This window comes from Caballeronia sp. SL1002, from assembly GCF_057814995.1.
The window spans coordinates 1,324,447-1,382,117 of the sequence record NZ_JBYMUW010000002.1 but is presented as its reverse complement, the minus strand read 5'-3'; the positions used below and the strand labels follow the sequence as shown (position 1 = coordinate 1,382,117).

Annotated in this window: 48 protein-coding genes and 1 tRNA gene (2 of these 49 only partly in view); 23 read left to right on the top strand and 26 right to left on the bottom strand. The window is 62.7% G+C overall.

The window, feature by feature from the left end; translation table 11 throughout:
• The 4 genes from rplI to AC3D25_RS08975 all read left to right on the top strand — a co-directional run.
• Nucleotides 1-167, top strand: the 3' portion of a protein-coding gene (rplI, locus tag AC3D25_RS08990; protein WP_488888067.1) for a 50S ribosomal protein L9. Its footprint begins 289 nt before the window's first position; the window shows 167 of its 456 coding nt (coding positions 290-456); the start codon falls outside the window, past its left edge; it ends in the stop codon at nucleotides 165-167.
• A gap of 145 nt (nucleotides 168-312) precedes the next feature.
• On the top strand, nucleotides 313-1,701 hold the full coding sequence (locus tag AC3D25_RS08985) for a replicative DNA helicase (RefSeq protein WP_488888066.1): 1,389 nt from the start codon (nucleotides 313-315) through the stop codon (nucleotides 1,699-1,701).
• A gap of 150 nt (nucleotides 1,702-1,851) precedes the next feature.
• A complete protein-coding gene (locus AC3D25_RS08980) occupies nucleotides 1,852-2,478 on the top strand; it encodes a DUF47 domain-containing protein (protein ID WP_488888065.1) in 627 nt (208 codons plus the stop codon).
• A 148-nt stretch (nucleotides 2,479-2,626) separates the two neighbouring features.
• Complete coding sequence (locus AC3D25_RS08975; RefSeq protein WP_488888064.1) at nucleotides 2,627-3,637, top strand: inorganic phosphate transporter; 1,011 nt, start codon at nucleotides 2,627-2,629, stop codon at nucleotides 3,635-3,637.
• 24 nt (nucleotides 3,638-3,661) lie between these two features.
• Here AC3D25_RS08975 and AC3D25_RS08970 read toward each other — a convergent pair whose 3' ends face one another.
• From AC3D25_RS08970 to AC3D25_RS08915, 12 genes are all read right to left on the bottom strand, one after another.
• Nucleotides 3,662-4,468: an SDR family oxidoreductase gene (locus AC3D25_RS08970; protein ID WP_488888063.1), complete on the bottom strand. Its 807-nt coding sequence runs from the start codon at nucleotides 4,466-4,468 to the stop codon at nucleotides 3,662-3,664.
• Between the two features lie 72 nt (nucleotides 4,469-4,540).
• Nucleotides 4,541-5,518 carry a C40 family peptidase gene (locus AC3D25_RS08965; protein ID WP_488888062.1) on the bottom strand — a complete coding sequence of 326 codons (978 nt, stop codon included), beginning with the start codon at nucleotides 5,516-5,518 and terminating at the stop codon, nucleotides 4,541-4,543.
• Between the two features lie 198 nt (nucleotides 5,519-5,716).
• A complete protein-coding gene (locus AC3D25_RS08960) occupies nucleotides 5,717-7,603 on the bottom strand; it encodes a PhoH family protein (RefSeq protein WP_488888061.1) in 1,887 nt (628 codons plus the stop codon).
• Nucleotides 7,604-7,985: 382 nt separating this feature from the next.
• On the bottom strand, nucleotides 7,986-8,447 hold the full coding sequence (locus AC3D25_RS08955; RefSeq protein WP_488888060.1) for a peroxiredoxin: 462 nt from the start codon (nucleotides 8,445-8,447) through the stop codon (nucleotides 7,986-7,988).
• A gap of 96 nt (nucleotides 8,448-8,543) precedes the next feature.
• The gene (locus AC3D25_RS08950; protein ID WP_488888059.1) at nucleotides 8,544-9,440 is read right to left on the bottom strand and encodes a polysaccharide deacetylase family protein; all 897 of its coding nucleotides are present in this window, start codon (nucleotides 9,438-9,440) and stop codon (nucleotides 8,544-8,546) included.
• Nucleotides 9,441-9,449: 9 nt separating this feature from the next.
• Nucleotides 9,450-10,499 (bottom strand): bifunctional UDP-4-keto-pentose/UDP-xylose synthase, encoded by a 1,050-nt coding sequence (locus AC3D25_RS08945; RefSeq protein WP_488888058.1) that lies wholly within the window; start codon nucleotides 10,497-10,499, stop codon nucleotides 9,450-9,452.
• The gene (locus tag AC3D25_RS08940; protein WP_488888057.1) at nucleotides 10,496-11,497 is read right to left on the bottom strand and encodes a formyltransferase; all 1,002 of its coding nucleotides are present in this window, start codon (nucleotides 11,495-11,497) and stop codon (nucleotides 10,496-10,498) included. The genes AC3D25_RS08945 and AC3D25_RS08940 overlap by 4 nt, the downstream gene beginning before the upstream one ends.
• Complete coding sequence (locus tag AC3D25_RS08935; protein WP_488888056.1) at nucleotides 11,494-12,537, bottom strand: glycosyltransferase; 1,044 nt, start codon at nucleotides 12,535-12,537, stop codon at nucleotides 11,494-11,496. Before AC3D25_RS08935 ends, AC3D25_RS08940 begins: the two co-directional genes overlap by 4 nt.
• Nucleotides 12,538-12,574: 37 nt before the next feature.
• Nucleotides 12,575-13,726, bottom strand: a complete 1,152-nt coding sequence (locus AC3D25_RS08930; RefSeq protein WP_488888055.1) for a DegT/DnrJ/EryC1/StrS family aminotransferase — start codon at nucleotides 13,724-13,726, stop codon at nucleotides 12,575-12,577.
• A 35-nt stretch (nucleotides 13,727-13,761) separates the two neighbouring features.
• Nucleotides 13,762-14,133: an SMR family transporter gene (locus AC3D25_RS08925; protein ID WP_488888054.1), complete on the bottom strand. Its 372-nt coding sequence runs from the start codon at nucleotides 14,131-14,133 to the stop codon at nucleotides 13,762-13,764.
• A 61-nt stretch (nucleotides 14,134-14,194) separates the two neighbouring features.
• Nucleotides 14,195-15,862, bottom strand: a complete 1,668-nt coding sequence (locus AC3D25_RS08920; protein WP_488888053.1) for a glycosyltransferase family 39 protein — start codon at nucleotides 15,860-15,862, stop codon at nucleotides 14,195-14,197.
• 308 nt (nucleotides 15,863-16,170) lie between these two features.
• Nucleotides 16,171-16,545 carry an Mth938-like domain-containing protein gene (locus AC3D25_RS08915; RefSeq protein WP_488888052.1) on the bottom strand — a complete coding sequence of 125 codons (375 nt, stop codon included), beginning with the start codon at nucleotides 16,543-16,545 and terminating at the stop codon, nucleotides 16,171-16,173.
• Nucleotides 16,546-17,051: 506 nt separating this feature from the next.
• On the opposite strand from AC3D25_RS08915, the gene AC3D25_RS08910 reads away from it, so the two are divergent.
• The 5 genes from AC3D25_RS08910 to AC3D25_RS08890 all read left to right on the top strand — a co-directional run bounded on the left by AC3D25_RS08910 (nucleotide 17,052) and on the right by AC3D25_RS08890 (nucleotide 24,237).
• On the top strand, nucleotides 17,052-18,290 hold the full coding sequence (locus AC3D25_RS08910; protein WP_488888051.1) for a pyridoxal phosphate-dependent aminotransferase: 1,239 nt from the start codon (nucleotides 17,052-17,054) through the stop codon (nucleotides 18,288-18,290).
• Between the two features lie 25 nt (nucleotides 18,291-18,315).
• Entirely contained in the window at nucleotides 18,316-19,638 is a 1,323-nt protein-coding gene (locus AC3D25_RS08905) for a homoserine dehydrogenase (protein WP_488888050.1), read from the top strand.
• Nucleotides 19,639-19,662: 24 nt separating this feature from the next.
• Nucleotides 19,663-21,108 (top strand): threonine synthase, encoded by a 1,446-nt coding sequence (gene thrC, locus AC3D25_RS08900; protein ID WP_488888049.1) that lies wholly within the window; start codon nucleotides 19,663-19,665, stop codon nucleotides 21,106-21,108.
• A 181-nt stretch (nucleotides 21,109-21,289) separates the two neighbouring features.
• Nucleotides 21,290-22,882 (top strand): ABC-F family ATPase, encoded by a 1,593-nt coding sequence (locus tag AC3D25_RS08895; RefSeq protein WP_488888048.1) that lies wholly within the window; start codon nucleotides 21,290-21,292, stop codon nucleotides 22,880-22,882.
• Between the two features lie 203 nt (nucleotides 22,883-23,085).
• Nucleotides 23,086-24,237, top strand: coding sequence for an NAD(P)H-dependent flavin oxidoreductase (locus tag AC3D25_RS08890; RefSeq protein ID WP_488888047.1), 1,152 nt, complete (start codon nucleotides 23,086-23,088; stop codon nucleotides 24,235-24,237).
• Between the two features lie 4 nt (nucleotides 24,238-24,241).
• Here AC3D25_RS08890 and AC3D25_RS08885 read toward each other — a convergent pair whose 3' ends face one another.
• From AC3D25_RS08885 to AC3D25_RS08875, 3 genes are all read right to left on the bottom strand, one after another.
• The gene (locus tag AC3D25_RS08885) at nucleotides 24,242-24,445 is read right to left on the bottom strand and encodes a DUF1289 domain-containing protein (RefSeq protein WP_488888046.1); all 204 of its coding nucleotides are present in this window, start codon (nucleotides 24,443-24,445) and stop codon (nucleotides 24,242-24,244) included.
• A gap of 93 nt (nucleotides 24,446-24,538) precedes the next feature.
• Nucleotides 24,539-25,825: a phospholipase A gene (locus tag AC3D25_RS08880; protein ID WP_488888045.1), complete on the bottom strand. Its 1,287-nt coding sequence runs from the start codon at nucleotides 25,823-25,825 to the stop codon at nucleotides 24,539-24,541.
• Nucleotides 25,826-26,144: 319 nt separating this feature from the next.
• Nucleotides 26,145-27,485 carry an Nramp family divalent metal transporter gene (locus AC3D25_RS08875; protein WP_488888044.1) on the bottom strand — a complete coding sequence of 447 codons (1,341 nt, stop codon included), beginning with the start codon at nucleotides 27,483-27,485 and terminating at the stop codon, nucleotides 26,145-26,147.
• An 834-nt stretch (nucleotides 27,486-28,319) separates the two neighbouring features.
• Here AC3D25_RS08875 and AC3D25_RS08870 point away from each other — a divergent pair.
• The 4 genes from AC3D25_RS08870 (at nucleotide 28,320) to AC3D25_RS08855 (ending at nucleotide 32,512) form a co-directional block, all read left to right on the top strand.
• Nucleotides 28,320-29,432, top strand: a complete 1,113-nt coding sequence (locus AC3D25_RS08870) for a polyamine ABC transporter substrate-binding protein (protein ID WP_488888043.1) — start codon at nucleotides 28,320-28,322, stop codon at nucleotides 29,430-29,432.
• A gap of 172 nt (nucleotides 29,433-29,604) precedes the next feature.
• Nucleotides 29,605-30,777 carry an ABC transporter ATP-binding protein gene (locus tag AC3D25_RS08865; RefSeq protein ID WP_488888042.1) on the top strand — a complete coding sequence of 391 codons (1,173 nt, stop codon included), beginning with the start codon at nucleotides 29,605-29,607 and terminating at the stop codon, nucleotides 30,775-30,777.
• On the top strand, nucleotides 30,774-31,694 hold the full coding sequence (locus AC3D25_RS08860; protein WP_488888041.1) for an ABC transporter permease subunit: 921 nt from the start codon (nucleotides 30,774-30,776) through the stop codon (nucleotides 31,692-31,694). The genes AC3D25_RS08865 and AC3D25_RS08860 overlap by 4 nt, the downstream gene beginning before the upstream one ends.
• Complete coding sequence (locus tag AC3D25_RS08855) at nucleotides 31,694-32,512, top strand: ABC transporter permease subunit (protein ID WP_488889646.1); 819 nt, start codon at nucleotides 31,694-31,696, stop codon at nucleotides 32,510-32,512. The genes AC3D25_RS08860 and AC3D25_RS08855 overlap by 1 nt, the downstream gene beginning before the upstream one ends.
• Nucleotides 32,513-32,542: 30 nt before the next feature.
• Here AC3D25_RS08855 and AC3D25_RS08850 read toward each other — a convergent pair whose 3' ends face one another.
• Genes AC3D25_RS08850 through mfd form a run of 3 tightly spaced genes read right to left on the bottom strand, consistent with a single transcriptional unit; the run spans nucleotide 32,543 to nucleotide 38,300 of the window.
• Nucleotides 32,543-33,547, bottom strand: a complete 1,005-nt coding sequence (locus tag AC3D25_RS08850) for a threonine/serine dehydratase family protein (RefSeq protein ID WP_488888040.1) — start codon at nucleotides 33,545-33,547, stop codon at nucleotides 32,543-32,545.
• Nucleotides 33,548-33,565: 18 nt separating this feature from the next.
• Nucleotides 33,566-34,780: an acetylornithine deacetylase gene (argE, locus tag AC3D25_RS08845; RefSeq protein WP_488888039.1), complete on the bottom strand. Its 1,215-nt coding sequence runs from the start codon at nucleotides 34,778-34,780 to the stop codon at nucleotides 33,566-33,568.
• A 37-nt stretch (nucleotides 34,781-34,817) separates the two neighbouring features.
• Complete coding sequence (mfd, locus tag AC3D25_RS08840) at nucleotides 34,818-38,300, bottom strand: transcription-repair coupling factor (RefSeq protein WP_488888038.1); 3,483 nt, start codon at nucleotides 38,298-38,300, stop codon at nucleotides 34,818-34,820.
• A 111-nt stretch (nucleotides 38,301-38,411) separates the two neighbouring features.
• Here mfd and ispD point away from each other — a divergent pair, with 111 nt between their 5' ends.
• Nucleotides 38,412-39,128: a 2-C-methyl-D-erythritol 4-phosphate cytidylyltransferase gene (gene ispD, locus AC3D25_RS08835; RefSeq protein ID WP_488888037.1), complete on the top strand. Its 717-nt coding sequence runs from the start codon at nucleotides 38,412-38,414 to the stop codon at nucleotides 39,126-39,128.
• 753 nt (nucleotides 39,129-39,881) lie between these two features.
• Here ispD and AC3D25_RS08830 read toward each other — a convergent pair.
• Nucleotides 39,882-41,021: an IS481 family transposase gene (locus tag AC3D25_RS08830; protein ID WP_488888036.1), complete on the bottom strand. Its 1,140-nt coding sequence runs from the start codon at nucleotides 41,019-41,021 to the stop codon at nucleotides 39,882-39,884.
• Nucleotides 41,022-41,307: 286 nt separating this feature from the next.
• Between AC3D25_RS08830 and ispF the strand changes: the two genes are divergently transcribed.
• Complete coding sequence (gene ispF, locus AC3D25_RS08825) at nucleotides 41,308-41,799, top strand: 2-C-methyl-D-erythritol 2,4-cyclodiphosphate synthase (protein WP_488888035.1); 492 nt, start codon at nucleotides 41,308-41,310, stop codon at nucleotides 41,797-41,799.
• A 17-nt stretch (nucleotides 41,800-41,816) separates the two neighbouring features.
• Here ispF and AC3D25_RS08820 read toward each other — a convergent pair whose 3' ends face one another.
• From AC3D25_RS08820 to ompR, 4 genes are all read right to left on the bottom strand, one after another.
• On the bottom strand, nucleotides 41,817-42,341 hold the full coding sequence (locus AC3D25_RS08820) for a carboxymuconolactone decarboxylase family protein (protein WP_488888034.1): 525 nt from the start codon (nucleotides 42,339-42,341) through the stop codon (nucleotides 41,817-41,819).
• An 84-nt stretch (nucleotides 42,342-42,425) separates the two neighbouring features.
• Nucleotides 42,426-42,974 (bottom strand): peroxiredoxin, encoded by a 549-nt coding sequence (locus AC3D25_RS08815; RefSeq protein WP_488888033.1) that lies wholly within the window; start codon nucleotides 42,972-42,974, stop codon nucleotides 42,426-42,428.
• A gap of 214 nt (nucleotides 42,975-43,188) precedes the next feature.
• The gene (locus AC3D25_RS08810; protein WP_488888032.1) at nucleotides 43,189-44,559 is read right to left on the bottom strand and encodes an ATP-binding protein; all 1,371 of its coding nucleotides are present in this window, start codon (nucleotides 44,557-44,559) and stop codon (nucleotides 43,189-43,191) included.
• 52 nt (nucleotides 44,560-44,611) lie between these two features.
• Entirely contained in the window at nucleotides 44,612-45,337 is a 726-nt protein-coding gene (gene ompR, locus AC3D25_RS08805) for an osmolarity response regulator transcription factor OmpR (RefSeq protein WP_488888031.1), read from the bottom strand.
• Nucleotides 45,338-45,586: 249 nt separating this feature from the next.
• On the opposite strand from ompR, the gene AC3D25_RS08800 reads away from it, so the two are divergent.
• Nucleotides 45,587-45,988 (top strand): hypothetical protein, encoded by a 402-nt coding sequence (locus AC3D25_RS08800; protein ID WP_488888030.1) that lies wholly within the window; start codon nucleotides 45,587-45,589, stop codon nucleotides 45,986-45,988.
• 90 nt (nucleotides 45,989-46,078) lie between these two features.
• Complete coding sequence (locus AC3D25_RS08795; protein ID WP_488888029.1) at nucleotides 46,079-47,104, top strand: DUF1501 domain-containing protein; 1,026 nt, start codon at nucleotides 46,079-46,081, stop codon at nucleotides 47,102-47,104.
• A 15-nt stretch (nucleotides 47,105-47,119) separates the two neighbouring features.
• Here the strand turns inward: AC3D25_RS08795 and AC3D25_RS08790 are convergent, their stop codons facing one another.
• Entirely contained in the window at nucleotides 47,120-47,953 is an 834-nt protein-coding gene (locus tag AC3D25_RS08790; RefSeq protein WP_488888028.1) for a squalene/phytoene synthase family protein, read from the bottom strand.
• Between the two features lie 108 nt (nucleotides 47,954-48,061).
• Nucleotides 48,062-48,148 (bottom strand) — tRNA-Leu (locus AC3D25_RS08785).
• Between the two features lie 366 nt (nucleotides 48,149-48,514).
• Here AC3D25_RS08785 and AC3D25_RS08780 point away from each other — a divergent pair.
• The 3 genes from AC3D25_RS08780 to AC3D25_RS08770 all read left to right on the top strand — a co-directional run bounded on the left by AC3D25_RS08780 (nucleotide 48,515) and on the right by AC3D25_RS08770 (nucleotide 52,913).
• Nucleotides 48,515-48,931 (top strand): DUF2946 domain-containing protein, encoded by a 417-nt coding sequence (locus AC3D25_RS08780; protein WP_488888027.1) that lies wholly within the window; start codon nucleotides 48,515-48,517, stop codon nucleotides 48,929-48,931.
• Between the two features lie 79 nt (nucleotides 48,932-49,010).
• Nucleotides 49,011-51,389 (top strand): TonB-dependent receptor, encoded by a 2,379-nt coding sequence (locus tag AC3D25_RS08775; RefSeq protein ID WP_488888026.1) that lies wholly within the window; start codon nucleotides 49,011-49,013, stop codon nucleotides 51,387-51,389.
• A gap of 54 nt (nucleotides 51,390-51,443) precedes the next feature.
• The gene (locus AC3D25_RS08770; RefSeq protein WP_488888025.1) at nucleotides 51,444-52,913 is read left to right on the top strand and encodes a PepSY-associated TM helix domain-containing protein; all 1,470 of its coding nucleotides are present in this window, start codon (nucleotides 51,444-51,446) and stop codon (nucleotides 52,911-52,913) included.
• Between the two features lie 98 nt (nucleotides 52,914-53,011).
• Here the strand turns inward: AC3D25_RS08770 and AC3D25_RS08765 are convergent, their stop codons facing one another.
• Nucleotides 53,012-54,151, bottom strand: coding sequence for a glycerate kinase (locus tag AC3D25_RS08765; protein WP_488888024.1), 1,140 nt, complete (start codon nucleotides 54,149-54,151; stop codon nucleotides 53,012-53,014).
• A 525-nt stretch (nucleotides 54,152-54,676) separates the two neighbouring features.
• On the opposite strand from AC3D25_RS08765, the gene tig reads away from it, so the two are divergent.
• The 3 genes from tig to clpX form a co-directional block, all read left to right on the top strand.
• Nucleotides 54,677-56,026 (top strand): trigger factor, encoded by a 1,350-nt coding sequence (tig, locus tag AC3D25_RS08760; RefSeq protein ID WP_488888023.1) that lies wholly within the window; start codon nucleotides 54,677-54,679, stop codon nucleotides 56,024-56,026.
• 132 nt (nucleotides 56,027-56,158) lie between these two features.
• Entirely contained in the window at nucleotides 56,159-56,812 is a 654-nt protein-coding gene (gene clpP / locus AC3D25_RS08755; RefSeq protein ID WP_488888022.1) for an ATP-dependent Clp endopeptidase proteolytic subunit ClpP, read from the top strand.
• A gap of 155 nt (nucleotides 56,813-56,967) precedes the next feature.
• Nucleotides 56,968-57,671, top strand: the 5' portion of a protein-coding gene (gene clpX / locus AC3D25_RS08750; protein WP_488888021.1) for an ATP-dependent Clp protease ATP-binding subunit ClpX. The gene runs 568 nt beyond the window's last position; 704 of the gene's 1,272 nt are visible here — the first part of the coding sequence; it begins with the start codon at nucleotides 56,968-56,970; the stop codon falls past the right edge of the window.

Sequence of the window (57,671 nt, the reverse complement as noted above, 5' to 3'; positions counted from 1 at the left end):
ACATCGCCGACGCGCTGAAGAAGCAAGGTCTGGCCGAAGTCGAGAAGGCGCAAGTGCGTCTGCCGGAAGGCCCGTTGAAGCTGGTCGGCGATCACGCTGTCCAGATCGCGCTGCACACCGACGTGGTTGTCGACGTGACAGTGTCGGTGCTCGGCGAACACGCTTAAGCGTCTAGCTGGCCTGGCGCTCAACGCGCAAGCCGTATAAGAGGGCAGGAACCGCAAGCGGTTCCTGCCTTTTTTCTTGGGTCCAGTAATTTGCCCAATTTTACCAATTGGCCGCGCTCCCTCATTTCGTCGATAATTCCACACCATGAACGCACCGTCGAAAGATCCGCAACTGGATGCGCTGAAAGTCCCGCCGCATTCCATCGAAGCCGAGCAGTCCGTCATCGGCGGCCTGCTGCTGGATAATGCCGCGTGGGACCGCATCGCCGATGTGATGTCGATCCGCGATTTCTACCGCTACGACCATCGCATCATTTACGAGCATATCGGCAAGCTGATTGCGGCGACGCGTCCGGCCGACGTGATCACCGTCTACGAGTCGATGACGACGGCGGGCAAGGCGGACGAAGTCGGCGGGCTCGCGTATCTGAACGCGCTCGCGCAGAACACGCCGAGCGCGGCGAATATCCGGCGTTACGCGGAGATCGTGCGCGATCGTGCCGTTTTGCGTCGGTTGGTGTCTGTTGCTGACGAAATTTCCGCCGATGCGTTTAATCCGCAAGGTAAGGAAGTGCGCCAGTTGCTCGACGAGGCCGAGGCGAAAGTGTTCTCGATTGCCGAGGATGGCGCGCGCGGTACGCAGGGTTTTCTTGAGATCGGGCCGCTGTTGACGCAGGTCGTCGAGCGGATCGACACGCTGTATCACACCGCGAATCCGAGCGACGTGACGGGAACGCCGACCGGTTTTGTCGACCTCGACCGCATGACGTCGGGCATGCACGGCGGCGAATTGATCATCGTGGCCGGGCGGCCGTCGATGGGTAAAACCGCGTTTTCGATGAATATCGGCGAGTACGTGGCCGTCGAATATGGGCTGCCGGTTGCCGTGTTCTCGATGGAAATGCCGGGCACGCAGTTGACGATGCGGATGATCGGTTCGGTCGGCCGGCTCGACCAGCATCGTATGCGGACCGGGCGTCTCACCGACGAAGACTGGCCGAAGCTCACGCACGCGGTGCAAAAAATGAGCGAGGCGCAGATTTTTATCGACGAAACCGGCGGCCTGAATCCGATGGAACTGCGCTCGCGCTCGCGCCGTCTCGCGCGGCAGTGCGGCAAGCTCGGGTTGATCATCGTCGATTACCTGCAGCTGATGTCCGGTTCCGGCAGCGCCGGCGAGAACCGCGCGACCGAAATCTCGGAAATTTCGCGCTCGCTCAAGAGCCTGGCGAAGGAACTGGACGTGCCGGTGATCGCACTTTCGCAGTTGAATCGCGGCCTCGAACAGCGCCCGAACAAGCGGCCGATCATGTCGGATTTGCGCGAATCCGGCGCTATCGAACAGGACGCGGACGTGATCCTGTTCATTTATCGCGATGAAGTCTACAACCCGGATAGTCCCGACAAGGGCACGGCCGAGATCATCATCGGCAAGCAGCGTAATGGTCCGATCGGTCCGGTGCGGCTGACTTTCCACGGTCAGTTCACTAAATTCGATAACTTCGCGGGCGCGCAGAACTTCTACGGCGAGTAAATTTGCCGCGGGAGTCGTCGGTCATTTTTGCGCTATCTTGCGGTTATCTTGCAACATCGCAGCGGCGGCGGTTCCGCTATCGCCGTCTCGCAAAGGTACAATGTGGCAGTTTGATGTCAGCCCCATATTGACCCATTTTCCGGGAATTTCATGTTCGGTCGATTCATGCCCACTGAGGGCAAATTCTTCGAAATCTTCAACGCGCACGCGAAATGCATTGTCGAGGCGAGCCGCGAACTCGAGCTGCTGATCGACAATCTGGAAGACGCCGAGATTCATAAGCAGAACGTCCAGACCAACGAAAAGCGCGCGGACAAGCTCACGCACGAAACCATCGACCTGTTGCACAAGACGTTCATCACGCCGCTCGATCGCGACGAAATCCACAAGCTCATCACGACGATGGACGACATCCTCGACCTGATGGAAGACGTTGCCACGGCCATTTCGCTCTACGACGTGCGTCATGTGACCTCGGAAGCCAGCCAGCTCGCGCACATCTGCACGGCGACGTCCGAGCGCGTGCAGCAAGCGGTCGCGCTGCTCGCCGACATGAAGCGCGCGAGCGAAATCCTGAAGATCTGCGAGGAGATCGATCGTCTGGAATCGGACGCCGACCGTGTTTTGCGCTCGGCCATGTCGAAACTTTTCCGCGAAGAAGACGACGTCAAGACGCTGATCAAACTCAAAGCGATCTACGAATTGCTCGAAACGATCACGGACAAGTGCGAAGACGTGGCGAACATCATCGAAGGCATCGTGCTGGAAAACGCCTGAGAAGGCCTGTCGCTGTCGCTGCGTGACTCTTTCGGCTGAAGCGCTGGCCGTCTCTCGGGCCCGTTTTTCGGCCCATCGTTGGGTCGAATGTCCGGCTCACATATCTGACCCATATCCGGCTCAATTTCTGGTTCGATACTAATAACCGATGCATTCGATTCAACTCGCTCTTTGGGCGGTCGTCACGCTCGTTCTGGTCGCACTCGTGTTCGACTTCATGAACGGCTTTCACGACGCCGCCAATTCGATCGCAACCGTCGTCTCGACCGGCGTGCTGAAGCCGCAGCAAGCCGTCGCCTTCGCGGCCGCCTTCAACGTGATCGCGTATTTCATCTTCCACCTGAAAGTCGCCGCGATGGTCGGCAAGGGCACGATCGACCCGAATATCGTCGATCACTACGTCATTTTCGGCGCGCTCGTCGGTGCAATCGGCTGGAATATCGTGACGTGGCACTACGGCATTCCGTCGAGTTCGTCGCACGCGCTGATCGGCGGGCTGATGGGCGCAGCGCTCGCCAAGTCGGGCTGGGGCGCGCTCAACGCCGACGGCCTGCTGAAAACCGTCGCGTTCATTTTCATCTCGCCGGTGCTCGGGTTCGTGCTCGGCTCGTTCTTCATGCTGCTGGTGTCGTGGATGTATTTCCGCACGCCGCCGTCGAAAGTGGACCGGCGTTTCAGGCGTCTGCAATTGGTATCGGCCGGGCTTTATAGCCTGGGACACGGCGGTAACGACGCGCAAAAAACCATCGGCATTATCTGGATGCTGCTGATCGCGACCGGCTACGCGTCGGCCGCCGCCGATGCACCGCCGGTCTGGGTGATCGGTGGCTGTTATCTGTCGATGGGTCTCGGCACGCTGTTCGGCGGCTGGCGCATCGTGCGTACGATGGGCCAGAAAATCACGAAGCTGAAGCCGGTCGGCGGTTTTTGCGCTGAAACGGGCGGGGCGATCACGCTCTTTATCGCGTCGTTTCTGGGTATCCCGGTTTCCACGACGCACACGATCACCGGCGCGATCGTCGGTGTCGGCGCGACTCAGAAATTCAGCGCGGTGCGCTGGGGCGTGGCCGGCAATATCGTGTGGGCGTGGATTTTCACCATTCCCGCGTCGGCGGCCCTGTCCGCCGCCGGCTGGTGGTTCGGCCACAAATTCCTGTAGTGAACGCCGGACGCCGAGCGTCGTTCAGATGACCGGCGCCGAGACGCCGTCCATCGGGATGATTGCGCCCGACACGTAACTTGCCCGCCGGCTCGCCAGAAACAGCGCGACGTCGGCGATCTCCTCCGGTTTTGCATAGCGTCCGAGCGGCACTTTCGATTGCCCGCCCGCGAGCGCTTCGTCGCGCGTCACGCCTTGTTGCTTCGCCTCCAGCGTGAGCGCTTCCTCGACGCGCTCGGTCAGCGTCGCGCCCGGATTGATGGCGTTGATGCGGATGCCGAGCTTCGCGTAGTGATGCGCGAGGCCGACCGTCGCGAGCATCAGCGCCGCGTTCGCCGCGCCGCCCGCGATATGAATATCGCTCGCAATCTTCCCGCCCATCCCGATGATATTCACGACCGTGCCCGGCGCCGCCGCCGGATCGGATTTGCGGCGCGCCGCCATTTGCTTGAGTACGGCTTGCTGCGGGTAGACGTACGGAAAATATTTGGCATCCATCGCGGCGCGGAACGCGGCGGCATCGAGCGAATCCGGGTCGTAGCGTTTCGCCGCGCCAGCGCTATTCACAAGAATGTCGATCGGACCGAGCGCGCCTGTCGCTTCTTCCACGACGTCGTCGGCGCTGTGTGCTTCGTGCAGGTCGGCGCGCGCCAGATGGACGTGGAAGCCGAGCGCCGCGAGTTGTTCGCGGGCGCGCGCCAGATTCGCGGGATCGCGCGAGACGATCGCGACTTTCGCGCCTTCGGCGGCGAACGCCCGGGCGCACGCGAAGCCGATGCCTTTGCTGCCGCCCGTGATCAGCACGACTTTGCCGGCGAGTTCGAGATCCATGAGATTCGCTCCTTTCTGGCCGAGATATCGAGACACGATAGCAGACGTTGCGCGTGCCGTGCGACTCGACGATCAGTAACTTCCGGTAGCGAATTTGGCGATGGCGTCGTCGGTTTCGGCGGGGCGTGGCGCGGCGAGCGAGCCGGTGGAGGCGCGCATGACGTGCGCGGGCGGTTGAGATTGCGCGGGTTGCGTGGACTGCAGCGCACGCGCCTGCTGGGCCGCGAGCCGCGCGGTCGGCGGCGGCGGTTCGAACGCATCGGCGGCGGCGTCGATAGCGTCGGGCGGCGTGGTTTGCGCGACTGGAGCAACCGGCGCGACTGCGCCCGCTGCCTGCGCCTGACGTTGCGCGGCGGATATCGCCGGCGGCGGCGGTTCGAATTGATCGGCTGCTGTCGCTGTCGCTGTCGCGCCCGCAGTTTCGACCGGACGCGGCGCCGCGACCGGTTCCCGGCCGCCTTCGGGCGCGGGCGATGCGAGATACGTCGGTGCATCGAATGGTGCCGGCGCGGATTTCGGCGGCGCGACGCGGCGGATGCCGTCGAAACGCTTGGCCCAATAGGGGTTCGTCAGATAGTCGAGCCGTACCGTGCCGCCCGTGGAAGGCGCGTTCACGAAGCGCAGTTTCCCGACATAAATGCCGACGTGCGAATGCGCGCGGCCGGTCGTGTTGAAGAAGATCAGGTCGCCGGGCGCGACACCGTCCGGCTCGATCGCCTCGCCGCGCGAGCTCATGTCGGCGGTCGTGCGCGGCAGATTCACGGACGCCGCACGATCCACGACGTAGCGGACAAGCCCGCTGCAATCGAAACCGGCCTCGGGCGTGTTCCCGCCCCATCGATACGGCACGCCGACGAGCGACATCGCCTGGATGGAGATTTCCTCGCGGCCGACGCTGTGATCGACGAAGTTGGGGAATCCGGCGGGTTTTTCAAACGTGCGAGTCGATCCGCTCGACGCCGTGGCCGACGCACGCGACAGCTTCTGCGGCGCGCTCGAACACGCGGCGAGCAGAAGAGTAACGAGGAGCAGGGACCAGATTCGGCGCATGGACGACGGGCGCGCGACGAGACGCCCAAGCGGGGATGATTTCGCGATACTAGCCCGCGCGACAGGCCTGCGGCAAGCGATCTTGATAACTTACTTGAAGAAACGCGCGTAAGTGTGGCCTGTCCGAAACGGCCACAAATGAAAAAAGCCTCGCGGACCACGTCCGCGAGGCTTTCAAACAGCCGGTTAAAGTGCGGCCTAGAGAATATCCGATGCGTAATCGGCAAGACGCGAACGTTCGCCGCGCGCGAGCGTGACGTGTCCGCTGTGCGTCCAGCCCTTGAAGCGGTCCACCACGTACGTGAGGCCGGAACTGCCTTCGGTCAGATACGGCGTGTCGATCTGCGCGATATTGCCGAGGCAGATGATCTTCGTGCCCGGACCGGCGCGCGTGACGAGCGTTTTCATTTGCTTTGGCGTCAGATTCTGCGCTTCGTCGATGATCACGTATTTGTCCACGAACGTCCGGCCGCGCATGAAGTTCATGCTTTTCACCTTGAGACGCGAGCGGATCAGTTCCTGCGTCGCCGCGCGGCCCCATTCGCCGGCGGCGTCGTCGGTTTTCTGGAGGACTTCGAGGTTGTCGTCGAATGCACCCATCCACGGCTGCATTTTCTCTTCCTCGGTGCCCGGCAGGAAACCGATGTCCTCGCCGACCGGAACCGTCGCGCGCGTCACGATGATTTCGTTGTAGCGCTTGTCGTCCAGCACTTGCGCGAGGCCGGCGGCGAGCGCCATCAGCGTTTTGCCGGTGCCGGCCTGACCGAGCAGCGTGACGAAATCGACGTCCGGGTTCATCAGCAGGTTCAACGCGAAATTCTGCTCGCGATTGCGCGACGTGATGCCCCACACATTGTTCTTGTGGTGGCTGTAGTCGCGCAGCGTCTGCAGCAGCGCCGTCTTGCCGTTCAGTTCGCGGACGATCGCGTAGAACGACGGCTCGCCGTTCTGCGGCTCGAAATAGACGAACTCGTTGACCAGCATCGACGCGCACTGCGGACCCGTCACGCGGTAATACGTCGTGCCGGTCTTGGTGTCCTGCCAGCTCTCCATGCCTTTCGCATGCTTCGTCCAGAAGTCCGCGGGCAGGGCGCGCACGCCGGAATAGAGCAGATCCTTGTCTTCGAGAACCTGATCGTTGAAATAATCCTCGGCCGGCAGATTGAGCGCATGCGCCTTGATGCGCATGTTGATGTCCTTCGACACCAGCACGACCTGGCGGTCCGTGCGCTCTTTCTGCAACGCGCGCACGACGCCGAGAATCTGGTTGTCCGCCTTACCGACGGGCAGCCCTTCGACCGGCTCGATATCGGTGAGCGTGGTCTGGAAATAAAGACGGCCGGTGGCATCGCGGTTGCCGAGCGCCGACAGCGGCAGGCCCGCCGACATTTCGCCGACGTGCGCGACCAGCGCGTCGAGCGTGCGGCTCACCTGACGCGCATTGCGCGCCACTTCCGACATGCCCTTCTTGTGATTGTCGAGTTCTTCGAGCGTCATCATCGGCAGATAGACGTCGTGTTCCTCGAAACGGAACAGCGAACTCGGATCGTGCATCAGCACGTTGGTATCGAGCACGAACAGCTTGCCGATCTCCGCTTCCGGCTGGCCGCCCTTGCGGCGTTTCGGCTGCTGACGGGTTTGCTGCGCGACGGCGGGCGCGGCGGGCGCGGCCGGCGCTTCGCTCTTCGGGGCGCGCGTTTCGCGGGCGACGGCGGGCGGCGCGCTCACGGCGTCTTCCAGATCGGCGCGCGCGGGCGCGGCGGGCTGCAACAACGCGGCGGTTTGTTTCGACCGGCGGTTGCGCGCGGCGGGCGCGGCCGATTCTGCTTCGCTCGCGGCATTCTGCGCGGCATGCGCGATGGTTTCGCTCGCGATCGCGCGCAGCGTGTGCGCGGTATTAGCCGCGGCGGGACGCGCCTGGCCGACGGTGTCGTCGGTAGCGGATGCAGCGCCGAAATCGGCGGTGTCGAGCGGATCGCTCTCGCTCGGCTGCTTTTTCGACGATTTCGCAGGCCGGGCTTTGGCTTTGTATTCTTCAGACGGCAGGAGGTTGCCGAGCTTGGCGGGTGCGGTAGGCAAAGGCATGGTTTCCCTCGAAAGGAACGGTGCGTCATATCGTGCGCCGCCTGTCGCATCCTGCTTGTCACATGCAGTTTGCGCCCGGCGACGCGCTTCGGTTTCGAAAACGCCGGTTCGCCTAAGTTTCGATCGGCTCCTTGGAAGTTGCGTCCTGCGGATATGTCGCGAAGTGTGCGCCCGTTGCGTGGCGGGCGCGCGACACAAGTGAAAAAGCCGCTGTTCCGGAGTGCGGAACCAGCGGCTCGACATCGATTCTCAAACGCGCGGCTTGGGCCGTTTCTGCGTAGCTTGAATCCCCGCCGACCGCGCGGAAAGCCGCGTGGTGATTGGCGCTACGGAAAGAAGAGTGGGGTAGGCAGGCGCTCATTGCAAACCAATATAGCGTGCCTCAAAGCGCTTGTACAGCCTCCACAATTGCTTCTACATGACCCGGTACCTTGATCCCGCGAAACTCGCGCCGGAGTACGCCGTCGGCGTCGAGAAGGAAGGTGGAACGTTCGATTCCGCGTACTTCTTTACCGTACATTTTCTTCATTTTGATGACGCCGAAGAGCGAGCAGATGGCTTCGTCGGCGTCGGACACGAGCGTGTACGGCAATTCGAGTTTCGCCTTGAAGTTGTCGTGCGATTTCACGCTGTCGCGCGAAATGCCGACGACTTCCGCGCCTGCCGCCTGAAACTGCGGATACAGGTCGCGAAACTGCAGGCTTTCCGTCGTGCAGCCGGGCGTGTTGTCCTTCGGATAGAAAAAGAGCACGACCTTCTTGCCGCGCAGGCTGGCGAGCGAGAACTCGCCGCCGGTTGCGGGCGCGGTGAAGTCGGGGACGCTCTGGTCGACGGCGATCGGCACGAAGTTTTCTCCTGGTGTTCCTGGGGATGCTGCGGGGACGGCGAGCGAAGTGCGCTCGCCTGAGGTGTTCGAATGGCCTGTTGAGCGGGAAACTCGTCAGCCAGGCTGGACGATCAGTTCGCCCGCCCGGCCGGGGATTTCGCCCCACGTCACAGGGTACGTGGGCAGCGTCGAGCGGTCCAGCGCCGCATGATAGTCGCCCATCGTGGCGAACGTGTGGCCCTGCGCGCGCCAGCCGTCCAGCAGTTGCTCGAATACCGGCGCGAGCTTCTGGCCTTCCAGTTCGGCGTGCAGCGTGAACACCTGATCGTGCGGATTGTTTTCGGTGTGACGCAGCATGTGCGCCGCCACGTTGCTCACATCGACGCCATCGACACCCAGCACTTCGTCGAGCGTCGGCAGCGTGGTGGGCATCTGGACGTGGTTGAGCGTGCGGCCGTCGAGCACCGGAATGTAGGGCGCGTGGCCGCGTCCGTCGGATGCGTAGCGCATGCCCCACGCGTCGATCTGCTCGAACGCGAAGCCGTTCATCTGCCAGCCGGCTGCGCCGTGCGTGACCGGCGGCGCGCCGAAAATTTCGATAAACCGCGCATGGCTCCGTTCCATCTGACTCGCGGTCCACGCGCGGTCGCGTGCGCGCACGTTGTCCTGCCAATACACGTGATCCCACGTATGGATGCCGCATTCGAAGCCGCTCTCGTGGATCGCGCGCATCTCGGCCATTGCGTTGCGTCCGATATCCGGACCGGGCAGCAGCACGCCGTACATCAGCGTCTTCACGCCGTAATGTTCGACGACCGACGTGCGCGACACTTTCTTCAGAAAGCCGGGCCGGAACACGCGGCGCAGCGCCCAGCCGGTGTGATCCGGCCCGAGGCTGAACAAAAACGTGGCGCGCGCGCCGAATTTGTCGAGCAGGCGCGCCAGGTTCGGCACGCCTTCACGCGTGCCGCGCAGCGTATCGACGTCGATTTTCAGGACAATGCGAGCCACGCTGGGTCCTTAGCTCGGCTGATCGACGAGCTTGCGGGCAGTCGCGACATCGCCGCGATACGCCTCGAAGATCTTCCTGAGCGCGTCGTCCATCGTGGCGAGCGGCTTCCAGTCGAGTTCCTGCATCGTGTTGTCGATCTTCGGGACGCGGTTCTGCACGTCCTGATAACCCGCGCCGTAATACGCGCCCGACGACGTTTCGACCAGTTGCACGGCTTGCGCGCTTTGCGTGTACTCGGGAATTTCGTTCGCGAGCTTGAGCATCATGTTCGCGAGTTCGCGCACCGAGAAGTTGTTGCTCGGATTGCCGATGTTGTAGATCTTGCCCGTCGCCACGCCGTCCTTGTTCTCGATGATCTTCATCAGCGCGCCGATGCCGTCGTCGATGTCGGTGAACGCGCGTTTTTGCGCGCCGCCGTCGACCAGGCTGATGTTCTCGCCGCGCACGATGTGGCCGAGGAACTGCGTGACCACGCGCGAGCTGCCTTCCTTCGGCGTGTAGATCGAGTCGAGGCCCGGGCCGATCCAGTTGAACGGACGGAACAGCGTGAAGTTGAGGCCCTCCATGCCGTAGCCCCAGATCACGCGGTCCATCAGCTGCTTCGAGCACGCGTAGATCCAGCGCGGCTTGTTGATCGGGCCGTAGGACAACTGCGACTCTTCCGGGTCGAATTGTTCGTCGGTACACATGCCATAGACTTCCGACGTCGACGGAAACACCAGATGCTTGCCGTACTTCACGGCCGACCGCACGATCGGCAGGTTCGCTTCGAAGTCCAGTTCGAACACACGCAGCGGCTGCTTCACGTAAGTCGCGGGCGTCGCGATCGCGACCAGCGGCAGGATCACGTCGCACTTCTTGACGTGATACTCGACCCATTCCTTGTTGATCGTGATATCGCCTTCGAAGAAGTGCATGCGCTCGTGGTTCGCGAGATCGCCCAGGCGGTCGGTTTGCATGTCCATGCCGAAAACTTCCCAGTCGGTCGTTTCGAGGATGCGCTTGGACAGGTGATGGCCGATGAAGCCGTTGACACCCAGAATCAGGACTTTTTTCATGAATGAGGAATGGATTGAGTGATTCGGCCGAACTCGGCGGGGCTGATGACGTGCTCCGCGCCGGTTTTCAGGTCCCGGTGCCGCAATTCACGGATGGCGATGACACGGCGATCGCCGCAAGCGCGGGTGCCGCAAGCGCGGGTGCCGCATACGCCGAACAGCGCATTATCTCTCACGTGCAAGCCCGCGGGCAAATCCGAGAGATGCTGTAAGCGCTCGGCGGGCAGGGCGGCCGGGCCGGTTTCCGGCACGAGCCGCGCGGCCGCGACGATAAACCGCTCGCCGTTGACGTCGGTGAAGGCGCCCGGATACGGCGGCGCGACCGCGCGCATGAGGTTGTAGACGCGCTCGGCCGGAAGCGTCCAGTCGATCCGGCCATCCTCCGGCTTGCGACCGCCGAAGTAGCTGCCCGCCGCGAGATCGTTCGGCAGATGCGGCGCCTCGCCCGCGAGCAGCGCGGGCAGCACGCGCCAGAGCGTCTGCTCGGCGGCGACCGTGGTTTTGTCGAAGACTTGGGCCGCGGTGTCGTCGGGGAGAATCGGCACGGGCGTTTGCGCGAGAATCGCGCCCGCGTCGGGCTTCGCGGCCATTTCGTGCAGCGTCGCGCCGGTTTCCGTCTCGCCGTTGAGCACTGCCCAGTTGGTCGGCACGCGGCCGCGATACTTCGGCAGCAACGAGCCGTGCATGTTGTACGCGCCGCGTTTCGCGAGCGCGAGCAGATCGACGGGCAGCATGTGCCGGTAGTAGAACGAGAAGATGTAATCCGGCGCCGCGCGGCTGACCGCTTCGAAGAGTTCGGGCGATTTCGGATCGGCGGGCGTCGTCACGTCGATACCATGCTCGGCCGCGACCGACGCCACGCTGCCGAACCAGATGTTCTCGGTCGGACTGTCCTCGTGCGTCACGACGAGCGTCACGTCCACGCCGCGCGCGAGCAGCGTTTGCAGGCAGCGCACGCCCACGTTGTGGTACGCGAAGACTACGGCGCGCGGCTTCATTGCGGCTCGTCCTCGCGCGTCACCGCGATAGTTTGCACGGCCTGCACCGCTTCCTGAACCGGCTGCGTGCGCGCCGGCAAGCCGTCGCGCTGTTCGAGAATGGTCTGCACGAGATAACGCGGCCGCGCGCGCACCTGCTGATAAATCCGCCCGATGTACTCGCCGAGCAGCCCGAGCGCGAAGATGATCACGCCGAGCATGAAGAACGTAATGGCGAACAGCGTGAACACACCTTCGACTTCCGCGCCGAACAGGAAGCGCCGGGCGAGCAGCAGGACGAACAGCCCAGCGGACCCGACCGAAAGAATCACGCCGATAAACGACAGCCATTGCAGCGGCACGACCGAAAAGCCGGTCACGAGGTCGAAATTCAGGCGAATCAGGCTGTAGAGCGAATACTTCGATTCACCCGCGAAACGCTCCTCGTGCGCGACATCCACTTCGATCGGATTCTGCGCGAACGTGTAGGCGAGCGCCGGAATGAACGTGTTGATTTCGCCGCAGCGGTTGATGGTGTCGACGATATGCCGGCTGTACGCGCGCAGCATGCAGCCCTGGTCGGTCATCTTGATATGCGTGATGCGCTCGCGCAGGCGGTTCATCAGCCGCGACGCCTTCTTGCGCCACAGGCTGTCCTGGCGCTGCTGGCGGATCGTGCCGACGTAGTCGTAGCCTTCGCGCATTTTCAGCACGAGCTTGCTGATTTCTTCGGGCGGATTTTGCAGATCGGCGTCGAGCGTCACGATGATCTCGCCGCGCGATTGCTCGAAGCCCGCAAGGATCGCCATGTGCTGGCCGTAGTTGCCGTTCAGCAGAATGACGCGCGTCGTGTCGGGGCGCACGTGGAATTGCTGCGCTAGCAGCGCCGCCGATTTATCGCGGCTGCCGTCGTTGATGAGGATCACCTCATAGGACGTGCCGAGCGCGTCGAGCGCCGGATACAGGCGCTCGAAAAGCGCGGCAAGGCCCGCTTCCTCGTTGTAGACCGGCACGACGACCGACAATTCGGGGTTCGTCGGGAGAAAATCGGTATGACTCATAGAGCGCTGGGTCCGCCAAGGTTTTAGGCTGTTGAGTTTAAACGCCGTATTGTTCGCAAATTTCATCGACGGCGCGGATCACGCGCGCGACGTCGTCCTGATTCATCAGCGTGAAAAGCGGCAGCGTCACGGTCGACGCGCCGTACTTTTCCGCGTGCGGGAACATGCCTTCGTGAAAGCCGCGCCCGCGATACAGCGTGAACAGATGCAGCGCCGGATAATGCACGCCCGTGCCGATCCCGCGTTCCTTCATCTGCGCCATGAACTCGGCGCGCGACAATTTCAGCCGGTCGAGCGGCAGCGCGATCTGGAACATGTGCCAGTTGCTGTCGGTGAAATTCGGCACTGGCATGCCGATGCCAAGATTCACCGCTGCGCCGTTCGCAAAACCCTCGAAATAAGCGCGGGCAAGCGCGCGGCGCTTTTCCGTAAAGCGTTCGACGTGTTTAAGCTGGCCCAGTCCGACGCGCGCGGCGACATCGGTCAAATTGTACTTTCCGCCGAGCAAATCGCAGTCCATGCCGTCGAAACCCGTGCGCGTGATGCCTTGCAGCCGGTATTTCTGCGCGAGGACCGCTTCCTCCTCGTTGTTCAGCACGAGCGCGCCGCCTTCGATCGACGTCACGTTCTTGTTCGCGTGGAAACTGAATGAGACGATATCGCCGAACGCGCCGATCTTCTGGCCGTTCCAGGTCGAGCCGAACGCCTGCGCGGCATCTTCGATCACCCGCAGATTGTGCGCGCGAGCGATCGCGTAGAGCCGGTCCATATCGACGGGCAGGCCCGCGAGATACACCGGCATGATCGCTTTCGTGCGCGGCGTGATGGCGGCCTCGAGCAGGTCGAGGTTCATGTTGCGCGTGACCGGGTCGATATCGACGAACACCGGCGTCGCGCCCACTTCCAGAATGACGTTGGAGGTGGAGACCCAGGTCATCGGCGTGGTGATGACTTCGTCGCCCGCGCCGACGCCCGCGATGCGCAGGCCGATTTCCATCGTCGCCGTGCCGGAATTGAACGAGCGCACCGGACGCCCGCCGCAATACGCCGACAATTCGGCTTCGAACTGCTGATTTTGCGGGCCGGTCGTGATCCAGCCCGAGCGCAATACGTCGACGACGCCCTGGATCGTTTCCTCGTCGAGTTCGGCGCGCACGAATGGCAGGAAGGGCTGCGTTGTCTGAGTCATGAACTGTCCGCTTAAAAGTAATGGGCGCGGCAAAATCAACCGCGCGCGAGCACCGCGACGCCGATGAGAATGATGCCGATGCCGATCAGGCGCTGCACCGACACCACTTCGCCGAACAGATACCACGCGGCGAACGCGTTGACGACATAGCCAAGCGAGAGCATCGGATACGCCACCGACACATCCACGCGCGACAATCCGACGATCCACACCACCACGCTGAATACGTAGCAGGTCAGACCGCCGATGATCGGCCACTGGGTCGCGATCTTCAAGCCGACCGGCAGGATGTTCGCGCGGCTGAATTCGAAATGGCCGACGGCGTTCACGCCCGCTTTCAGCAACAACTGCGCGCAGGCGTTCAACAATACGCCGATGACGATGCAAACAAAGGATATCGGGTTCATCGTGGACGGTGAATGGGTTCGTCGCCGGGCGCGGACGCGCCCGGTCGGGGAGGCAGAAGCGTTACGGTTTCTCGACGATCACCCGCCGCGCATCGCGCGCGATGACCTGCATCGGCACGTTCTGCGCCTTCAGTTGATCGTAGCGGTCGGGGTTCATCAGCGCGAACGCATGGGGGTCGGCGTTCCAGCGTTTGATCCAGTCGTCCATGGTCGGCACCCATTTTTGCGGCTCCGTCTCGACGCCGAAACGCAGTTCGTCGGCTTCCTGCACCATGATCATGGTGTGGCCGAGATAGAACGGCATCGTGTGGTCGAGTTTCGCGATCGAGTAGAACGGGGTATCGGCGGGAAGCTTTGCCATGGCGGCTTTCACGGCCGGGACGAGCTGCACGCCCGAGCTTTCCCGCCCGAACACGTCGTGCCCCGTTCCGGCAATCGTGCCGAGCAGCAGCCAGCCCGCGCCGAGCGAGACGGCGGCCGCCACCGCGCTTCGCCGGTTCAGCCAGACCGCGACGAGCGTGAACACGAAAGCCACCGCGAGCGCGGCGTAGACCCAGACCTGGAATTCGCGATAGAGCGCGTTCGGCGTGTGCGCGCTGCCGGCGTGGCCTAAGAAAATCGCGCCGAACGCGGCGGCGATCAGAAACACCGCGTAGCCGATCAAATGACGATGCCACTGCGCGCGCGTGACGAGCGGCAGATAAACGCCGATCACGAGCGCGAGCGCGGGCGCGATCGGCAGCGTGTACGACAGCAGCTTCGAATGCGAGGCGCTGAAAAACAGAAAGATGAACGCCGACCAGATCAGGAGCAGCGGCATCGGCGCGAAGCCGTTCGGCTGGCGCGGCACTTTCAGCGCGTGGCGCACGCTTTGAAACGAAATCGAGAGCCAGGGCAGAAAGCCGACGATCAGCACCGGCACGAAGTAATAGAACGCGCCGGGGCGGTTCTGCTCGGGCGTGAGATAGCGTTTGAACTGCTGGACGACAAAGAAAAAGTTGAAGAACTCGGGGTTCTTCATTTGTACGAGCACGAACCAGGGCGCGGAAATCGCGAAAAACACGATCAGCCCGCTGCCGATATAAAGCCGTTTCCACAGCGCCCAGTCGCGCGCGATCAGCGAATAAAGCACCAGCACTGCGCCCGGCAGAATCACGCCGATCAGTCCCTTCGACAACAGCGCGGCCGCCATGCCGGCCCAGCAGACCCACATCCACAGACGCACCGAACGCGCAGGCAGATCGGGGCGTTGCGCGAGCAGCAGCGCGCACAACGTGAGCTCCATCCAGAAGGACAGCGCCATGTCGAGCGTGTTGAAGTGGCCCATCAGGTTCCAGTACGGCGCGGTCGCGAGCACGACCGCCGCGCAGAAACCCGTCACGCAGTTGAAGACCCGCGCGCCGGTGAAGCCGACGAGCAGCACGCCCGCGAAGCCGGTGAGCGCCGTATAGAGGCGCGCCTGCCATTCGCCGATGCCGAACCACGCGAACGTGAGCGCGTTCGCCCAGGTCTGCAGCGGCGGTTTTTCGAAATACTTGTAGCCGTTGTAGCGCGGCGTGATCCAGTCGCCGGTCACGAACATCTCGCGCGCCATTTCAGCGTAGCGGCCTTCGTCGCTCGGAACGAGATGGCGCAGGCCAAGCGGCGCAAACCAGATGACGGCGAGCGCGAGGATCAGCAATAACAGCGAAAAGCGGGTGAGCGGCAGCCGCGTGGGCGTCTCGTTCATTGAAATCGACCTGTCCGATGCCGCGTGGCGGCGCTGAAAATGAAAGGGCGCGAGGGTGGGCGCGGCGGCCGCCTGGCGTCGAAAAAGTGTGGCATGCGCGGCGCTTCGTGAGCACGCGCGACGTCGGCGAACGACGCTGAAAGCTGGCGCTAAGCCTTATGCAGCCGCGCTTTCAGGCGTTGCCGAGCCAAAATTTCCACTCGGGCGGGAGTGTAGCGCAATGTACCGCGCGCTTGGCTTTTTTGGGACGGGATCGGGCGCTTAGGCATTCGCGCGTTTCATGCCGCCGATTGCGCGGGCATCGCCGCTCAAGCTTCGATCAACAACGCGGCGGCAACGCGGCGGCCTTCGGACATCAGGATATTGTAGGTGCGGCAGGCGGCGCCGAAATCCATCGTTTCCACGCCGATCCGTTGCTCGTTGAGCGCGGCGGTCAGGCGCGGATGCGGAAAGCGCAGGCGCGCGCCGCTGCCGAAAATCACCACTTCCGGCGCAGCTTCGACCAGCGCGGCGAAATGTTCGGCGGTGAGCGCGTCGAAGGAAGTCACCGGCCACGCGATAACCGGTTGCTCCGGCATCACGATAATGCTGCTCTCGTGGCGGACGAGATTGATCGCGACGTAGCCGGCGCCGTAACTCGTGATCGTGTTTAGCGCACCGGTGGATTCCTGGTGTAGTTTCAAATCGGTATTCCGGGAGACGGGTTGAAATGTGTGACCTGGATGACCCGCAAAGCCGCGGAGGTCGCCAGACCCAAGCGCGGCGAGACTCTCGCGCATTGCGGAAGTCGGTCGATATCCGCTAAATTATAACTTTTTAGCGATCGGGCGTGATTCGCCGGATGCTGTTCAGGCGCTCATATCCGTCTGTTCGGGCTTGAGAGGTGGAAGTGAACGTCGCCCGAAACCCGCCCCCGATTCGCCCACCGCCACAAGCGGCCGGCGCCTCGCAGTCCGCTCACTGACCGTTGGCATCGCACGCCGCCGGGCAGGCGTCCATCCGGCGCCGCGTGGGCATCGAGGGTTCGAACCTCGACACAAATACCCGACAAATACCCAATCGCGCTCCGGCGCGCGCAACGTTTACAATCGTGGGCTACCGGAACTGGACTTCGCACGATTCACGCGAACGCGTCCGGATCCGTCGTCGCCGTTATCAGCCAAGCCACTCAAAGCCAGAGCCGCCCGCCGTGAAACCGATTCTCAAGTCCAATAAGCTCCAAAACGTCTGCTACGACATTCGCGGCCCCGTGCTCGAACACGCGAAACGGCTCGAAGACGAGGGCCATCGGATCATCAAGCTCAATATCGGCAATCTGGCGGCGTTCGGCTTCGACGCGCCCGATGAAATCATCCAGGACATGATCCGCAATCTGCCCAGTTCGTCCGGCTATTCGGACTCGAAGGGCGTGTTCGCGGCGCGCAAGGCGATCATGCATTACACGCAGCAAAAGGGCGTGGCGGGCGTGGAGCTGGACGATATCTTCATCGGCAATGGCGCGTCCGAACTGATCGTGATGGCGATGCAGGGGCTGCTGAACGACGGCGACGAAGTGCTGCTGCCCGCGCCGGATTACCCGCTGTGGACGGCGGCGGTCAGCCTTTCGTCGGGCACGCCGGTGCATTATCTGTGCGACGAGGGCGCAGGCTGGATGCCCGATCTCGACGATATCCGCGCGAAAATCACGCCGAACACGCGCGCGATCGTCGTGATCAATCCGAACAACCCGACCGGCGCGCTGTATTCGGACGAACTGCTGCTGGAAATTATCGAACTCGCGCGCGAGCACGGCCTGATTATTTTCGCCGACGAGGTCTACGACAAGATCGTCTACGACGGCCGCGAGCACACGGCGATGGCCGCGCTGTCGGAGGACGTGCTCACCGTCACGTTCAACAGCCTGTCGAAAAGCTATCGTTCGTGCGGATACCGCGCGGGCTGGATGTTCATTTCGGGCCTGATCGAGGAAAACCGGCGGCGCGCGAACGATTACATCGAAGGGCTCGGCATTCTGGCTTCGATGCGCCTGTGCGCCAACGTGCCCGGCCAGTACGCCATTCAGACGGCGCTCGGCGGCTACCAGAGCATCAACGACCTGATCTTGCCGGGCGGGCGCCTCTTCAAGCAGCGCGAACTCGCCTACGACATGCTCACGGCCATTCCGGGCGTGACTTGCGTGAAACCGCAGGCTGCGCTCTACATGTTCCCGAAGCTCGACCCGAAGATGTACCCGATCGAGGACGACCAGCAGTTCATCACGGATCTCCTGCTCGAAGAACGCACGCTGCTCGTGCAGGGCACGGGCTTCAACTGGCCGGCAACGGACCATTTCCGCGTCGTGTTCCTGCCGAACGTCGACGATCTCGCGGATTCGATCAACCGCATCGCGCGTTTTCTCGACGGTTATCGCAAACGTCATTCCGCTTAACCCTTCACTAAAAGAACCACGCTGCATGGAACCGATCAAAGTTGGACTCTTGGGCTTCGGCACGGTCGGCAGCGGCACCTTTACGGTACTGCGCCGCAACCAGGAAGAAATCAAACGCCGCGCCGGTCGCGGCATCGAACTCACGCGCATCGCCGTGCGAACGCCGGCGAAGGCGCAGGCCGCCGCCGACGCGGGCATCGCGGTGACCGACGACTTCAACGCGGTCGTCGACGATCCTTCCATCGACATCGTGTGCGAGATGATCGGCGGCACGGGTATCGCGCGCGAGCTGGTGCTGCGCGCGATCAACAATCGCAAGCACGTCGTCACGGCCAACAAGGCGCTGCTCGCGGTGCACGGCAGCGAGATTTTCGAAGCCGCGCGCGCGAACGGCGTGATGGTCGCGTTCGAAGCGGCGGTGGCGGGCGGCATTCCGATCATCAAGGCGCTGCGCGAAGGGCTGACGGCGAACCGCATTCAGTACATCGCGGGCATCATCAACGGCACGACGAATTACATTTTGTCGGAGATGCGCGACCGCGGCCTCGACTTCGCGACCGCGCTGAAAGCCGCGCAGGATCTGGGTTACGCGGAAGCCGATCCGACCTTCGACATCGAAGGCGTCGACGCCGCGCACAAGGTCACGATCATGAGCGCGATCGCGTTCGGCGTGCCGGTGCAGTTCGACCGCGCTTACGTGGAAGGCATCAGCAAGCTGTCGGCCATCGACATTCGCTACGCCGGGGAACTCGGCTACCGCATCAAGCTGCTCGGCATCGCGCGGCGCACGGATAAAGGTATCGAGTTACGCACGCACCCGACGCTGATCCCGGAAAAGCGCCTGCTCGCGAACGTCGAAGGCGCGATGAACGCGGTGGTCGTGCACGGCGATGCGGTGGGCACGACGCTTTACTACGGCAAGGGCGCGGGCGCGGAACCGACCGCTTCGGCTGTCGTGGCGGATCTCGTGGACGTGACGCGCCTGCATACGGCGGACCCCGAACATCGCGTGCCGCATCTCGCCTTCCAGCCGGACAGCCTCGCGAACACGCCGATCCTGTCCATCGACGAAGTGACGAGCAGCTACTACCTGCGCCTGCGCGTGGCGGATGTGACCGGCGTGCTCGCCAATATCACGCGCATTCTCGCGGACAAGGGCATTTCCATCGACGCGTTGCTGCAGAAGGAATCCGAGCACGTTGACGGCGAGAACAAGGGCGAAACCGACATCATCCTGATCACGCACGAAACGGTCGAAAAGGACATCAACGCGGCCATCGCGACGATCGAGGCGCTGTCCACGGTGGTGTCGAAAGTGACGAAGCTGCGCATGGAATCGCTCGACTAAGGCAAACAGGGCACTAAGGCACATATGAACTACCTCTCAACGCGCGGCGCAGGCCGGGACGAGCGCCACACGTTTTCCGACATCCTGCTCGGCGGTCTCGCGAAAGACGGCGGGCTGTATCTGCCTGCCGAGTATCCGAAAGTCAGCGCCGACGAACTCGCGCGCTGGCGCACGCTGTCCTACGCGGATCTCGCGTTCGAAGTGCTGTCGAAATTCAGCGACGACATTCCCGCCGCCGATCTGCGTTCGCTCACGAGCCGCACCTACACGGCGCAGGTCTACAGCAACGTGCGCGATGCCGAAAGCGCCGCGCAGATCACGCCGCTGAAAACGCTCGGCGTCGAGAACGGCACGACCGTTTCGTTGCTGGAATTGTCGAACGGGCCAACGCTCGCGTTCAAGGACATGGCGATGCAGTTGCTCGGCAACCTGTTCGAATACACGCTCGCCAAGCACGGCGAGACGCTCAACATTCTGGGCGCGACGTCGGGCGACACCGGCAGCGCCGCCGAATACGCGATGCGCGGCAAGACCGGCGTGCGCGTGTTCATGTTGTCGCCGCACAAGAAGATGAGCGCGTTCCAGACGGCGCAGATGTTCTCGCTGCAGGACCCGAACATCTTCAATCTGGCGGTCGAAGGCAACTTCGACCACTGCCAGGACATCGTGAAAGCGGTTTCGAACGACCACGCGTTCAAGGCGGCGAACAAGATCGGTACGGTCAATTCGATCAACTGGGCGCGCGTCGTGGCGCAGGTCGTGTATTACTTCAAGGGCTATTTCGCCGCGACCAAAACGAACGACGAACGCGTGTCGTTCGCCGTGCCGTCGGGCAATTTCGGCAACGTCTGCGCGGGTCACATCGCGCGGATGATGGGTCTGCCGATCGAACGGCTCGTCGTCGCGACGAACGAGAACGACGTGCTCGACGAGTTTTTCCGCACGGGCGTGTACCGCGTGCGTACGGCCGCCGAGACGTATCACACGACCAGCCCGAGCATGGATATCTCGAAAGCATCGAATTTCGAGCGTTTCGTGTTCGATCTGCTCGGCCGCGATCCGGCGCGCGTGCTGCAACTGTTCCACGACGTCGAGGAAAAGGGCGGCTTCGACCTCGCGGCCAGCGGCGATTTCCCGCGCGTCAAGGAATTCGGCTTCGTGTCGGGGCGCAGCAGCCATGCGGACCGCGTGGACACGATCCGCGACGTTTTCTCGCGCTATCACACGATGATCGACACGCACACGGCGGATGGCCTGAAAGTCGCGCGGGAACATCTGACGCCGGGCGTGCCGATGGTCGTCCTCGAAACGGCGCAGCCGATCAAGTTCGGCGAGACGATCCGCGAGGCGCTGGAACGCGAGCCGGAACGGCCGGCCGCCTTCGAGGGACTTGAAAAACTGCCACAAAGGTTCGATATCGTTCCTGCGGACGCGAACGTGGTGAAAGCGTTTATCGCCGATCGCATCTGACGCTTTTTCTGGATGGATTGCAGGGCGCGGGGACGCGGCGGAGACGCCACGTCCCCGCCGCGCTTGGGTCGTCGGGCGCTGCGCTCGTTTCGGCGCATCTGCGCGTATACCCCCGCAAACCATCCCAAAAACTGCTAAAATACTAGGTTTTTCGCCGTAACATCATTCAAAAGGACGCGCTGTGCTGTCTACTGCCAATATCACCATGCAATTCGGGCCGAAGCCCCTCTTCGAGAACATTTCGGTCAAGTTCGGAGAAGGAAATCGCTACGGCCTGATCGGGGCGAACGGCTGCGGCAAGTCGACCTTCATGAAGATTCTCGGCGGCGATCTGGAGCAAAGCTCCGGCACCGTGATGCTCGAACCGAACGTGCGCCTGGGCAAGCTCCGCCAGGACCAGTTCGCGTATGAGGACATGCGCGTGCTCGACGTCGTGATGATGGGCCACACCGAAATGTGGGCCGCGATGACCGAGCGCGACGCGATCTACGCGAACCCGGACGCCACCGACGACGACTACATGCGCGCCGCCGACCTCGAAGCGAAATTCGCCGAGTACGACGGCTACACGGCTGAGGCGCGCGCGGGCGAACTGCTGCTCGGCATCGGCATCGCGATCGCCGATCACAACGGGCCGATGAGCAACGTGGCGCCGGGCTGGAAGCTGCGCGTGCTGCTCGCGCAGGCGCTGTTCTCGAAGCCGGACGTGCTGCTGCTCGACGAGCCGACCAACAATCTGGACATCAACTCGATTCGCTGGCTCGAGGACGTACTGAATCAGTACAACTCGACCATGATCATCATTTCGCACGATCGACACTTCCTGAACCAGGTCTGCACGCACATGGCGGACATGGATTACGGCACGCTGAAGGTCTATCCGGGCAATTACGACGACTACATGCTGGCGTCGGCGCAAGCGCGCGAGCGGCAGGCCAACGCGAACCAGAAGGCGAAGGATCGCGTGGCCGACCTGCAGGACTTCGTGCGCCGCTTCTCGGCGAACAAGTCGAAGGCGCGTCAGGCGACCAGCCGCGCGAAGCAGATCGACAAGATCAAGATCGAGGAATTCAAGCCGTCCTCGCGTCAGAATCCGTTCATCCGTTTCGAATTCGAGAAGAAACTGCACAATATCGCGGTGGTCGCGGACAGCATTACGAAGAAATACGACCGCACGATCTTCAATCACTTTTCGTTGAGCGTGCAGCCGGGCGAGCGGATCGCGATCATCGGCGAGAACGGCGCGGGCAAGACCACGCTGCTGAAGTCGCTGAAGGGCGCGGTCGAACTCGATGGCGGCACGGTGAAGTGGGCGGAGAACGCGAGCGTCGGTTACATGCCGCAGGACACCTACGAAGAGTTTCCGAAGGACGAGACGCTGACCGACTGGGTCGATCAGTATCGTCAGGACGGCGACGACGACCAGATGGTGCGCGGCACGCTCGGCCGGCTGCTCTTCAACGCCGACGATATCCGCAAGTCGGTCAAGGTGCTGTCGGGCGGTGAAAAAGGCCGCATGATCTGGGGCAAGCTGATGCTCGGCCGCCACAACGTCATGCTGATGGACGAGCCGACCAACCACATGGACATGGAGTCGATCGAATCGCTCCAGATCGCGCTCGAAAAGTACGACGGCACGCTGATTTTCGTCTCGCACGACCGTGAGTTCGTGAACGGGCTGGCGAACCGGATTATCGAAGTGCGCAACGACGGCACGCTGCGCGATTTCGGCGGCACCTACGAGGAATTCTTGTCGAGCCAGGGCATTCAGTAAGCGCCTGCGCTGCTTCGGCTTTAGAACGGCCCGCTTCGTGAGAAGCGGGCCGTTTTGCTTCGAGCGGTCTCTTTAATCAAAGATGGAAAGCCGCGCGGCCGAACGCCGCGACCGGCCGCTAGTACGGGATTCGTTGATCTGACGCAAAACCGCGTGCGCGCGATCGGTCAAGATCGCCGGATTATTTAGATCCAGGAGCGTCCATGAGCGCTGAAGCAACGCTGAAAATCCGAGGCCGCGCGCTGCTGCCGATCATCCAGGGCGCGATGGGCGTCGGCGTTTCAGCTCATCGGCTCGCGGGCGCGGTCGCGCGCGAGAACGGCATGGGCACCATCGCGAGTATCGACTTGCGTCATCACCATCCCGATTTGCTCGCGCGTTGCGCCGGGCATCCCGAACGCGAAACGCTCGAAGCGGCCAACCAGGAAGCGCTCCGGCGCGAAATCCGCGCGGCGAAAGCGTTGAGCGAAGGGCGCGGCATGATCGCCGTGAACGTGATGCGCGCGGTTAGTTCGTATCCGGATTCCGTGCGGACGGCGTGCGAGGCCGGCGCGGATGCCATCGTGGTGGGCGCGGGTCTGCCGCTCGATTTGCCCGATTTGACCGAAGGCGCTGACATTGCGCTGATCCCGATTCTGTCGGACAGCCGCGGTATCGCGCTGATCGTGAAAAAGTGGATGAAAAAGAACCGCTTGCCCGACGCGATCGTGATCGAACATCCGGCGCACGCGGGCGGTCACCTCGGCGTGGCGAGCGTGGACGATATCGGCGACGCGCGTTTCGACTTCCGGCGGGTGATCGACGAGACGCTGGCGACCTTCAAGACGCTCGGCATCGCGGCCGGACAGATTCCGCTGATCGTGGCGGGCGGCGTCAATAGCCATCAGGCGTTTCGCGCATGCATGGACGCGGGCGCGTCGGGCGTGCAGCTTGGCACCGCGTTCGCCGTGACGGAGGAAGGCGACGCGCATCCGTCGTTCAAGCGCGTTCTGGCCGAGGCGACGCCGGAGGATATCGTCGAATTCGTGAGCGTGACCGGCTTGCCGGCGCGCGCGGTGAGAACGCCGTGGCTCGACCGCTATTTGCGTAACGAGACGCGCATCCGCACGAAAATCGGCGCGCGCAAGCAGGCTTGTCCGACCAAACTCGAATGTCTGAACGTGTGCGGCCTGCGCGACGGCATCGAAAAGTTCGGGCACTTTTGCATCGATACGCGGCTCGCGGCGGCGTTGCGCGGCGATGTATCGACGGGACTGTTCTTTCGCGGACGCGAGGCGTTGCCATTCGGCACCGCGATCCGCAGCGTGCGCGAGTTATTCGATTTTCTGCTGGCCCGCCACGCGGTAGCCGCGTGAGCGCTTAAAGACGGTCGTTGCGGAACCGCATCGCCGTGCCTTCACGGGTGATGCGGACCCAGATCTGGCGCTTTTCCTCGTCGGAGAGGAATACCCAGTTGGAGACTTCCATCGCAGTGCGGCCGCAACCTTTGCAGACGTCGTCGAAGAGGGTCGAGCAGACGCCGATGCACGGGCTGTCGGGCAAGTCGTGAAGATTCGATGACATAAAAAACCGGGTAAGGAACGACGAAGCGCCGAAACGTGCGGTATGGAAAGCCGCGCGTTTCGGCGCTTCGTCGTTTCAGGAAAACAAAAAGACTCAGCGGGCGATACTGTAGCCGATGCGGGCGATCCAGTGGTGGCGCTGGTTGTAATCCAGAATATCCTCGCCGTATCCGTTGAAATAGCCCACCCACACGTAGCCGCCCCAGGCGCTGTTGATGAGCTTCGCGAGCGGATAAGTCAATTGCGCATCGACACTGCCGTACCACGACTTCGTACCCTTGCGCAGCGTCGCGGCGAGCTGCGCGCCATCCGGACTTCCATATTTGACCAGAAAGTCGACGTAACCGCGGTAATCGGCGATGTCTTCGTTGCCGCTTTTCGTGATGTAGTAATAAAACTTCGGCGACAGTGTCAGGTGGTTCGCGTTGAGATCGCCGAATTCCCAGGTCGGGCGCACGAACGCGATATTGATCGCGCGCGATTCGTCGCCGCTCTTGCCGTTCGACTCGTGGCCGATCCCCGCCATCACGCCCATGCGCGTGAAAAGCGGGCTCTTCCAGCCGGTGTCCTCCAGGTAGTAGAACAGTTGCGGCTGGTAGCTGGTGTCGCGAAACGGCGCGGAATCGGCCGACAAATCCCAGATCGACGTTTGCGTATAGCCGAAATACAGGTTGTCGAGGAGGCTTTGCGAACGCGGATCGTCGGGCAAATGCAGCCGGTATTTAAAGCTGAACTGGAATTTCGCGAGGTTGTCGCCGTTCTGGCCATCGCCGAAATACATCGGCTCGAAGGTCGAGAAGCGGCCGCTCAGCATGCGATCGACTGGCGTCGTCGGGATGGCGGCGGTGTCGGCTGCGGCGGTCGCGGCGGCAAGTTGCGTCGGGTTCGCGGCCTGCGTTTCGGCGTGCTCGGCGGCGACCACCTGAGCCTGACTCTCGCCGCGATTGAGCGTCACGAGCATCGGCGACGAATCGAAGCCCACGGGATCGATCTTCACCACGCCGCGCGCCGATTCCGGCCACGGCGCGCTGAAACGCACGCGTCGGTATTGGCCGGGGCGCAGTGTCAGCGTGTCGCCGGCTTTTGGATCGCGTGTGAGCGCGAGCGGGAGCGGCGCGACGTCGCCGTTGGTCAGCGTGACGTTCAGTTGCTTCGGAACTTCGACGGTGAGCGGTTTGGCGCCGTCGTCGGTGTAGAGCAGGGTGATTTCGAGCGGCTGCTGCGCGGCGGCTTCCCGCGCTGGCTGGATCACGGCGACCGTCGCTTCTGCCGTACCCGACCATGAAAGCGCGGCGAGCGTGGCCGCGCAGAGCACGTTGGGCAATTTTCGATACGACGTTCGATGCGAGGTGAAGCGGGAATGCGAAGAGCCGCGAGCCATGAAAACGAGTGTCCTTGATGCTGGAAGGCTGATTAGAGGCAGATCCAAAAGCGCCGTTGAGTGCGACGCTTGACGCCCGCAAAGAAAAAGACAACGGCCGCCGGCGGCACGCCGGCGAAGCCGAGGCAGTGAGCAAGCAGGAATCGGGCCAAATCGGTAAAGATTAACGAAGTGGCGGATTTTGAAGGGTGTGCGTGCTTAAAGCATGACTTCGGCAACGCGACCGCGTGCCGGGTTTTGTAGAAACGCACAGTTTGTTGAAGTTTTCGCGGACCGCGCGGTAGAACCTTCAACGCGCATCTGATCGAACGGTGGCCGCTTATCCGCCCACCAGCTGCCACAGCAGCGCGGCGTTCAGCAAAACGATCACCCCCGCGCAGCCCCACGCCAGCACGAGCGGGATCCGGGCAACCCGCCAGCGTCCCATCAGCCCGGCATCGGAGGCAAAGCGGACGAGTGGAATCACCGCGAGCGGCAGTTGCAGGCTCAGCACGACCTGGCTCGCGACCAGCAACTCGTTCGATCCATGCGGCCCGAACGCGCCGACCGCGAGCAGCGCCGGTCCGATCGCGAGGCCGCGCGTGAGCAGCGCGCGCGCCCAGCGGGCGAGTCGCAGGCGCAGGAATCCCTCCATCACGGCTTGTCCGGCGAGCGTGCCGGTCACGGTCGCGTTCAATCCGCACGCGAGCAGCGCCGCCGCGAAGAAAATGCTGGCCCAATGGCTGCCGACCAGCGGCGCGATCAGCCGGTGGGCATCGGCGAGATCGGTCACTTCCGTGTTGCCGCTCGCGTGAAACACCGCCGCCGCGACGATCAACAGCGACGCGTTCACCGTAAATGCCAGCGAGAGCGACGCGAAGGTATCGATATTCACGCCGGTGAGAGCGTCGGAGATGGATTGATCGTCGCCGGGACGGGCGTGCTCCTTGACGAGCGCGGAGTGCAGATACAGGTTGTGCGGCATGACGGTCGCGCCGAGGATGCCGGCGGCGAGCCAGATCATGCCCGCGTCGCGCAGCAGTTCCTTCGGCGGCGCGAGTCCGGCCAGCGCCTCATGCCAAGCGGGATGCGCAAGCGCCAGCTCGACGACAAAGCAAAAGCCGACAAAGAAAATCAGCGCCGTGACGACGATCTGCAACGGCCGGCGGCCGCGGCTTTGCAGCGCGAGCATCGCGAACGTGCCGATGGCCGACATCAGCACGCCGACCGTCAGCGAGACGCCCAGCAGCAATTGCAACGCAACCGCGCTGCCGACGACTTCGGCGACATCGCACGCGATGATCGCGATTTCGCTGGTGATCCAGAGAAAAATGGTGGTGCGGCGGCTGTAGCGCTGCCGGCACAGTTGCGCGAGATCCTGTCCGGTCACGACGCCGACCCGCGACGCCACCCATTGCAGCAGCATCCCCATCAGGCTCGCGAGCAGCACGACGCTCAATAACTGGTAGCCGTATTTCGCGCCGCCGCCGAGCGCGGTGGCCCAATTGCCGGGATCCATATAGCCGACCGCGACCAGCGCGCCCGCGCCGATGAACGAGAACCAGCGTCCACGCGGCGCGCCGGGCCGGCCACAGCCGACGTCGTCGCGCGGTGGATCGCGCTCGGACGGCGGGCCGTCGGTGGGGCTGAGCGGCGTGAGGGCGGACGGATTGGTGTTCATTGCGGATCGGAGCCCTGGGTAGCGGAGGTTGCGAAAACGTTCGTAGCGCACTGATGAAGCGAGACCGCAAAAAGTCCGATCAGGTAACAACCCGCGAGGGCTGTCAGTCCGGTTAGCCTGTCGAGGCAAATGATCGCCAAGTCGCGATGCGTCGAAAATCTGGCTTCAATCTGGCTTCAATCAGCGCGGCGCGTTTCGAAGTGACTTAGGCAAACCGAGCAATGACTGTTCCGCCCTGGCTATTCGATCCGAGATCCGCACGGGACGCAGCCGGCCGTGCGCGGCTTAATGCCGCTCGATGCCGCTCAATGCCGCTCAATGCCGCTCACACACGCCGACCCCGCGTCCCGCACCGAGAACCCCGATATTGACATTACGCAGCATGATGCGGGTTTGGTTTCACTTTCGGCAGTGGGGTTTTTAAGATACTGGAGCGACTTTTTGTTCGGGTCGGCGGGAGTGTCGGGCGAGGGCGGGAAAGAGACACGAGAGACGCCACATCCGCCCCCGTTTAACGCTAAAATGCGCCGTTTTTCACGCGACGCGACCGGCCTCGGACAATTGGCGCGCGGAGACGCGAAAATGCTTCCTTGCGCCGGGCCGGTCAGCGTCGGTTGCGCGGGCTGAGCCTTGATCGGCAAGGCCCGCGCGGTCACGACGCCGTGTGCACTTCACGCGACAGAAACCCAAGAAAAGTTTTTTGGCGGCGAGACGTTTAATGGTAGTTTTCGGGTTTTTGGGAAGCTCTTGCATGCCGGGCCGTATCGGCCACGGATGCACGGCGTCACGAGGTTGGATAGTCAGTCCAGCAGCCGATAGGAAGGGGAAATCGAGATGAAAGAAAAAATGGCGGGCCGGCTTGCCGCGTTGGTGATTGGTGGTGCGCTGGTGGCGGCTTTCCCGCTCGCGGCATCGGCGAAAGATACGCAGCTCAACGTGTACAACTGGTCGGACTATATCGCCAAGGACACGATCCCCAACTTCACCAAGCAGACCGGCGTCAAGGTCCGCTACGACAACTACGATAGCGACGACACGCTGCAAGCCAAGCTGCTCACGGGCAACTCGGGCTACGACGTCGTCGCACCGACCAGCAATTACGCGGGCAAGCAGATTGCCGCGGGCATTTTCGCGCCGCTCGATAAATCCAAGCTCCCGAACCTCAAGTATCTCGACCCCGACCTGATGAAGCTCGTCGCGGGCGCGGATCCGGGCAACCAGTACTCGGTGCCCTGGGCGTACGGCACGACCGGTCTCGGTTACAACGTGAACAAGGCGCAGCAACTGCTCGGCAAGAACGTGCCGCTCGATAGCTGGGACGTGCTGTTCAAACCCGAAAACATTTCGAAGCTGAAAAGCTGCGGCGTTTCCGTGCTCGACGCGCCGGACCAGATGTTCGCCGCCGCGCTGCACTACATGGGCCGCGATCCGATGAGCACGAATCCGGCGGATTATCGCGACGCGCTCGCGATGCTCAAGAAAATCCGTCCGTACATCACGCAGTTCAATTCGTCCGGTTATATCAACGATCTCGTGGGCGGCGACGTGTGCTTCGCCTACGGCTGGTCGGGCGACGTGGTGATCGCGAAGCATCGCGCGGTCGAGGCGAAGAAGCCGTACAAGGTCGAGTATTACATTCCGAAGGGCGGCGCCCCGGTGTGGTTCGACGTGATGGCGATTCCGAAGGACGCGAAGAACAAGGAAGCGGCGCACGAGTGGATCAACTATATCGAGACGCCGCAGGTTCACGCCGCGATCACGAACGCCGTCTATTACCCGAGCGCGAATCTGGAAGCGCGCAAGTACGTGGACAAGGACGTCGCGAACGATCCGGCCGTGTATCCGCCGCAGGACGTGATCAAGACGCTGTTCCTTCTGAAGCCGCTGCCGCCGGAAATCCAGCGTCTGCAGACGCGGCTCTGGACCGAACTGAAATCGGGCCGGTAGTCACGCTGAGCACGCATCGCTCAAGCGTCGTATTTTGATTCACAATGCGAAGCCCCTGGTCCGCCGGGGGCTTTGTCTATCGCCGGGCGGTGTTTTTTCCTTTGCACGCCGGCGTGTCCGCAAAACGTTAATGTGTTCCTGACATGATTCCCGAGGAGTCAGACAGCCAATCATGAATGAGCAGTCGAGCGCAGTCCAAGCAACGCCCAATGGCGATGGCCGCAAGCGCGAGCCAAGCATGTCCACCGGTTTTAACGTGGACAATTTTGTGCAGATCGTCGATGTCGTGAAGAAGTTCGGCGAGACGGCCGCGGTGAAGGGCGTCAATCTGTCGGTGAAGAAAGGCGAGCTATTTGCGTTGCTCGGCAGTTCGGGATGCGGCAAGTCCACCTTGCTGCGCATGCTCGCGGGGCTGGAGAGCGTCACGTCGGGGCAGATTCTGATCGACGGTGAGGATCTCGCGAAGCTGCCGCCGTATCAGCGTCCGGTCAACATGATGTTCCAGTCGTATGCGCTTTTTCCGCACATGACGGTGGAAGCGAACGTCGCGTTCGGACTGAAGCAGGAAGGCGTGCGCGGCGAGGAACTGAAGGAGCGCGTGGACGCGGCGCTCAAGCTCGTGCAGATGGGCCGCTACGGCGCGCGCAAGCCGCATCAGTTATCGGGCGGCCAGCAGCAGCGCGTCGCGCTCGCGCGCAGTCTGGTGAAGCGGCCGAAGCTGCTGCTGCTCGACGAGCCGATGTCCGCGCTCGACAAGCAGATCCGCCAGCGCACGCAGATGGAACTCGTCAATATTCTCGATCAGGTCGGCGTCACCTGCATCATGGTCACGCACGATCAGGAAGAAGCCATGACGATGGCAGGGCGGATCGCCGTGATGAGCGAGGGCGAGATCGTCCAGATCGGCGCGCCGAACGAGGTGTACGAATATCCGAACAGCCGCTTCACGGCGGAATTTATCGGTTCGACCAATCTGTTCGAAGGCCGCACGGTCGAGGATGAACCGGATCACGTGTTCGTCGAGTCGCCGGAACTGCCGGTGCGCATGTACGTGAATCACGGCATTACCGGGCCGCTCGGGATGCCACTGACCATTTCCGTGCGTCCGGAGCGGATCGCTCTGATGCGCAAGCCGCCCGAAGGCGCGTACAACTGGGGCCGCGGGACGGTATCGAATATCGCCTACATGGGCGGCTATTCGCTTTATCACGTGAAACTCGACAGCGGCAAGATCGTGGTGGCGAACGTGTCGAGCCTCGCGCTCGGCGAAATCGACTCGCCGACCTGGGGCGACGAGGTGTACGTGCGCTGGAGCGCGTCGGCCGGCGTGGTGCTGACATCATGAAGTTGACGCCCTGGCAGGCCTTCACGCGCCGCTACGGACTGACCGGCCGCACGGCGGTCGTGGCCGGTCCGTTTTTCTGGCTGCTGCTGTTCTTTTTCGTGCCGTTCCTGCTGGTCGTCAAGATCAGCTTCGCCGATTTGCGTCTCGGCATTCCGCCTTATACGGAACTGACCACGATCAAGGACGGCATCCTTAATATCGCGCTCGATTTTTCGCATTACGCGTTTCTGGTGACGGACAGCCTGTATTTCGCCACCTATATGAATTCGCTATTGGTGGCGGGCGTATCCACGTTGCTGTGTCTGATAATCGGCTATCCGATGGCGTATTACATCGCGCGCTCGAATCCGGCGACTCGCAATGTATTGATGATGGCCGTCATGCTGCCGTTCTGGACGTCGTTCCTGATTCGAGTCTATGCGTGGATCGGCATTCTCAAGAATAACGGATTACTGAATAACTTCCTGATGTCGATTGGTTTGATTCATTCGCCGATTGAGCTTTATCACACGAATATCGCGGTGTATATCGGCATGGTGTATTCGTATTTGCCGTTTCTCGTGATGCCGCTTTATGCGCATCTCGTGAAAATGGATCTGACCTTGCTGGAAGCGGCGCACGACCTCGGCGCCAAGCCTTGGAAAGCGTTCGTGCAAATCACGCTGCCGCTGTCGAAGAACGGGATTATCGCGGGATGTCTGCTGGTGTTTATTCCGGCGGTCGGCGAATACGTGATTCCGGAACTGCTCGGCGGCGCGGATACGCTGATGATCGGCCGCGTCATGTGGAACGAGTTCTTCGATAATGCCGACTGGCCGATGGCGTCCGCCGTGACCTGCGCAATGGTATTACTGCTCCTGGTGCCGATGGCGCTGTTCCAATATTTCCAGGCGAAGCAACTGGAGCAGAAGCGATGATCCAGCCTAATCGCACGCTTCAGGTGACCGCGCTCGGACTCGGTTTTATGTTTCTCTACATTCCGATTATCAGCCTGGTCGTTTATTCGTTTAACGATTCGCAACTGGTTACGGTCTGGACGGAGTTTTCGCTGCGCTGGTACAAGGCGCTTCTCCAGGACGACGAACTCATCAGCGCCGCGTGGCTGTCGCTGCGCGTGGCGTTGCTGACCGCGTGCGCGTCGGTGGTGATCGGCACGTGGGCGGGCTTCGTGCTCGCGCGGATGGGACGCTTTCGCGGTTTCACGCTCTACACCGGCATGATCAACGCGCCGCTCGTGATTCCCGAAGTCATTCAGGGCATTTCGCTGCTGCTGCTGTTCGTCGAGATGGGCAAGCTGTTCGGCTGGCCAGCGGGGCGCGGCATTTTCACGATCTGGATCGGCCACGTGATGCTGTGCATCTCGTATGTCGCGATCATCGTGGAATCGCGGGTGCGCGAACTCAATCCGTCACTGGAGGAGGCCGCGCTCGATCTCGGCGCGACGCCGTTGCGGGTATTTTTCTCGATCACTCTGCCGCTGATTTCGCAAGCGCTGGTGGCGGGCTGGCTGCTCTCGTTCACGCTGTCGATCGACGATCTCGTGCTGTCGGCGTTCCTGTCCGGTCCCGGTTCGACCACGCTCCCGCTCGTCGTGTTCTCGCGCGTGCGACTCGGGCTGAACCCCGAGATGAACGCGCTGGCGACGTTGTTTATCGCCGTCGTGACGGTGGGCGTGGTGCTCGCGAATTACTTCATGCAGCGTAGCGAGAAGCGGCGGCTGGCGGGCGTGCTGTAGCACGCGCCGCCCGCTGCTCCGGGCGCGACATCAAGCGCTGGCGAGATGCCGCGAGAACGTCGATGAATCGATGTTCGTGCCGCACAGCAGAACACCCACGCGGCGGCCTTCCAGCCGCTCGCGCAACGGACCGAGCAAGGCGGCGGTCGCCGCTGCGCAGGCCGGTTCGACGGCCAGTTTCAGTTCGTTGAACAGATGCAGCATCGAGCGGCGCAACTCCGCGTCCGTCACGGTGACGAGCGCGTCGATATGCCGCCGGCACAACTGGTAGCTGTATTCCTCGGTGTGCGGCGCGGAAAGCGAATCGGCGATGCTGTACATCGCGGTCATCTTCACCGTCCGGTTCGCCGCGAAACTCTGGCTCATCACGTCGGCGCCGCCCGGCTCGACACCGTAAATGTGGATCGACGGATTCGCGAGCCGCATGGCGGTCGCGACGCCGGCCGCGAGCCCGCCGCCGCCGATCGGCAGGATCACCGCCTCCAGATCCGGCGCCTGCTGCGCCCATTCGTAACCGAGCGTCGCCGTGCCGAGGACGGTCCGGTAACCGTTGAACGGATGCACGAAATACCGGCCTTCCTCCGCCTCGATCCGCCGCACGATCTCGAACGCCTCCACGTGCGTATCCGCCAGCACGATTTCCGCGCCGTATCGGCGGCAGAGTGCGACGCGCGTCGGACTGGCCGCGCGCATCATCACGACCTTCGCGCTCATGCCGAGCCGCATCGCCGCATACGCGACGGCCACCGCGTGATTGCCCGCCGACACGCACGTCGCGCCCGCGTTGCGCTCGCTTTCGCTCAACGCAAGCAGGTTCGAGAACGCGCCGCGCGCCTTGAACGTTCCGCTTGCCTGCAGCAATTCGAATTTGAACGTGATCGGCGTGGCGTCGAGCGTCGGAAAATCGCGCCGCTCGAAGACAGGCGTGCGCGACACCCACGGCGCGAGCGCCGCGTGCTGCTCGGCGATGGCGTCGAGCGACGGGATCGGCGTGCCGTCGATGGTGTGGTCGGTATGCGGCAGTTCAGTGGACATGGTTCTGTTCGAGCGTAATCAGCGCGGCTCTGCTTCGACCGACATGCTGTGGATGAATTTGCCGAGAAACGCTTCGCAGGCGGCGAGTTGTTCGAGCGACACGTACTCGTTCGCCTTGTGCGCCTGTTCGATGTTGCCCGGTCCGCACACGATGCTCGGCACGCCCGCGAGCGCGAACAAGCCGGCTTCGGTGCCGTAGGCGACCTTGCGCTTCTCGCGGTTCTCGGTCAGCGCGCGCACGAGCTGCGTGATGGCGGCTTGCTCGGATGCGTCGAGGCCCGGCGCGGCGGCGATCCTGGAAAATTCGATTGCCGCGTTCGCGTGTTCTTTCTGCATCTTCGGCAGCAGCGTGTCGCGTGCGTAGCTTTCGATGCGCTTGAAGATGGTGTCGGGATCCAGCGTCGGCAGGTTGCGGAATTCGAACGCGAAATTGCACTCGGCGGGCACCGTGTTTACCGCATTGCCGCCGCTGATCGTGCTGGTCTGGCCGGTGGTGAAGGGCACGTCGTAGAGTTCGTCGAACGGGCCGTTTGCACGGAATTCGTCGGTCAGGTCGCGGATGAAGCAGATCAGCCGCGCCGCGTATTCGATTGCGTTCAGGCCCTTCGGCGTCAGCGACGAATGCGCCGCGAAGCCGCGCACGCAACAGTTATAAACGTTGATGCCCTTGTGCGCGATCACGGGTCGCATGCTGGTCGGCTCGCCGACGATACAGCCGTCCGGCGACAAGCCGCGCTTTTGCAAATCCGCGATCAAGAGCGGCGCGCCCGCGCAGCCGATTTCTTCGTCGAAGGAAAACGCGAAGTGAATCGGGCGCGCGAGTTTCGTCGCCTGCATCTTCGGCAGGAGCGCGAGCGCCGTGCCGATAAAACCCTTCATGTCGCACGTGCCGCGGCCGTAGAGCAAGCCGTCGCGAATCTCGGGCTTGAATGGGTCGCTGTCCCATTTCTGGCCGTCCACCGGCACGACGTCCGTGTGACCCGACAGCACGATGCCGCCGTCGGTCGCGCCGTCGTGCGCGGGCACGGTCGCGAAGAGGTTGGCCCACTGGCCGCGCTGGTCGGTGGTGATCGTGGATTCGATGCCTGCGGCGCGCAATTCGTCGCGCACCGTTTCGATCAGCGCGAGGTTCGGATTGCGGCTGACCGTGTCGAACGAGACGAGACGTTCGATCCACGGCAGCGCAGCTAAGGTTTCACGCGTGGCTTCGGTCGGTTCGGCGATAGGTGTCATGGTGTGCTCCCGCAAATGAGTCATGTGTTGATCCGTTTCAGCGCTGCACCGGCAACGGGGCCGGCTGACGCATCGGCGCGCCGAGCGCGCGCAGCGTTTCCTTGATGGTCGCGATGCGCACGGACAAATCCGGGCTGCGCGTTTCGATTCGCAGCTTGTCCTGTCCGGCGAGCTTGATGTGCTTGTGCTTCTGCACCATCTCGATAATTTTCATCGCATCGACGGGCGGATTCGGGATGAACTGCAGCCCGATCACGCTCTCGCCCGCATCGATCTTCGAGATGCCGAGCGGCTTTGCTGCGAGCCGCAGGCGGTGCGTTTCGATCAGCGCCTGCGCCTGTGGCGGCAACTTGCCGAAGCGGTCTACCAGTTCCTCCAGGATCGAATCGATCGCGTCGCTCGACTCGCAGTTCGCCATGCGCTTGTAGAGCGACAAACGTTCCTGCACGTCGCCGCAATAATCGGCGGGGAGAATGGCCGGCGCGTGCAGATTGATTTCGGTCGTCGCGGCGAGCGGGGCGGTCAGGTCGGGCTCGCGGCCTTCCTTCAACGCCTTCACGGCGTCGTTGAGCATGTCCGTGTAGAGCTGGAAGCCGATCTCGTGAATCTCGCCCGATTGCTTGTCGCCGAGCACTTCGCCCGTGCCGCGAATTTCGAGATCGTGCATCGCGAGGTAGAAGCCCGAGCCGAGTTCTTCCATCTGCTGAATGGCCTCCAAACGGCGCTGCGCCTGCTTGGTCAGCGCCTGCGGATCGTGTACGAGCAAATACGCGTAAGCCTGGTGATGCGAGCGGCCGACGCGCCCGCGCAACTGGTGCAACTGCGCGAGACCGAATTTATCGGAGCGGTGAATGAGGATGGTGTTCGCGCTCGGCACGTCGATCCCCGTCTCGATAATGGTCGTGCAGAGCAGCACGTTCGCCCGCTGGCCGACGAAATCGCGCATCACGCGTTCCAGTTCGCGCTCGTGCATCTGCCCGTGCGCAACCGCGATGCGCGCTTCCGGCACGAGCGCTTCGAGCATCGTGCGCCGATTCTCGATGGTTTCCACCTCGTTGTGCAGGAAATACACCTGCCCGCCGCGCTTCAATTCGCGCAACATCGCCTCGCGGATCACGCCGTCTTCCTCGCGCCGCACGAACGTCTTGATGGCGAGGCGCTTTTGCGGCGCGGTCGCGATCACGGAGAAGTCGCGCAAGCCTTCGAGCGCCATGCCGAGCGTGCGCGGGATCGGCGTTGCGGTGAGCGTGAGCACGTCCACCTCGGCCCGCAGCGCCTTCAGCGCTTCCTTCTGGCGCACGCCAAAGCGATGTTCCTCGTCGATGATAACCAGCCCGAGCCGCTTGAACTGCACGTCCGATGACAGCAGCTTGTGCGTGCCGATCACGATATCGACGGTGCCCTCGTTGATCTGCGCGATCGATGCCGATACTTCCTTCGTGCTCTTGAACCGCGACAATTCGGCGATCCGCACCGGCCAGTCCGAAAAGCGGTCCGTGAAGGTTTGCGTGTGCTGTTCCGCGAGCAGCGTGGTGGGCGAGAGGATCGCCACCTGCTTGCCGCCGAGCACCGCGATAAACGCCGCGCGCAACGCCACTTCCGTCTTGCCGAAGCCGACGTCGCCGCACACCAAACGATCCATCGGCTTGCCGCTCGTCATGTCGCCGATCACCGCTGTGATCGCCGCCGCCTGATCCGGCGTTTCCTCGAAGCCGAAACTTTCCGCGAACTTCGCGTAATCGCGCGCTTCGAGCGGGAACGCGTGACCCTGACGCGCCGCGCGGCGCGCGTACAGATTCAGCAATTCGGCGGCGGTATCGCGGATTTGCTGCGCCGCTTTGCGCTTCGCCTTGTCCCACTGGCCGGAGCCGAGCGCGTGCAGCGGCGCGCTTTCCGGGTCCGCGCCGCTGTAGCGCGAAATGACGTGCAACTGCGCGACCGGCACGTACAGCTTGCTTTCGTTCTGATATTCGAGATGCAGGAACTCGGTTTCGCCTTCGCCGAGATCCATCGAAACCAGCCCCATATAGCGTCCGATGCCGTGCTGCGTATGCACGACCGGATCGCCGATCTTCAGCTCCGACAGGTCGCGCACCATCGAATCGACGTTGCTCGCCTGTTCCTGGCGGCGTCGTCCCGCGCGCCGCGCGAGCGGCCCGTACAACTCGGTTTCGGTGATGATCGAAAGCTGCTCGCCCGGCAGCACGAAGCCGTTCGCGAGCGGCGCGACGCCGAGCGAGAACTTGGCGTCGCCGGCGAGCCAATCCTTGAACGTGTCGTCGAGCGCGGCGCGCAGGCCGTTATCGGCGAGCAGTTGCTGGATGGTCTCGCGCCGTCCCGCCGATTCCGCCGCGAGCATCACGCGGTTCGGCGTCTGTTCGAGATAGTGGCGCAGCGCGAGAATCGGCTCGTCGGCGTGTCGGTCGATTGCCAGGCCAGGCAACGGCACGGCCCAGCCGCCTTCGGGCGTCGGCGGAAATTTCAGTTGCGCGAAGGGTTTGGCGAAGGCGAAGAAATCGTCGTCGGAGAGAAAGAGGCGCTTGGGTTCCAGCAGCGGCCGCTCGCGGTCGTGCGACAGGAAGTTGTAGCGCTGCTTCGTGTCGTTCGTGAAACGCTTGATGGCCGCGTCCATGTCGCCGACGAACGCCAGTTGCGCGCCCTCGGGCAGATAGTGGAAGAGCGTGGCGGTTTCGTCGAAAAAGAGCGGCAGGTAATACTCGATCCCCGCCGACGGCACGCCGTTGCCAATGTCCTTGTAGATCGACGAACGGCTCGGATCGCCTTCGAATACCTCGCGCCAGCGGCTGCGGAATGCAGTTCGCGCGGCTTCGTCGAAGGGAAATTCGCGGCCCGGCAGCAGGCGCACGTCGCGCACCGGATAAAGACTGCGCTGGGTATCGGGATCGAAGGCGCGGATGGAATCGACTTGATCGTCGAACAAGTCGATCCGGTATGGCAGCGGCGAACCCATCGGGAAGAGGTCGAGCAGCGAACCGCGCACGCAGTATTCGCCCGGCCGCACGACCTGGCTCACGTGCTCGTAGCCCGCGAGCGTGAGTTGCGACTTGAGTTTCGCCTCGTTCAGACGTTCGCCTTGTGTGAACGAGAACGTGTATGCCGCCAGAAAGGAGGCGGGCGGCATCCGGTAGAGCGCGGTCGTCGCGGGCACGAGCAGGATGTCGCAGCGGCCTTCGCCGAGATCGTGCAGCGTCGCGAGCCGCTCGGAGACGAGATCTTGATGCGGCGAAAACGTATCGTAAGGCAGCGTTTCCCAGTCGGGGAGCAGGCGCACGCGCGCGTCGGGCGCGAAATACGGAATCTCCACCGCCAGCCGCTGCGAATCGACCGCGCTTGCGCAGAGCACCGTCAGAAGTGGCACCGATTCGCGATGGGCGAGGTGATAGCGCGCAATGGCGAGCGCATCGGCCGAGCCGCTCGCGCCATCGAAAACAAAACGCTGGCCCGGTTTGACGAGTGCGATGGGTGAAGATGACTGCGAAGTAGCGGCTTTTGAGGGCATAAGGTGTGCGGGGAACCGTTCGCGCGCGAAAGTGCGTGCGGGACCGGCGTGGTCGCGAAGGACCTATTATAAAATCCGGGCTTCACTTTGACTTGCTGACTTTTCCGACACGTGACTTCCCGCCTGTTTGCCCTGATTCCGTGCGCCGGCACCGGCAGCCGATCCGGCTCGCCGATTCCGAAGCAATACCAGACCGTGGGCGGCCGCGCGATGCTGCATTATTCGCTCGCGGCGTTCGATGCCTGCTCCGAATTCACGCAGACGCTCGTGGTGCTCGCCCCTGACGATAGCCATTTCGATGCCCGCCGGTTCGCGGGTTTGCGATTTGCCGTGCGGCGATGCGGCGGCGCGACCCGGCAGGCATCGGTGCAGAACGGGCTGAATGCGCTCGCCGAGTTCGGTGCGCGCGACGACGACTGGGTTTTGGTCCACGACGCAGCGCGGCCGGGGATTACGCCGGAGTTGATTCGCCGGCTGACGGGCGCGCTCAAGGATGATCCCGTCGGCGGAATTTTGGCGCTGCCGGTGGCGGATACTTTGAAGCGCATCGAGGCCGAGGGCGTCGCGCACGAAGAAGGGCGGATTGCGCGTACCGAATCGCGTAATGGGCTTTGGCAGGCGCAGACGCCGCAGATGTTCCGGCTCGGCATGTTGCGCGATGCCATCACGCGGGCGCAGCAAGACGGGCACGATCTCACCGACGAGGCTAGCGCGATTGAATGGACGGGTTCTGCGCCGAGGCTCGTGCAGGGGAGTTTGCGGAATTTTAAGGTGACGTATCCGGAGGATTTTGCACTGGCTGGCGCCATGGTCGGGAGCGCGGTTTAGGGTTTGCTGGCGCCCGGTGTTTTTGTTTGCCTGTGGCTGCTGGGAACTTGCTTTCGTGTAGATTTATTGGCACGCCGCTGTGCGCGGCAACAGTTATTTTTTTGGCTAGCTGCAAAGAAAGTAACCAGAGAAAGTAGCACGGGATTTAGCGACGTGGGGCGGCTTGAGCGTGGGCGGGTTACGCCGTCCGATCCTCGGGCGCTTTCTGGGAACTTGCTTTCGTGTCGGTTTATTAGCACGCCCCTATGCGGGGCAGCAGTCACTTTCTTTGCTGCTGCAAAGAAAGTAACCAAAGAAAGCAGCTTATCCGTCTAAGTGCCCACCACGAACCGTAACTGGGAGTGGTCCGCAAGCTGATTCGGCCGTCGCACCACACAACAGAGTGGAACCGCTCATTCATCCCGGCAGGCATAAATGCCTACCGGTAAGGCATAACTGAGCAACAAACCAAACCAAACCAAACCTATCGAGCAAGGCCTGGCAAAACCGAACCGAACCGAACCGAACCGAACCCACCGACCGACGGTGTTTGATGTGCCCGTCGTCCTCGCGTAGCGAGGATGGAACTGAGCGGAGCTGTGCCAAAACGACCGAACGCGAGTTAGCCGAGTCAGCTTGCGTGCCTATCTGCGAGGTTATTCGAGGTGGACACTTAGGCGGACAAGCTGCTTTCTTTGGTTACTTTCTTTGCAGCAGTGTACAGACCGGAGACATAGTTGACACATGTACGAGGACATCGTTGACACCTGATGTTCAGGGTTTTACTGCTTTCAGGTCAAGTTTTGCAACGCGTTGATGGGCAAACCAGAACTCAATTACGCCGTCTTCGTCGTGCTTTGGACGTGCGGCCACGTACAGCCCTTTGAGCGCAGTCGACAGACGCAGCGCCTCGCCTCTGAAACGCACCAGGCCATTTGAATTGACCCGCAGCACCTCGTCGGCAGGCCCGTATTGCGGTTCTGGCAGATGCTCGGGCATCGTCCGCGGGCTGGGCTGGTAGCGGCTCACCGGCGTCGCCAGGTCCAGCGCCTCATGCGGGCGTTGCGTGTTGTACACCTGTCGCCAGCGTTCCAACTCCTGCTGCACGTGGGCGTGGGTCGTGAACACGTGCCGCGCCAGCACTTCAGCTTTCAGCGACCGATGAAATCGCTCATCCTTGCCATTCGTCTGAGGATGATACGGTCGGCTGTAGCTCACGTGGATGCCCAGTCTGATCAGCCACACCGCAAGCTCGGTCAACTGGCCCGGCGCGCTCGGAGAACCCCACGGCGCACCGTTATCGGTATTGATGCGTGACGGTAGCCCGTAGCAGCGAAACGCCCGCTTGAGCTCGGTCTGCACGACTTCCGTGGTAATCCGGCCGCAGGCGGCGAGCACGATGTTAAAGCGCGAGTGATCGTCGAGCACCGTCAGCGGCGCACAGCGGCCACCCTCCAGGGTCGGGAAATCGCCCTTGAAATCCATCTGCCACAGCGCATTCGGATGCTCGTGCTCGAAGCGCTGCCAGGGCCGCTGCGGTCTGTCCTCAGGCGCGTGGAGCAGGTCGTGACGGCGCAGGATCTCGGTGATCGTGGAGGGTGCGGGCACATTGGCGTAGCCGAGATCTTGCAGACGACGCTCGATCTTGCGTCCGCCCCAGCCGTACTCGCGGCGCAGGTCGAGCACGACGGCGACGATCTCATCGGATGAGCGCGCGGGACTGTCGTGCGGACGACGCGAGCGATCGACGAGACCTTCAAGGCCTTGCGTCGAGTGGCGGGCAAGCCACTTGTAGCCGGTCTGGCGGCTGACGTTGAAACGTCGGCACAACTCGCTGAACGGCACGCTCCGTTGGGTGGCGAGTTGAACGAATTCCTGTCGGAGACTCATGGTGTCTTTTACGTTCCAGGGCATGGGAGGATCTCGGGCGTTCGATTACCCGAAAGTGTCAACCATGTCTCCGTACACCTGTCAGCTATGTCTCCGGTCTGTACACAGCAGCAAAGAAAGTGACTGCTGCCGCGCATAGCGGCGTGCTAATAGACCGACGCGAAAGTAAGTTTCCAATAAGCGCCCGAGTGACCTAAGCAACGGCGCCACAAACCCCACGAATAGTGTAAAACCCCCATTCGGCAGCGAAAGCAACGCGAGCAACGCGAGCAACGCGAACGCAAGCACAAAAGCAAAAGGACAAATCACGATGGATTTCAGAATCGGACAGGGCTACGACGTCCACCAACTGGTCGAAGGTCGCCCCCTCATCATCGGCGGCGTGACGATCCCCTACGAGCGCGGGCTGCTCGGCCACTCCGACGCCGACGTCCTGCTCCACGCGATCACCGACGCGCTCTTCGGCGCGGCCTCCATGGGCGATATCGGCCGCCATTTCCCCGATACCGCGAAGGAATTCGCCGGCGCCGACAGCCGCGTGCTCCTGCGCGAGGCGTTCAAACGCATCACGGAAGCCGGCTTCGCCATCGCCAACGTCGATTCGACCGTCATCGCCCAGGCGCCGAAACTCGCGCCGCATATCGACGGAATGCGCGCGAACATCGCCGCTGATCTCGACCTGCCGCTCGACCGCGTCAACGTGAAAGCCAAGACGAACGAAAAGCTCGGCTATCTCGGACGCGGCGAGGGCATCGAGGCGCAAGCGGCCGTCCTGCTGCGCCGCACCGGCATCGACGCCTGAAAATCACGACGACGCGGTCAAGCCGATTCCGCCTCGATGGCGAGCGCGGCCGCGTTGATCACCGCCGCGATGCGCCCGACGTCGCGCAACTGCGTCGTGCTCATGCCTTCGGCCACCAGATTCTCGTAGTGCGATTTCACGCAGAAATGGCACTTGCCGATAATGGACGCCGCCAGCGCATACATCTCGAAACGCCGCTTCTCGACGCCGCCATGCGTCGCGTAAGCGTTCATCCGCAAGCCCGCGGGCTGCGTCTTGAGATCGGCGTTGTCCGCCATTTCGATAAACGGATACCAGATGTTGTTCATGCCCATCAACGCCGCCGCCGTCAGCGCGCCGTTGATTTCCTCGGGCGGCAACGCGCCCGACGCGCGAATCGCATTGACGATTTTCGTCGCTTTCGCCGCGTAGGCCGCCGCCAGCGCGACGCCGGCCGCGTCCGTGCCCTGCAGCGACGAGCGTGCAATCGTGCCATCCACGTTCAGGCGAATGTCCTTCGCGTAATCGGGGATCAGTTCTTTAATCGAAGACAAGAATTCCATTGTTTTCTCCTATCCTGATGTCCGTAAAAAAGCCCGCCGGCTTTCAAGCATAGCGGGCTTCTCGCCACTGATAAACGTGGCCGCTCAGAGCGTCGAGCCGCCGACCGCGCGGTTGCACGGGCACAGTTCGTCGGTTTGCAGACCGTCCAGAATCCGCAGCACTTCCTCCGGATTGCGTCCCACGTTCAGGTTATTTACCGAAACGTGCTGGATGACATTGTCCGGATCGACGATAAACGTCGCACGCAGCGCCACGCCGGCTTCCTTGTCGCGCACGCCGAGCTGGTCGATCAACTCGCCTTTCACGTCGCCGAACGCATAGTGGTTCAGCTTCGACAGATCCTTGTGCTCACGGCGCCAGGCCAGCTTGACGAACTCGTTATCGACGCTGCCGCCGAGCAGAACGGCATCGCGATCCTCGAAATCCTTCGCCAGCTTGCCGAATTCGACGATCTCCGTCGGGCAAACGAACGTGAAGTCCTTCGGGTAGAAATAGATGATCTTCCACTTGCCAGGAAACGACTGCTCGGTGATTTCCTCGAACGCCGACTGGCCGTTTTCCTCGTGATTGTTGAAACCCGGTTTTGCGGCAGTTACGGTGAATGCTTCGACTTTATCGCCCACGGTCTTCATATGAGTACTCCTGTGTTCGTTAAAAAGATCGCCACTCAGACACTGAAAGGACCTTCGACACTACCCGATCGCCGTCACGCCCGCATGACAAAAGTCGCTCGCGGGCGAAACTCGATCTTCACTATAGTTCTATTGACCTCTCTTATCAATAGATTTTAACTAACACGCTAAATAGTTTTTGACGATTCTGTCGATAAATTTCACGACTACGCGCTCAGTCCCACGTGTTGTCGAACCGCGCATTCTTCGTGACCGGAAAGTCGATCGTCACTTCGAAACCGGGTCCCGGCACGCGGTTGCGCAGACGCAGCGAGCCGCGCTGACGCGTGACGAGGCGCAGCACGATCGCCATGCCGAGCCCCGTGCCGTTCGCCTGCGTCCGTGCGGCGTCCACGCGATAGAACGGCCGCGTAATCAGCGCGACTTGATCCTCCGGAATGCCGAGCCCTTCATCCAACACTGAAAGCTCCACGCGGCCATGCGCCACATGCGTTCGCAGCGTGATCCGCGCGACGTCGTCGGCTTCGCTGCGCCCATATTTCCGGGCATTTTCGAGCAGATTACCGACCACCCGGCGCATATCGGTCGGGTCGCCCTCGATGGCCGCGTTCGCCGCGAATTCCGTGCGGATCACGACGCCTTCGTCGGCCTGGAAGCGCGCCGCCATCTCGCCGGCGACCATCGAAAGATCGACGGGTTCGGGCATGCGCTGCATCGGCCGCGCGTAATCGAGGAAACGACCGATGATCATATCCATCTGTTCGATATCGTCGATCATCGCAAGTTTCGTCGTTTCGTCCGACGGGCTCATTTCCGTTTCGAGCCGCAGCCGTGCAAGCGGCGTGCGCAGATCGTGCGAAATGCCGGCGAGCATCAGCGCCCGATCGGCTTCAAGCTGTTCGAGATCCTGCACCATCTGGTTGAAGCTTCGGTTCGTCTCCGCCGCGACGCCCATGCCGCGCTCGGGCAACGGATCCGGCGCCTGGCCCGAACCGACCTTGCGGGCGGCGAGCGCGAGCCGCGCGAACGGCCGGTTCACGAGACTCGTAATAAACGCCGCGCCGAACAGCGATAGTGCGAGCGCGAAGACGCCCCAGCCGGCCCACTGGAGGCCCGTGACAGTGTCGAGCTGATCGCGGTCGAGCGCGACCCAGTAGTCGTCGTCGTCGATCTTGAAACTGATCCACACGCCCGGAATATCGTTGACCGACTGCGCGATGATCGTCTCGTTGCCGAGCCGCCCGCGCACATCGCGCTCGATCAGCCGGTTGAGCGACTCGTCGGGCTGAAGGCGATATTTATCGGTGGTTTCGCGCGGATACACGCGCACGCCTTCATTGCTCTCCAGATCCTGCAGCAACGCGCGGCGCAGATCGGGATCGGAATAAAGGAGGGCGGTGCGGGTGAGTTTGACGACCGCGACGAGCTGGAGCGCCACGCGCTGGGCGCGCGGCTCCCGTTCGATCACGCGAAAGCTCTGGAACCAGGCGGCCAGACTCACCGCGATCAATAGCGCGATGAGTGCAAAAGTACGCCAGAACAGGCCGCCGAACGCGAGCGTCAGTAGCCGCCTGTCGATACGCATGGGTCGTTCGGGTCCTGCTCGGGATGAGTCAAAAGGCGGGCTGCGACGTGCCTCACGCGGCGCCGTCGGGGATAAACACGTAACCGAGGCCCCACACGGTTTGAATGAAACGCGGGCTGCCCGGATCCGGCTCGATCAGCTTGCGCAGACGCGAAATCTGCACGTCGAGGCTCCGGTCGAACACTTCGTATTCACGGCCTCGTGCAAGTTCCATCAGCTTTTCACGCGACAGCGGCTGACGCGGATGACGCGCGAACACTTTCAGCACTGAGAATTCGCCCGTGGTCAGCGGGATTTCCTGACCGTTTTTCGTCAGCGTGCGGGTGGCGAGATTCAGCGCGAATTCGCCGAACTCGAACACTTCCGTGGTTTCGGACGGCGCGCCCGGCAATTCGGACGGCGATTGGCGGCGCAGCACCGCGTGAATCCGTGCGACGAGTTCACGCGGATTGAACGGCTTCGGCAGATAGTCGTCGGCGCCCATTTCCAGCCCGACGATACGATCGACGTCTTCGCCCTTCGCCGTCAGCATGATGATGGGCGTGCGATCGTTGCTGCCCCGCAGACGCCGGCAGATCGAAAGCCCGTCTTCGCCCGGCAGCATCAGGTCGAGCACGAGCAGGTCGAAGCGTTCACGGACCCAGAGCTTGTTCATCGACGGCGCGTTTTCCGCGACGTACACGTTGAAGCCCTGTTCGCCGAGATAGCGTCGCAGGAGGTCGCGCAAGCGCGGATCGTCGTCGACTACGAGGATTTTTGAAGGATTTTTGGTTTCCATGACGGCATCTTAGCGCGATTACAAAGAGGTGCGAGTTTGCACCAATTCCGCAGTTACAGATAGTTACAAAATTTACGGGGACTGTGGCACGCCATAAAGGTTCTGTGCGTACACTTCTTACTTAAGCCCGTCATTCGGTAGATACTTCATAGACTAACGCTCGCGTGTCCGCACTGAAAGCAACGGCGTGTGCGTGTTTTGCGAAAGAGAACTGAGACTGTCCGGTTGTCGAGCAACGAAGGGAACAACATGAAGGGAGCGCGGCAGCGCGGACCCGTGCGCGCCGAGCGCATTTTCAGACAGACGCTACTCGCTAGCGCGCTTTACGCCGCACTCACCACACATTCCGCATTCGCGCAGCCATCGTCCGATGCCGGCCGGGATCCCGCTCAGGCCACGTTCGAGCGTTCATCGAATTCGCCGCTGCGTCCCATCGACGTGCGTGTCGTGCGCACCCAGCATCGCACCGGGCGCAACGTCGCGGCGAGTCAGGCGGCGGGCCGCGACCTGCGGCCGATGCCCTCCATGCAGCAAGTCCAGCAAGCCGATCCGCCCGCGCGCACGCCGCGCCACGCCGTGATGACGCCCGACGAGCGCAAGCTCCTGCGCCAGCATATCGAAGAAGCCGTCCGCGATCTTTACAAGCGCTGAGCTTTTCGCTTACGTCCTTTCGTGCTTTCCGCGCGCTCGCCGCGTTACGATTCGGCCCTGCCTTCCCACTGTAAAGCGCGCGCCGAATCCATGAAAAGACGTCAATTCCTGTCGATGACGAGCGCCGCCGGCGCGGGCCTCTGGCTGCCCGGCGCGTTTGCCGCGAGCGCCGAGCGCCAGCGTCAGGTGCTGATCCTGATCGAATTGATGGGAGGCAACGATGGCCTGAACACGGTCATTCCATTCGACGACCCGCTTTACCGCGCGTTACGTCCGCGAATCGCCGTGGCGCGCGACGCGACGATTCGACTCGATTCGCGCACTGGCCTCCATCCGTCGATGAAGGCGCTCTTGCCGCTTTGGCATCGGCACGAACTGGCGATCGTGCAGGGCGTGGGATATGAGTCGCCGAACCGCTCGCATTTCCGCTCGATCGAAATCTGGGACACCGCGTCGCACGCCAACGAATATGTGCGCGACGGCTGGCTCGCGCGCGCGTCGCGGGCTTCGTTCGAGCCGATGCGCAACGTGATGATCGGCAGCGTGGAGCCGGGTCCGTTCAAGGATCCGCTTACGTGTTCGGCGCAATGCGTCGCGCCCGATTATTCCGCTGGCTTCCCAGGTCCGTTCGGCGCGTCGGTCCGTGCCGCGATTCGACATCTCGCCACAGAAACGCCGTCCCTCGGCGGCGTTTCGACGGTCCGCCTGACGCTCGGCGGTTTCGACACGCATCAGCACCAAACGACGCAGCACGCGGCGTTGCTTGCGCAGTTGTCGTCGGGAATGGTTGCATTGCGCGCCGCGCTCGTGCGGCTCGGGCGCTGGGACGACGCGCTCATCATGACTTACTCGGAATTCGGCCGGCATCCGCGTGAAAATTCGCAGCTCGGCACCGACCACGGCTCGACCGCGCCGCACTTCATCGCGGGCGGGCGGGTGCGCGGCGGGTTATATGGCGTCGCGCCCGATCTCGCGCGTCTCGACGGCAACGGCAACTTGCCGTTCACCGTCGATTTTCGCGCGCTATACGCGACCGTGCTGCAGGCCGGCTTGGGACTCGATGCCGCGCCGATCCTCGGCGAGCGCATCGAGCCGCTGCGTTTCCTGCGCGCCTGAACCGCCGGGAACCGTTCAGCGCGTGCGCCAGCTGATCCACAGCTTGCGGATCGGCGTGAGCGCGATGCGCTGGTGAAGTATCTGAAAATTCTCGCGTTCGATTTCGTCTAGCAGCGCGAGCGACAGCGCCGCCTGCGCGCGCAGCATGCGTTGCGTCTTACGCTCGGCGGGCGGAATCGCGGCGAGCGCGTCGATCAGCGCCTGACGCGCGCGCCCGGTCTGGAAGCGCATCAGTTCGGTGAATGCGTCGCTATATTTGCGGTTGATCAGATCGGCGGCCGTCACGTTGTAACGCTGCAATTCGTCGATCGGCACGTAAATGCGACCGTGCCGCGCGTCATCGCCGATTTCCTCGACGCGCTCGGCCAGCATCAACGCCGCGCCCAGCGGCGCGGCCCACGCCACCGCGTTCGCCGGATCGTGCGCGGTCGCCCGCGCGAGCGCGGTGCCGAACGCGCCGCCCGTGCCGTCCAGATATCGACGCAAGCCGGGCCAGTCCAGATAGCGCGCCTGATCGAGATCCATCGCGTAGGCTTCGGTCAGCGTTTGCAGCGTCGTTTGCGACGCGGCATCGAGGGACGTGGGCAGCGCATGCGCCTTGAGCGCCTTCGTCACCGGATGCGCCGGTTCGCCGCCGAAGAGGCTCGCCAACTCCTTCTGCCACCACGCGTGCTTCGTGCGGCCGATGGTCGGATCGCTGGTTTCCTTGACGGTTTCCTCCAGCTCGCGCCGCAGCGCCGCGAGCGCGGTGAGGAAGGGCTGGCTTTTCGCCGGCGCGCGACGCAGCGCGTAATACGTGCTGGAACCATCGGGCGCGGCCTTTTGCTGGCAGTAATCGTCGAAATTCACGGGATTGGGCGTTGTTGCGCGGCACGTTCATCAAAACGTTTCCGCGGATGTGAAAAAAGCCATTGAGGATTCAATGGCTTTTTCGTGCTGCTCTGCTGCTTGTGTTCGTGGTGCGAGGAAGGGGACTCGAACCCCTACACCCTTGCGGGCGTCAGGACCTAAACCTGGTGCGTCTACCAATTTCGCCATCCTCGCCGCCCGGGTCGCTTATCCGCGCTGCTGCTTGGTCCAGCTTCAGTCCAGCTTAGTCAACGTGCTCAGTTGACATTTTACGGTCGGCAACCCGTGTTGTCGGCGTAGTTCGGGTGTTTGCCCGCGTTCTAAGTGCCTTCGCAGCGCCTTGATGAAACTGCTGAAAACCACTGAAAACCGCATGCCCGCTGCGCCAAGCCCGAGATTCTAACCGATTCGTTTCGCCATGTCTGCATTCTGAAAAGTGGCCGGAACAACGCTTTATTTACATCTCGAAATTCCGAAGATGCGAGGCGTTCTCATTGCGTGCGGCTCCCGGCGTGCCTACAATTCCCGTCGGATCCGCTTTCAAAAACATCGCACGCCGATATGAACCGCACTTCGCGCAATCGCTTCGTCGCATGGCTCGGCATCGCCGCCATGTGGCTTGCCATTGTCGCGCCGGTGATCAGCCAGAGCGTGGCCGCGCGCGCGGACGAGACCGATCCGCAAGCGGCCATCTGTACCGCTGCCGCATTCCCTACGCTCGACGCGCTCCAGGCTCACTCGGCCCACGCCGATCACGCGCAATCCGAAAGCACTCATCACGCGTCGCTCGCCGATCACCTCGAAGCGTGCTCGTATTGCGGCTTGCTCGCGCACCATCTGCCGCTCGCGGCGGTCGTCGCGTCCGACGCGGTCCGGGTCGAACGGATCGCGCGCGCCGCGCAGCCTGAAGCCGCCCGCGCGGTCTATCCAAAGTCCTACAACGTCGCGCGATCCCGCGCGCCGCCCAAAGTCGCCTGAAATCCATCGCCCGAGACGACCGCCGCGCTAAAGCTTCGCGCGCACGGCCGTTCTGCGTTCACATTTTCAGGATGACTCGATGCCCACGTTCCTCAAGCGAGCGCGGCAGCCGCACGGCTGCCGCGCCGCCGCGCCTTCGCGCGCGCTTTTCCATTGCCGGTCTTTCCGTGCTTCACGTTACTCGCTGCCGTTTTCGCTCTCTCTGATCGGTTCGGCGGCCTGCGCCGCCACAGCGCCGGACCCCGAAGGCGCAAGGCTCGCGCCGGTGGTCGTCACGGCGGAGACCGCGCACGCGCCGCGCTCCCCGCTCGATCCCAACCTGCCCGCATCGACCGCGACGATGACGGCCGACCAGTTCCAGTACTGGAACGTAGTCACGCCCGAAGACATCCTGAAGTACGCGCCGAATCTCGCGGTGCGCAAGCGCTTTGTCGGCGATCTGAACTCGACTATCGCCGTGCGCGGCACGAGCAATTCGCAGACAGCGCGCGGCCTGGTCTATGCCGATGGCTTGCTGCTGAGCAATTTCATCGGCAATACGTGGACTTACGCGCCGCGCTGGTCGATGGTATTCACCGACGATATCGAGCGCGTCGACGTGATCTACGGACCGTATTCGGCGCTTTATCCGGGCAATTCGATCGGCGCGACGGTCGCGATCACCACGCGCATGCCGACCCAGTTTCAGGCCGACGCCCACGTTCAAGGCTTTACGCAACATTTCGACCTGTTCGGCGTGAACCGCAGTTTTACCGGCAGCAATAGCTCGGCGACCATCGGCGACAAAGTAGGGCGGCTTTCGTACCTGATCGGCGTCGATCATCTCGAAAACACCGGCCAGCCGCTCCAGTTCGCGACGCTCGCGCAGTCCGCGACGCCCGCGAAGCCGACCGATCGCGCGGTCACCGGCGCATATTTCTACAACGACCAGAACAACGCGCGCACGGCGGTGCTCGGGGTCAATGCTGAAGGGATCGAGCGAACGTTTCAGGACCAGTTCAAGCTAAAACTCGCCTACGACCTCACGCCGAGCTTGCAAGCGGGCTTCTCGCTCGGCTACTGGCATCAGAAATACAACAGCGAGACCCAGACCTTCCTGCGCGATGCGGCGGGCAATCCCGTCTATAGCGGGCTCGTGAATATCGGCGGCTACGAATACGCCATTCCAGCCGCGACCTTCGCGCCGAGCCAGGGCGAGAGTGAGAATTTTCTGTACGGACTCTCGTTGAAAACGCGCAACGCCACCGGCTGGAACGCCGAAGCGGTGATGTCGTATTTCGACATCGCCCAAAGCACCGCGCGCACGGCCAGTTCCGGCGTGCCCGGCGACGGTCCCGGCACGATTGCCTACGGCGACGGCGCGGGCTGGAAATCGCTCGATTTACGCACGACCTGGACGCCGCCCGCCGCCGACGCCGGTCTCGCGGCGCACTGGCTCTCGTTCGGCTATCACTTCGACACCTATTTCCTCGATAACGAAACCTACACGACCGCCAACTGGCGCGACGGCGGCAACGCGGCGTTCGCCAACGCGTTCGGTGGCCGCACGCGCACGCAAGCCGTCTATGCGCAGGACGCGTGGCGTTTCCTGCCGCGCTGGAAGTTCACTTACGGCGCGCGCTACGAGAACTGGGACGCCTACGACGGCCGCCGCGCGTTGGGCACAAATGCGTTGCGCTATGCCGATGCCGCCGAAAACCACTGGTCGCCGAAAGCGTCGCTCTCCTTCGACGCAACCTCGAATCTGCTGCTGCGCGCATCGGTCGGGCGCGCGTACCGGTTTCCGACCGTGGCCGAATTGTTCCAGGGGCAGATTACGGGCGTGTCGATCGTCAATAACAATCCGAATCTCAAGCCGGAAAACGATCTGTCGAAGGAGTTGACGGCCGAATGGCAGCACGGCAACGGCATGTACCGCTTCACGCTGTTTCAGGACGACGTAAAAAACACGATCTTCAGCCAGACCAACACGACGGTCATTCCAAACGTCACGAATTTTCAGAATATCGACCACGTCCGCTCGCGCGGCATCGAGACGGCTTATGAAGGGCAGGACGTGCTGCTGCGCGGGTTCGACCTGAGCGCGAGCGTGGCTTATACGCAGTCGAAAATTATCGCGAACACCGGCAATCCCGCGAGCGTCGGAAAGTATTTTTATCGCATTCCGTTGTGGCGCGCGAATCTTGTGGCGACCTATCGCGCGACCGAAAAAGCGGCCGTCACGCTCGCCGCGCGCTATTCGGGCCGCGAGTACAACACGCTGACCAACACCGACACCAACCCCAACACCTACGGCGGGACGAGCACCTACACGGTTGTGGACGCCAAGTTCACCTATCGGCCGACCAAAAAGACCGAGATCGGCGTGGGCGTCGATAACCTGTTCGATCACCGTTACTACGTGTTCCATCCGTATGCGGGCCGCACTTTTTATCTTGAAGGGCGCATTGGAATTTGAGCGCGCCATCTTTTTATCAACCATTCGAGATAACTGATGCAAACCGGAAATACGATGCAACCGAACGCCGCCGCGCACCGGCGCACCCTCTGGCGCTGGCATTTCTACGCCGCACTTTTCGTGATGCCGCTTCTCCTCGTCCTCGCCGTCACCGGAACAATTTATTGCTTCCAGCCGCAGATCGAGCCGCTTTTGTACGCTGACCGAATGGTCGTCGAACCTGCCGCGACGCCGCGCTTGGCCGAATCGGCGCTGCTCGCGAAAGCCGTCGCAAGCCAGCCTCGGGGCGCCACGCCCACCACCGCACAAATCACCGGCGACCCGCGCCGCAGCGCCGAATTCGTCTTCCGCCAGCGCTCGGGCGCGAGCGAAAGCGTGTACGTGAACCCGTACACGGGCGCGGTGCTCGGGACGCTCTCCGTCGAACATCGGCTGATGAAACAGGTGCGCGACCTGCATCGCGGCCTGATGCTCGGCAAGACTGGCGAACTCGCGATGGAACTCGCCGCCTGCTGGACGCTCGTGATGATCGGCACCGGCATCGCGCTGTGGTGGCCTGCTGCGCGTGGAACGGGCGGAGGGGGCGGAGCGGGTCGATCACGCGAATTGGACGGAACGCGCGGATCGCGCGCATCGGGCGGACTACGCGGCGGCGTGTTCGTGCCGCGTTTGTCGCTGCGCGGGCGCGCGTGGTGGCGCGATTTGCATCTCGCGGGCGGCATCTGGCTCGCGGCGGGCGCGCTGTTCTTCGTGCTGAGCGGGCTGCCGTGGTCGGGCAGCTGGGGCAAGCAGTTCAAGGCGCTGGCGACATCCGCGCAGATGGGTTATCCGAAAGGCGCATGGGGCGAGGCGCACGTGCGTTCCAGCGCGCCATCTCAAAAGCCCGCCGCCGCGCCTGATCACGCCGGCCACACGATGAAAATGGACGATCTGCCGTTGCCGCAAACGCCGTGGGCGGTCGGAGAAACCGACGTGCCGCAAAGCGTGCCGGACGCGTCCCGTTTGTCGATCGACGATGTCGTCGCGATCGCGGCGTCGCAAGGTGTCGTGAGCGGCTATGCGATCGCGTTGCCGAAGACCGCGCAGGGCGTCTACACCGTGTCCTATTTCCCCGCCGATCCAAAAGCCGAGCGCACGCTTCACATCGATCGATACGACGGCCGCATTCTCTCGGATCTCGCCTACGACGACTACGGAACGGTCGCGCAGTGGGTGTCGTACGGCACGTCGCTGCACATGGGGCGCTATTTCGGCGTGGCGAACCAGTTGCTCGCCGCCGCGATTTCGCTGGGACTCGCGATGCTCGCCGTGTCCGGTTTCGCGATGTGGTGGCTGCGCCGGCCGGGCCGCGCGCTCGGCGCACCTCCGCGGCCCGCCGCGCCCGCGCCGATGCGCGCGTGGCGCGGAAGTCTCGCGCTGCTCGGTGTCGTGTTCCCGCTGATGGGCGCGACGATGCTGCTCGTCTGGCTCGGCGACCGCGCGGTGTTCAGCCGTCGCGCGGCTGCGGCCGAAGCTAAGAGCTGAACGCCTTTTTAGCGTTTGCCGGAGCGCGCGCGTAAGCCGAAAGTCCTTCTAGCGCGGGCCAAAGCGCACACGCGTGAGCCGAAAGCCGACCACCGTTTCTAGCGCGTGCCGAAGCGCACGCGCGTGAGTTGCTCGGCTTCGTTCGCGAGGAGCGTCGCGGCATCGCGGATCGCGACTTCGAGCGTGATCGGACCCGGCGCGGGCGAAAAGCAGCCGCTGAAATGCTCGGAAAGACGCGGCAACGCGGCGGGATCGATCGCGCCTGATAACAACGAAGCCTCCACGCCCGCCGCGCGCGCGTGACGGCACGCGATAAACGGCGCCTTGCCGTGCAGCGTCTGCACGTCCGAGCGGCCTTCGCCGGTAATCAGCCAGTTCGCGCCCTCGAGCGCGGCGTCCAGTCCGATTCCGCGCGCCACGACCTCCGCGCCCGCCTCGAAACGCGCGCCGAGCATGTGCAGCGCGAAGCCCAGCCCGCCCGCCGCGCCCGCGCCCGGGTTGTCGCGCGCGACGCGTCCGAGCGCCGGTTCCAGCAGATCGGCGAAATGGGCGAGGGCGGCGTCGATTGTTTCGACCTGCTCCGGCTGCACGCCTTTCTGCGGCCCGAAAACGGCCGTCGCGCCGTGTTCGCCGGTCAACGGGTTATCGACATCCGACATACCGATGAATTCCGCATCGCCCAGGCGCGGGTCCAACTTCGACACATCGATCCGCGCAACCTCGGCGAGTTTGGCCGGAACAGGCTCCAGTTCCTGCCCGGCGGCGTCGAAAAGCCGCAGGCCGAGGCCCACGAGCAGGCCCGCGCCGCCGTCGTTCGTGCTGCTGCCGCCGAGCGCCACGTAGAACTTGCGCGCGCCGAGGTCGAGCAGGGCGCGGATCGCCTCGCCCATGCCGCGCGTGCTGCGTGCTTCGACCGGCACGGCCATGCCGTCGGGATCGGTAATGCCGACCACTTCCGCGGTCTCCAGAATCGCGCTGCCGTCGGCGAGCAGGCCCGTCGCCGCTTCGCGCCGCGCGCTCGCCGCGCCCTGAATCGTGATCCGGCGGCGCTCGCCGCCCGCGCTCAGCATCGCGTCGAGCGTGCCTTCGCCGCCGTCGGCCATCGGGCAGATGCGGATCACGGCGTCGCCGCGCGCGCGGCGGATGCCGGTCGCGATGGCGTCGGCGACCTGCTCGGCGCTGAGCGAGCCTTTGAACGAATCGGGAGCAATGACGACGATGGGCGTGGCGTTGGGCATGTTGTCTCTGGTTTTGTTGTCGAAGTGATGGCGGAAAGCGTGTTGCGGCTCTTGAAACTGCGGCTTCGAACCGTATCTGGTTGCGGTGCGCGTCGAGCGGGTGCGCCGAGGGTCAAGATTAGCAGCGTGGCCGCGCGGGCGAAATAGTGGCGTCGCGATAGCCGGGATTCGCGCGGACTCTCGCGCGAAATCGCGCGCGCGTCGTGGCGGTCCGAAGCCCGAAATGATCCTAAATCGGGCAAAAAAGCGCCGATAAACGCGTGTTGCAGCGCCAAACGCAGTTGATCGCGCAAATAGTTTGCTAAAATGTTCGGCTCAGTTGACTCCAACCGTGCTCGCGGCGGCCCGAAGTTCGAAGGCCTGCCCACGGCGGAACTAGCCATGTTCCGCGGCGCGGGCGTGACTCAGGCGGCGCTACGAAGGCGCGTGTCCGGGCGCGGGATAGACGCGGGACGAACGCGGGACAGTGGACCCAGTAAGAATCCGAATTCCTGAATACTCGAATACTCTAGGACGATAGAAGTCATGGCTAACGTTGTTGAAAACCTCGGCAAGCTCGAACGCCGCGTGACCATTTCCCTGCCGAAAGACATGGTGCAGAAGGAAGTGGACTCGCGCATCCGCCAACTGGCGAAGAACGTCCGCATGCCGGGTTTCCGCCCGGGCAAAGTGCCGCTCAAGATGGTGACGCAGCAGTATCAGGGTCAGGTCGAAGCCGAAGTGCTGAGCGACAAGGTCGGCCGGGAATTCTTCGACGTCACCCGCTCCGAGAACCTGCGCGTGGCAGGCCAGCCGAGCTTCGCGCCGAAGGGCGAGGAAGCGCCGGCGGACGCCTACGCGTTCGACGCGACCTTCGAGGTCTATCCGGAAGTGAAGCTCGGCGACGTCGCCACGGCTGAAATCGAGCGCACGGTCACGACCATCTCGGAAGCGGAAATCGACCGCACGCTGGAAATCCTGCGCAAGCAGCGCGTCCATTACCACGCACGCGGCGAAAGCGGCGAGCACGGCGACGGCGGCGCGGATGCGGCAGCCAAAGACGGCGACCGCGTGACGATGGACTTCGTCGGCAAGATCGACGGTGAAGTGTTCCAGGGCGGCAGCGCGGACGATTTCTCGTTCGTGCTCGGCGAAGGCCGCATGCTGCCGGAATTCGAACAAGCGGCGCTCGGCCTGTCGGTCGGCGAATCGCGCGAATTCGACCTGAAGTTCCCGGACGACTACCACGGCAAGGACGTGGCGGGCAAGACGGCGCAATTCACGATCACGATGAAGAAGATCGAGTGGCCGCATCTGCCGGAAATCGACGGTGAATTCGCGAAGTCGCTCGGCATCGAAGACGGCGATACGTCGAAGATGCGCGGCGAAATCAAGGACAACCTGGAACGCGAAGCCAAGCGCCGTACGCAGCAGATCGTGAAGAACCAGGTCATGGACGCGCTCCTGAAAATCTCCGACCTCGACGTGCCGAAGGCGCTGATCGAGCAGGATCAGGAACGTCTGGTCGAAATGGCGCGTCAGGATCTTCAACAGCGTGGGGTGCCGAACGCAGCCGACGCACCGATCCCTGCTGAAATGTTCGCTGAACAAGCCGAACGCCGCGTGAAGCTCGGCCTCGTGCTGGCTGAACTGGTCAAGGCCAACGAACTCCAGGCGAAGCCGGAACAGATCCGCGCGGAAGTCGACGAGTTCGCGAAAAGCTACGAAGACCCGAAGGAAGTCGTCCGCTGGTATTATTCGAATCAGCAGCGCCTGGCCGAAATGGAAGCGTACGTCGTTGAAAGCAACGTCGTCGACTTCGTGCTCGGCAAGGCTAAAGTGACGGACAAGGAAGTCAGCTTCGAAGAACTGGCGAGCGCGACCGCGCAAGCGTAAGCGTCGCTCAAGGGGCGTGCTGGCCGTCGGTGCGACGGCCAGCACGCCTTTTTTGCATTAGAGTTGGTGCGTGCCCGTTCCGGTGGATGTTCCTTTGTCGTCCAGTATCCCTATTCCGAACAAGGAAATTGCATGACCTTTCGCGCTCAATTGCTGGACACGTTAGCTTCCAACGCTTCGCGTGATTTCGAAGCGCAGGCGCTCGGCCTCGTACCGATGGTCGTCGAGACGAGCGGCCGCGGCGAACGTGCCTATGACATCTATTCGCGCCTGTTGAAAGAGCGCGTGGTGTTCCTCGTTGGCGAAGTCAACGACCAGACGGCGAACCTCGTCGTCGCGCAGTTGCTGTTTCTGGAAAGCGAGAATCCGGACAAGGACATCAGCCTCTACATCAATAGCCCGGGCGGCTCGGTGTCGGCCGGCATGGCGATCTACGACACGATGCAGTTCGTGAAGCCGGACGTCGCGACGCTATGCATGGGCCTTGCGGCCAGCATGGGCGCGTTCCTGTTGGCGGCTGGCGCGAAGGGCAAGCGCGTGGCGTTGCCGAACGCGCGCGTGATGATTCACCAGCCGCTCGGCGGTGCGCGTGGTCAGGCGTCGGATATCGAAATTCAGGCACGCGAAATTCTGTACCTGAAAGAGCGTCTGAACCAGTTGCTGTCGCATCACACCGGCCAGCCGGTGGAACGCATTGCGCGCGACACCGATCGCGACAACTTCATGTCGGGCGACGACGCGCAGGCTTACGGCCTCGTCGACCAGGTTCTTCACAAACGTCCTTGATCGTCGCGGGCTGGCCCCGGTAAAGCGAGGCCAGCCCTTACGCGAACGCCTGCGGCAAACGCCAAAACACCCGTCGTGCGTGGCACCGAGCGGTTTCTGCGTGCCGGGTTTGATGGGCGTATTATGTAATTGAGTGTCCGGAGGCTTACACATCTATGGCGGACAAAAAGAGTTCGAACAGCGAGAAGCTGTTGTATTGCTCGTTTTGCGGCAAGAGCCAGCACGAGGTCAAGAAGTTGATCGCTGGCCCGTCGGTGTTCATCTGCGATGAATGTATCGATTTGTGCAACGAGATTATTCGCGACGAAGCGGCTGGTGCGGCTGAAGAAGCGGGTCTGACGAAGTCGGATCTGCCGAGCCCGCAGGAAATCAGCGATATTTTGAATCAGTACGTAATCGGCCAGGAACGCGCGAAGAAAATTCTCGCGGTGGCTGTCTACAACCATTACAAGCGTCTCAAGCACCTCGACAAGAAAGACGAGATCGAGCTGTCGAAGAGCAACATTTTGCTGATCGGTCCGACCGGTTCCGGCAAAACCTTGCTCGCGCAGACGCTGGCACGCATGCTGAATGTCCCGTTCGTGATTGCGGATGCAACCACGCTGACGGAAGCGGGTTATGTCGGCGAGGACGTCGAGAACATCATTCAGAAGCTGCTGCAAAACTGTAATTACGAAGTGGACAAGGCGCAGCGCGGCATTGTCTACATCGACGAAATCGACAAGATCAGCCGCAAGTCGGATAACCCGTCCATCACGCGCGACGTGTCGGGCGAAGGCGTCCAGCAAGCGCTGCTCAAGCTGGTCGAAGGCACGATGGCTTCGGTTCCGCCGCAAGGTGGCCGGAAGCACCCGAACCA

Coding starts and splice junctions, on each gene's coding strand:
- AC3D25_RS08940 (WP_488888057.1), bottom strand. CDS start 11,497: ATGAAGCCGCGCGCCGTAGTCTTCGCGTACCACAACGTGGGCGTGCGC.
- AC3D25_RS08930 (WP_488888055.1), bottom strand. CDS start 13,726: ATGACTCAGACAACGCAGCCCTTCCTGCCATTCGTGCGCGCCGAACTC.
- AC3D25_RS08985 (WP_488888066.1), top strand. CDS start 313: ATGAACGCACCGTCGAAAGATCCGCAACTGGATGCGCTGAAAGTCCCG.
- thrC (WP_488888049.1), top strand. CDS start 19,663: ATGAACTACCTCTCAACGCGCGGCGCAGGCCGGGACGAGCGCCACACG.
- AC3D25_RS08800 (WP_488888030.1), top strand. CDS start 45,587: ATGAAGGGAGCGCGGCAGCGCGGACCCGTGCGCGCCGAGCGCATTTTC.
- AC3D25_RS08830 (WP_488888036.1), bottom strand. CDS start 41,021: ATGCCCTGGAACGTAAAAGACACCATGAGTCTCCGACAGGAATTCGTT.
- AC3D25_RS08810 (WP_488888032.1), bottom strand. CDS start 44,559: ATGCGTATCGACAGGCGGCTACTGACGCTCGCGTTCGGCGGCCTGTTC.
- AC3D25_RS08875 (WP_488888044.1), bottom strand. CDS start 27,485: ATGAACACCAATCCGTCCGCCCTCACGCCGCTCAGCCCCACCGACGGC.
- AC3D25_RS08925 (WP_488888054.1), bottom strand. CDS start 14,133: ATGAACCCGATATCCTTTGTTTGCATCGTCATCGGCGTATTGTTGAAC.
- AC3D25_RS08945 (WP_488888058.1), bottom strand. CDS start 10,499: ATGAAAAAAGTCCTGATTCTGGGTGTCAACGGCTTCATCGGCCATCAC.
- AC3D25_RS08815 (WP_488888033.1), bottom strand. CDS start 42,974: ATGAAGACCGTGGGCGATAAAGTCGAAGCATTCACCGTAACTGCCGCA.
- AC3D25_RS08935 (WP_488888056.1), bottom strand. CDS start 12,537: ATGAGTCATACCGATTTTCTCCCGACGAACCCCGAATTGTCGGTCGTC.
- AC3D25_RS08765 (WP_488888024.1), bottom strand. CDS start 54,151: ATGCCCAACGCCACGCCCATCGTCGTCATTGCTCCCGATTCGTTCAAA.
- AC3D25_RS08970 (WP_488888063.1), bottom strand. CDS start 4,468: ATGGATCTCGAACTCGCCGGCAAAGTCGTGCTGATCACGGGCGGCAGC.
- AC3D25_RS08980 (WP_488888065.1), top strand. CDS start 1,852: ATGTTCGGTCGATTCATGCCCACTGAGGGCAAATTCTTCGAAATCTTC.
- AC3D25_RS08795 (WP_488888029.1), top strand. CDS start 46,079: ATGAAAAGACGTCAATTCCTGTCGATGACGAGCGCCGCCGGCGCGGGC.
- AC3D25_RS08960 (WP_488888061.1), bottom strand. CDS start 7,603: ATGCCTTTGCCTACCGCACCCGCCAAGCTCGGCAACCTCCTGCCGTCT.
- AC3D25_RS08905 (WP_488888050.1), top strand. CDS start 18,316: ATGGAACCGATCAAAGTTGGACTCTTGGGCTTCGGCACGGTCGGCAGC.
- tig (WP_488888023.1), top strand. CDS start 54,677: ATGGCTAACGTTGTTGAAAACCTCGGCAAGCTCGAACGCCGCGTGACC.
- AC3D25_RS08865 (WP_488888042.1), top strand. CDS start 29,605: ATGAATGAGCAGTCGAGCGCAGTCCAAGCAACGCCCAATGGCGATGGC.
- clpP (WP_488888022.1), top strand. CDS start 56,159: ATGACCTTTCGCGCTCAATTGCTGGACACGTTAGCTTCCAACGCTTCG.
- mfd (WP_488888038.1), bottom strand. CDS start 38,300: ATGCCCTCAAAAGCCGCTACTTCGCAGTCATCTTCACCCATCGCACTC.
- AC3D25_RS08975 (WP_488888064.1), top strand. CDS start 2,627: ATGCATTCGATTCAACTCGCTCTTTGGGCGGTCGTCACGCTCGTTCTG.
- AC3D25_RS08860 (WP_488888041.1), top strand. CDS start 30,774: ATGAAGTTGACGCCCTGGCAGGCCTTCACGCGCCGCTACGGACTGACC.
- ompR (WP_488888031.1), bottom strand. CDS start 45,337: ATGGAAACCAAAAATCCTTCAAAAATCCTCGTAGTCGACGACGATCCG.
- AC3D25_RS08880 (WP_488888045.1), bottom strand. CDS start 25,825: ATGGCTCGCGGCTCTTCGCATTCCCGCTTCACCTCGCATCGAACGTCG.
- AC3D25_RS08820 (WP_488888034.1), bottom strand. CDS start 42,341: ATGGAATTCTTGTCTTCGATTAAAGAACTGATCCCCGATTACGCGAAG.
- AC3D25_RS08780 (WP_488888027.1), top strand. CDS start 48,515: ATGAACCGCACTTCGCGCAATCGCTTCGTCGCATGGCTCGGCATCGCC.
- AC3D25_RS08870 (WP_488888043.1), top strand. CDS start 28,320: ATGAAAGAAAAAATGGCGGGCCGGCTTGCCGCGTTGGTGATTGGTGGT.
- AC3D25_RS08965 (WP_488888062.1), bottom strand. CDS start 5,518: ATGCGCCGAATCTGGTCCCTGCTCCTCGTTACTCTTCTGCTCGCCGCG.
- ispF (WP_488888035.1), top strand. CDS start 41,308: ATGGATTTCAGAATCGGACAGGGCTACGACGTCCACCAACTGGTCGAA.
- argE (WP_488888039.1), bottom strand. CDS start 34,780: ATGACACCTATCGCCGAACCGACCGAAGCCACGCGTGAAACCTTAGCT.
- AC3D25_RS08770 (WP_488888025.1), top strand. CDS start 51,444: ATGCAACCGAACGCCGCCGCGCACCGGCGCACCCTCTGGCGCTGGCAT.
- AC3D25_RS08885 (WP_488888046.1), bottom strand. CDS start 24,445: ATGTCATCGAATCTTCACGACTTGCCCGACAGCCCGTGCATCGGCGTC.
- AC3D25_RS08775 (WP_488888026.1), top strand. CDS start 49,011: ATGCCCACGTTCCTCAAGCGAGCGCGGCAGCCGCACGGCTGCCGCGCC.
- AC3D25_RS08890 (WP_488888047.1), top strand. CDS start 23,086: ATGAGCGCTGAAGCAACGCTGAAAATCCGAGGCCGCGCGCTGCTGCCG.
- AC3D25_RS08920 (WP_488888053.1), bottom strand. CDS start 15,862: ATGAACGAGACGCCCACGCGGCTGCCGCTCACCCGCTTTTCGCTGTTA.
- AC3D25_RS08850 (WP_488888040.1), bottom strand. CDS start 33,547: ATGTCCACTGAACTGCCGCATACCGACCACACCATCGACGGCACGCCG.